Here is a 57,671-nt window from a genome sequence, read left to right on the forward strand (position 1 = left end):
AGCTTAGAGCCAGTGGCGTTAGAATCGAGTCAGATTAAACTTAAATCGATCCCACAGGGACGATGTGCCATGATCCGTTTAAGTGGCCAGCAAGCGGTCAATGATAGTGGCTTAGGGGCTGCAATAGACTACCTGTATCGCAATTGGCTTAATTTGAACGATGTCAGCTTAAGGAATTTTCCATTGTTTGTGCAGCGAGATGTGATTGCTGACAAGATGACCGAAGAGCAACAAGCCAAATCGTTAGCGGGTTCACCGCAACTGCTTATCTTTTTACCCATAGTTTAAGTTTGTGTTGCAGCGAATATATCCAGCATGATCGCTGAAGATTAAGACAATAAAAAAGCCATAATGCACGGCATTATGGCTTTTTTGTTCACACTAGCTAAGAGCGATATTATTTATAATTCAATTACATCAAAGCTAACATTAGGATCGACTTCTGCATCATAATCGATACCATCAATGCCAAAACCGAACAGTTTTAAAAACTCTTCTTTGTATTCATTGTAGTCTGTTAATTCGCTCAAGTTTTCAGTAGTGACTTGTGGCCATAAATCACGACAATGCTGCTGGATTTCTTCACGAAGTTCCCAGTCATCAAGGCGTAAACGGTTTTCACTATCCACTGCGGGTGCTTGGCCATCAACACGATACAGACGCTCACTAAACAAACGTTGTATTTGCTCAATACAGCCCTCATGTAAGCCTTCTTGGCGCATCTTTTTAAACACCATAGCAATATAAAGCGGCATAACTGGAATGGCTGAGCTTGCTTGTGTCACGACACTTTTTAGCACTGCAACGTTAGCAGAGCCGCCAGTAGCAGATAATTTGCTGTCAAGGGCGTGGGCTGCACGGTCTAAATCCATTTTGGCTTTACCTAAGGCGCCATGCCAATAAATAGGCCAAGTTAATTCAGTACCAATGTAGCTATATGCAACTGTCTTGCAGTTGTCTGCTAATACGCCAGCGTCGCTTAGCGCACTCATCCATAATTCCCAATCTTGGCCGCCCATTACCGTGACGGTATCAGTAATTTCTTGCTCAGTTGCAGGCTCTACAGAAGTGTCAATAATGGTGTTTTTGTTGGTATCAACAGCCGTGGCAGTATAGGTTTGGCCAATGGGTTTCAGTGATGAACGGATAACTTCACCTGTGTCTGGCATTTTACGAACCGGTGAGGCTAACGAGTACACCACCATGTCGATTTGACCTAAATCTTGCTTGATCAATTCAATGACTTTCTGTTTCGCTTCATGGCTGAATGCATCGCAGTTGATACTTTTTGAATATAAGCCTTCTGCTTTAGCAAACTTATCAAATGCCGCTGTGTTGTACCAACCTGCTGTACCAGGTTTGGTTTCAGAGCTGGGTTTTTCGAAAAACACGCCGATGGTTGCAGCGTCGCTTCCAAATGCTGACGTGATACGAGATGCAAGGCCATAGCCACTTGAAGAGCCGACAACCAATACTTTTTTAGGGCCATTAGCAATTTTGCCTTTGGCTTTAATGAGTTCGATTTGTTCTTTAACGTTAGCTTCACAGCCAACAGGATGAGTTGTGGTACAAATAAAGCCACGAATTTTAGGTTTAATAATCATATTTAAGCTTCTTCCTTTAACATTGGCTCTAGGATAAATAGTTCGACGGCCAAATGGCACTAATTTTTACAAAAACGGCCTCTAAACCATAGTGGTTGGAGCAGTTTAGCGTTTTTGCATAAATTGACTTTGTTCTTGAATGAGTCGCTGAGTATATTCATGCTGTGGTGAAGTAAATAAGGCTTCTGTGGTTGTTTTTTCAACCATATGACCATTTTGCAACACCATGATTTTATCGCTCACATGTCGGATAATATTGAGATTATGCGAGACAAAAATATACGATAACCCCATCTCTTTTTGCAGCTTTAATAGCAGATTAATAATTTGAGATCTAACCGATAAATCTAAAGCTGTTAGTGCTTCATCTGCAATAATAATTTTAGGGTTAAGCATTAAGGCCCGCGCAACGGCGACTCGCTGTTTTTGCCCTTCTGAAATCATGTGTGGATAAAACTCTGCGTGTTCTGGTAACAAGCCCACTTTTCTTAAGGTTTCAATCACCAAGGTTTTACGCTCTTGTGAGTTTAGCTGAGTATTAAACCGTAAGGGTTCTTTAAGCAAGTTACCAATCGATAAACGTGGGTTTAGCGAGGTCGTTGGGTCCTGGAAAATCATCCGGATCAAACGACAGCGTTGTTTTAAATTACGTGAACCTAAGGCTTCACCTTCAAAAAATATTTCGCCGCCACTGCGTTGTTCTGCGCCCACGAGAATTCTGGCTAGGGTACTTTTACCTGAACCAACAGTCCCTACAATCGCTAAGGTTTCACCACGACCCAGTTCAAATGAAACTGGAGATAATGCCTGATAGTATTGAGGTTTAAAATGCTTGTAACCAGTTAAGTATTGTTTACTTAAGTCGGTAACTTTAAGCAATGGCGTCATCATCTTCTTGCTCACTTTGATAAGGGAAATGGCAGGCGAAATAGCGGTCTTTTATATGTTCAAGATTAGGTTGTTTTACACATTTTCTCTGCGCTTCTGGACAGCGAGGGCCAAGTCGACAACCGGCTGGTAAATGTTGTAACGACGGTGACGATCCTTGCAATGTTGGCAAGGTTGCCTTGTGACGCATTTTCTCAGTGTGATCAGGCAGGTTTTTTAATAATGCCCGAGTATAAGGGTGATAGGGCATTGCGACCATTTCGCTCACAGGTCCAGATTCCATCACCTGACCACTGTACAAAATCGTTAAGTTATCACACCAATGCACCATGGTTTCAAGTTCATGACTTACTAATAAAATCGACACATTTTGCAGTTGGTTGAGTTGCGATAACAATCTAAAAATTTGCGCTTGGGTATTGACCTCCATGGAGTTGGTCGGCTCATCAGCAATCAATAATTTAGGATGATTCGCTACCGCCATCGCAATCATCACTTTTTGACATTCACCTTCGGACAATTCCCATGGATAACATTTCATCAGCATTCTGGGCTTCTTTATGCCAACTTTGTGAAGCCATTTCTGGGCATTTAAATAGGTATCATGTCCACGGCGCCAAAAAGGAATGTTTTTGTTGGGCACCATAGCTTCGATTAATTGACTACCTATGGTTTTAACTGGGTCCAAACTGCCTGACGGATCTTGGAAAATCATTGCCATTTCGCTACCCATTAGGTTACGTCTTTGTTTGGCGCTCATTTCTAATAGATTTTTTCCATCCCACATCATACGATCGGCAATAATATGCCAATTAGGACCGAGCACGCCTAATATTGCTTTGGCTAATAAACTGCGTCCCGAGCCTGATTCACCTACCAGCCCATGGATCTCTCCGGGATTGATGGTCAAACTGACTTTTTCAAGCACTTTTACTGTGCCCTCAGGGGTATCTAATTCAATGGTGAGATTACGAATATCAAGTAAAGGCATAGGTTAATTTCTTATCGGTGCAAGCGCAGAACGTAAACCATCGCCAACTAAGTTGACCGATAATACGGTAAACAAGATTGCGACACCCGGTATAGTAACCGTCCAAGGGGCGAGTAACAAATTATCCAGCCCTTGTGCGACCATCGCCCCCCATTCTGGACTCGGTGCTTGAGCTCCAAGGTTTAAAAAACCCAATGCTGCGATATCTAATATTGCTGCTGATATGGCCATTGTGACCTGAATAATTACCACATCCCACACATTTGGCATAATGACATACCAAAAAATTTGCAATGAATTTGCACCATCTAATTTGGCGGCAGTAACATATTCTTTTTGTAGCTCTTCATGCACAGCGAGATGGATCGCGCGTACAAACTGCGGAACCATGGCAATTCCAACGCCCCAAAACACGTTATTAAGCCCAGGTCCCATTACGGCAACGACTAAAATAGCCATGAGTAACGAAGGGATAGACAGCAATGCATCAAATAAATGACTTAAAATACTCGATTTAATTCCGCGCATCATTCCTGAAAGCGAACCGATAATAAAGCCAATAAATAGCGACGCGGCAACAATAATTAATGACATGCCAAAGGTTAATTGTACGCCGTGTAAAATACGACTAAAAATATCACGTCCTAGATCGTCGGTGCCGAGAAAGTGTTCTACAGATCCGGCAGGATCCCAAGATGGCGGCAACAGCAGTACTTGCTGGTCCTGCATTTCGGGTGAATATGGTGCAAGCAGTGGCGCGAAAATGGTGAGTATTAATAAAAAAATCACAGCCCACAAACCTATCACGGCAAAAGGATTTGCCGAAAATGTTTGCCACATCCGCCACATAGGAGAGGCTATATGGTCTTCTTGGTATATCTTAATTCGAGGCATACAATTCCTTTCTGCTCATTGGATTGATTGCTGTATGCAGTAAATCAATTAAAATGCTTAAGAAAATAATTAATAATGAGACAGATAAAATACCCGCTTGAATCACAGTATAGTCGCGTTGATAAATGCCTGATACTAGCCAACTGCCGACTCCTGGCCATGAAAATATCACTTCAACTACAATGCCATAACTGGCAAATGAGCCTAACATTAAGCCAATACTTTTTATTACCGGAATTAAGGCGTTGGGCAATACATGACGAAACAGAATTTTAGCCGTGTGTAAGCCTCGTGCTTCTGCTGCGCGAATATAGGTTTGATTCATCACATTTAAAATGGCTTGTCGAGTGATCCTCACGACCAAGGTAAAAGGCAATACTGCTAAGGTTACTGCCGGTAATATTAAGTGCAGCAATGCATCATGAAATGCAGGTATCCGATATGTCGATTCGGATAATAAGGTGTCTATCAACATGAACCCTGTGACGGGTTCTATTTCGTACAGTAAATTAATCTGTCCTGAAATAGGCAACCAGCCAAGATTGACCCCAAACCACATGGATAAGCTTAAGCCAAGCCAGAACACTGGGATAGAATATCCGGTTAAGGTAACAGCTAAAATACTACTCTGTAGTGCTTTATTAGTGCTTAACGCGGCGAGTATGCCGATAGGAACACCAAAGAACACCGCAATAAAACCAGAAAATAACGATAATTCAAAAGAGGCTGGCAATACCGCTTCTAACTCTTCTAATACTTCTTGCTGTGAGTTACTGGAAATACCAAAGTTACCTGATAAGCGTTGGCGCAAGTAGGCGGTAAATTGCAGTAGTTGGTTATCTTGTAATTGGTAATCCTGTTCAATTTGCTGTTGTTGTTCTATCGTTGGATATTGGATGCCCGAAAGTGAATACGCTTTACTTACAGGAAACTGCCCCGATGCCATAAATAATACGGCTATCATTATCAATGATGTAGCCATAAACAGGGTTATGCGACTAAAAAGGTATCGCCACATTTATTCGCTTCCCTCTATTATTTGGGTTGTTTTAGCAAAAGATATACCGCCATAAGGCCTAATTTGCATGGTAGTGATATTGTTCTTTTTTAACACCACTTTTTTAGCATGAGCGAGCGTGACCATTGGAACTTGATCGCTAATAATGGCTTCCGCTGATTGATAAAACGCTTTACGTTCAGGTTGGGTCGACACGCTCTGAGCTTGAGTTAATAGATGTTCGAAGTCTTTTTGGCACCAGCGAGAGCGATTATTGTTAGATGCTAACGCTGCACAACTCAGTAGCGGAGTGAAAAAATTATCAGGGTCACTATTATCGGCATTCCAACCAATGAGAACCGAATCATAATTGGAACTGGCTAGCTTCTGTGTGAACACACTCCAATCATAGCTAATGATATTCAGCTTTACCCCAACTCGGGCTAAATCTGCTTGGATGAGCTCAGCTGTTTTCAGTGCACTCGGGTTATATATTCGCGCTACAGGCATGGCCCACACATTAATCGATAAATTAGACACACCTGCTTGTTTAAGTAATTCCTTGGCTTTTTCAGGATTATATTCATTGGGCGATAAATTTTTACTGTAAGCCCAAGATGCTGGTGGTAACACCCCAGTCGCTTCTACTGCGGTATCATTGTACACCACGTCTAGAATGTTCTTTTTATCAATAGCATGTGCAAGGGCTCGTCTTACTCGCACATCATCCAACGGTGGTTTTTGAGTATTGAAGGCCCAAAATGCGACGTTTAGTCCAGGTTTGGCATCAACAATAATATCTTTATGTTGATCAAGCACGGCTAACTCGCCGGCTTTGGGTAGTGCTGACACACTGCAATCACCGGTAATTAATTTGGCAATACGTGCGGTGCTTCTTGGAGTGATATCAAACACTAATTGATCGATCTCAACCGTGGGACCCCAATAAACAGGATTCTTTTTATAACGAATATATTCGTTTTTCACATATTGGCTTAGTTGGAAAGGACCCGTGCCGACCGCATAATAATCAATATCTTCAGGGGTGCCCTGGACTAAAAGCTGATAGCCATATTCAGCCGATAACACAACGGCAAAATCAGTAGCGAGATTAGATAAAAAAGATGCGTCTTTACGCACTAAATGAAAGATAACTTGGTAGTCATTTACTTTTTCAATACTGTCGATTAACTCTGCAAATCCAATGCTTTGAAAAAATGGATAACCAGTTCTACTGACTAAATGGTAGGGGTGGAGCGGATCGATAATACGGTTAAATGAAAACAATACATCATCTGCATTAAAGTCTCTGCGGGGACTAAAATGGCGTGTTTTATGAAAACTCACATGTTCACGCAAGGTAAATTGATAACTTAAGCCATCGTCAGACACCTGCCATGATGTCGCCAAACCGGGTGTGATAACGGCTTTTTCTTGGCTGTAGTTAACTAAACGGCTGTAAATTTGGTGAGAAGTGGCATCAATAGTGGTTCCTGATGTCACAAGCTGAGGATTAAAGCTTTCTGGATTACCTTCGCTGCAATATACCAAGCCAGAAGGCAATTGAGCCTGTCCGCACGCAGTCAACATGATGCTGGCGAGGCATAAAGACATCAGCTGATACCAGCGTTTTACAATAACAGGCATAGTGTGATCATATTTTTTCGATTTTGAAGGTACATTTTAACAGTGTTCATTGCATTGGGGCAATGCGCATGTCCCACCTAGAATCAGCTCTTGTCGAGTAAGTTGTACTTTTTCAAAATTCCGCGCAGTTGATGATAGCTTAAACCTAGTAAATCTGCAGTTTTTTTCTGATTATACTGGCCTTCAGCTAACGCGCGTTGTAATAATTCTATTTCGCTTTTTTCGGTATACTCTTTAAAATCTATTGGAAATTCGATGCTATTGAGCAACACTGATGCATCTGTTTCAGTACTTTGCGCTTGGTGTTCTGTGATGATGTCTGCAACATGTTCAACTGGCGCCGATTGACGCTCGCGGGTTTTGATTCGATTAACCGGACGATAGGGCGATGCAAACGGGTCTAATATAATATGATCAATTTCTTGGCCATCAGCCCCTTCACGATACACACTTCGCTCAACAACGTTCTTCAATTCGCGGATATTTCCAGGCCAGCGGTGCATCATTAATTGTTCTATCGCGAGTGGACTGAATCCACCAAAATACTCTAGTGATAGTTGTCTTGCCATACTAATCGCAAAATGTTCTGCCAACGGCATAATGTCTTCGGTTCTATGCCTTAATGGGGGCAAGGTAATCACATCAAAGGCTAAACGATCGAGTAAATCTGCTCTAAACTCACCATTGTCAGCCAAGGTGGGTAAATCTTCATTGGCGGCACAAATAAGCCTAACATCAGATTGAACCGTTTTACTGCCACCGACGCGTTCAAATTCACCATATTCGATAACACGTAATAATTTTTCTTGGATTAATCCAGATGTGTTGGCTAACTCATCTAAAAACAGTGTGCCACCGTCAGCGCGCTCAAAACGGCCTTCATGTCGTCCTTTTGCACCAGTAAATGCACCAGACTCATGGCCAAACAGTTCACTTTCTAGTAAATTTTCACTCAGTGAAGAACAGTTCAATTTGATAAAGTTTTGATCCCAACGAGGCGATAAGTAGTGTAATCGTTCAGCAATCAATTCTTTGCCAGTGCCGCGCTCACCAATGATGAGTATAGGCTTTGATAATGGCGCAACTTTAGACACATGTTCTAATACTTCAAGTAAAGCATTAGATTGGCCGATGAGATTATCTTGCTGGAATTGTTTGCTCACAGTTAGCTTACTCGCAAAATTGTTGGTGAATTCGACTAATAATTAGTGAAAATCATGATAAATGGCTTAAGTGATAAATGAAAGAAAAAGTTAATTTTTTGTTTAAACGCTTGATATTATTGTATTTGGAAATGTTGGCACGTAATGTGTAATACCTATTGCGACATCCATGTTAACTTTGAGGAACACATTATGGGAATTTTCTCTCGCTTCGCCGATATCGTTAATTCAAATATTAGCGCAATACTTGATAAAGCAGAAGATCCAGAAAAAATGGTCCGTCTTATCATTCAAGAAATGGAAGACACACTTGTTGAAGTTCGTTCAACCTCTGCAAAAGTATTAGCTGAGAAAAAAGAATTACTTCGCCGAATTGCTCGCGTTCAAGAGCAGGTCCAAGATTGGCAAAATAAAGCTGAGTTAGCACTATCCAAAGATCGTGAAGACTTAGCAAAAGCAGCCTTAGGTGAGAAACAAAAAACGGTTGGTTTATTAACCAGTCTTGAAAACGAGCTACAAGTTGTTGAAGAACATGTTGCCCGTTTAAAAGACGAAATAGCCCAACTTCAAGAAAAACTGAACGATGCTCGAGCTCGTCAAAAAACCATCATTATGCGTAAGCAAACTGCTACTTCACGTCTTGAAGTAAAGAAGCAGCTTGATTCAAGCAAAATTGATGATGCCATGATGAAGTTTGAACAATACGAGCGTCGAGTTGAAGGACTTGAAGCACAAGTAGAATCATATGATTTAGGTAAAAAGAACGTCCTTGCTGACGAGTTTGCAGCATTAGAGGCAGAAGATTCTGTCAATGATGAATTAGCAGCATTGAAAGCAAAAATGAGTGCAAAAGCACAACCTAAATCGAAAGCGTAAATTTATTCAGAGGTGAGTTATGGATATGGATCTTCTTATTGCACCAATTATCATCTTTATGGTGGTTGTGGCACCTATCTGGTTGGTTCTTCATTATCGCAGTAAGCGACAAGTGAGCCAGGGGCTCACCGAGGAAGAATTCAATCAGCTTAATGGTCTAATCGCTAAAGCAGAAAAAATGAGTGGTCGCATCGAAACATTAGAAGCGATTTTAGATACTGAATCACCAGAGTGGAGAGCAAAACATGAGCTCAGCTAATGGTCGTACCCTATACCGCAACCCAAAAAGTGGTAAAGTGGCTGGGGTGTGTTCAGGTCTTGCTGATTACTTTAACTTTGAGACATGGCTAGTAAGAGTGATTGCTGTGTCGATATTGTTACTGGGTGGGACAGGGGTCGTGTTGGTTATTTATATCGCATTATGGATGATATTAGATATTAAACCACAAGACATAGAACACAAGGAACAGTACAAAGATATTGAAATTAAAAAGAAAGTTTGGCAAGCAGGTGAGCCTGCAAAGCAAGCATTGTTTGATGTTAATCGTCAATTTAATGGATTAGAAGTCCGATTAAGACGACTCGAGGAACATGTCACATCAGACAATTTCGATCTTAAACGCCAAATCAATAGTCTTTAATTCTTCTAATGGGCGGTTATCCGCCCTTGTTCTTTAGGGGGGCCATCAGCCATCATGAGATTTTTAGACCGTTCTTTGTTTCGCGTCACTCAAACCGCGCAATCTTTGGTTCATCGCAGTACAGATCGTCATGTCAGATTAGCCGTTACTGGGTTATCAGGAGCAGGCAAAACAGCTTTTATCAGTGGTTTAGTCAATCAGTTATTGCATGCCGGTAAAAGTGCTAAGCACAATCCGCTACCCTTGTGGCAAGTCGCACGTGAAGGTCGGTTAATTGCCGTTAATCGGGCTATGCAACCTGATTTAGACATTGCCAGTTTTGATTATCAAGGCGCAATGAATGCATTAAGCTCATCACCTCCTTATTGGCCAGCTTCGACCAAAAATATTACTGAATTACGTTTAGCGATTAAGTACCAGCCACAACAAGGTTTGTTAGCTAAATTGACCGATACCGCAACCTTGTATGTTGATATTGTTGATTATCCCGGTGAGTGGTTACTTGATTTACCTATGCTTAAACAAGATTTCAGCCAATGGTGCTTATCACAACAAATTAATGTGTCATGTTTACGCCACTCACCTTTATTCAGTGCATTTAATCAGGCTGTAGAACAGTTAGACTTAAGTCAATTAGCTGACGAGCAGCAACTTAAACACATTGCCGATTTGTATCAAATCTTATTGGTTGATTTGGTACGACAACAGGGCTTTTATCACGCGCAGCCTGGGCGCATGTTATTACCAGGAGAGTATGAAAATACTCCATTATTGACATTCTTTCCCTTGCTTAGTTTAAGTCCTATTGAGCACACAGAATTATCAGCAAGCTCAAGTGACTCAAACTACCACGTTCTTAAACGCCGTTATGATCAGTACGTATCACAAGTGGTTAAGCCTTTTTACCGCGACTACTTTTCTCGATTTGATCGTCAACTAGTATTGGTTGACTGTTTAAACGCACTTAATCATGGTCAGGCACAATTTAATGACATGGGGCGTGCGTTAAACAGCATTATGGAAAGTTTTCAGTTTGGCCAATCGAGCTTAATTAAACGTTTATTTTCACCACGGATAGATAAAGTGTTATTTGCTGCCAGCCAAGTAGACCGAGTGACCCGTGATCAGCAAAGTCATGTGCTTAGTTTGTTAACCGCCATGCTGCAACAAAGCCAGCATTATGCCAACTTTGAAGGCAGTGAGGTTGAAACCATGGCGATAAGTGCCATTAAAGCCACTCAACACGGGATGGTTAATATAGCGGGGGGTCAACAAGAAGTGGTAAAAGGAACTGGGCTTGATGGTAAGCAAGTCACTGTATACCCAGGAGATGTACCTACATCATTACCCGATGCTCAGTTTTGGCAACAACAAGGCTTTAGCTTTAGTGCTTTTCTACCGCCCAACTTGAGCCATATGCATGATAATAATCCGCAATTCGAACACATTCGTCTCGACCATCTGTTGGAGTTTCTATTAGGCGATAAATTATCTTAATCGTTTTTATTTTGAGAATAAATGTGAGCATTAGTTATGAATGAACCTACACGCAATTCGCCGATAAAAAAATCGCAATTATTTACCGAGTCAGACCTTATTGTGGCAGATGAAACTCATTCTGCTGAACAAACTATTAAGCCGACTAAATCGTTTGAAGAAGTTGATTTTATTTGTGAGCTATCACTAACAGAATTACCAGCATCAATGGAAGAAAGCATTCAACCTCCAAAATCAAAGCGTTGGTCGCTACTGGCCAAACTGTCAGTATTTGCTTTGGTGCTATTGGTGGTAGTGCAAACCGTGATGGGCTTAATTGATTCTTTGCAGCAAAGTCCATGGCTATTTGGTTTTTATGCCACAGTGCTGGCTATTGTGAGTTTGTGGGCATGTGTGATTACCCTCAAAGAATGGCGCAAATTAGTTAATCTTAAAAAGGTCAGCGATCATCAAGCTAAAGCTGAACGATTGTCACTAAGTATGCAAATGGGCGAGGCCAAATCATTTTTGGCACCAATATTGGCAAAATATCCTAATAACCAGGCTAAACAACAATATTTACAAGCCTGTAGCCATGAACATAATGATGCTGAGATTGTATTATTATTTGAAGATATTGTGCTGTCCGAACGTGATTTACTGGCCAAAAAACGTGTTAACCGCTTTGCTGCTGAATCGGCATTACTATTAGCCGCAAGTCCATTAGCTGCTTTGGATATGGCTATTATTTTGTGGCGAAATCAAAAAATGATTAATGAAGTTGCTGCAATTTATGCGGTGGAATTGGGGTACTGGAGCCGTATAAAACTGATCCGTAGCATTGTGACTAATATTATTTATGCTGGCAGTACCGAGGTGATTACCGATTTAGGAACCCAATTATTATCAGTAGAAATGACTGGTAAGTTATCTGCCCGAATTGCACAAGGGCTTGGTGGTGGTTTACTTACCGCACGGCTAGGTTATCAAGCGATGACCTTGTGTCGTCCCATTGCCTTCAATAAACACAATAAGCCTAAATTATCACATGTACATCAGCATTTACTGGGCGAATTAAAGCAGTTTACGTCGTCAATGATGTCTAAAAGTAAATCGAAACAAACTCAAACAGTCGACAAGAGTGAATAAAAAAATATGTATTTTTTTTGAACAATTCGATTTTATTGACTACATTTAGCCTCCGATCCGCAAACGGTAAAGCGTTGCGGATCTTTCGAGCTTGGTAATGGAGAAGGACAACATACCAGCAAATCAAGGAAAGAAAGGAGAATCGAATGAAATCATTGACTTTAACAGCAGTGTTTTTAGGGGCCTGCTGCTTGCTCAGTAGCCATACCTATGCAGCAGAAACAGCTAAGACGATGGCCGAACCCACAAAAAAAGTGACTAAAACGGTTGAGACAACATCAACCAAAATGCAAAAGATCAATATTAATAAAGCCAGCGCAGAAGAATTACAAGCGCTTAAAGGTATTGGGCAAGCCAAAGCACAAGCGATTGTGGATTATCGAACCAAAAACGGTAAATTCACCGATGTGCAACAGCTCACTTTGGTTACTGGTATTGGTGATAAGTTAGTTAGCCAGAATGCCGAGAATATGAGCTTCTAGGCTAGATGCTCAGTCACACTAAAAACGGAAGCAATGGCTTCCGTTTTTTTATGCAAAGCTAAAGTCATCTCAGTAAAAACTAAAATCTAGCCTTATGTCAGCTGATTATTGAGCGTTGAATGCTTGGCCATTTGTACCAATAGATTCATTACCCATCAAAAATAAATAAGTAGGCATGATTTCTTGTGCTGTTTTCAATGTCAGTGGATCTTCACCAGGATAAGCTTTTGCGCGCATTTCAGTGCGAGTCGCACCTGGGTTAATACTATTGGCTCTTATGGAAGTGTTATCACATTCATCGGCTAAAACTTGCATCATGCCTTCGGTAGCAAATTTAGAAAAAGCATAAGGTCCCCAATAAGCACGCCCTTTACGACCCACACTGCTTGAGGTAAAGATAATTGAGGCATGTTCACTTTTGCGCATAATCGGCAATAACGATTTGGTCATGATGGCTTGAGCGGTGACATTCACTTTTAAAATGGTTTCAAGAGAGGTTAAATCAATATGCTCAAATGGCCCTAATGCCCCCAATTGTGACGCATTATGCAATAAGCCATCTAAACAACCAAACTGTTCAGCAATGGTGTCTGCCATATCAATATAATTCTGTTCAGTCGCACCTTTCATATCTAAGGGCACAATAGCTGGTTTGGGATATCCAGCATTCACTATTTCATCGTATACATTTTCAAGTTTTTTGACCGTTTTACCCAGTAAGATAACGGTTGCGCCGTGTTTCGCGAACTCGATTGATGCTGCACGGCCAATACCGTCTCCAGCACCAGTAACCAAGATTGTTTTGTTATTCAGTAAATCTTTTGTCGCTTGATATTCCAACATGATTAATTATTTCCTCTACGCGCAATCGCCCGTCAAATCTAGTACCGGATAAAAAATAAACGACCGTTTGAAACAAATGATTGATAATTGTGTATGAATAGGTCATTTGCATGTAACAAACTTGTAGCTAACTCAATAATTTTACGTTAACTTGAGAATAGTTGAGGACTAACATAAGTCCTTATTTGGTCGCATGATAGGACTATTGTGACCAATTCTTGGGGAAAACAAAATTATTAAAACAAGATTTGGGGAAAAAAAGATGAAAAGACTCATTTTGGGTGTTGCAATTGCATCTGCTCTTGGCTTAACGGCATGTGGTGGTGATACTTTTAACGAAGCAAAAGATAATGTTGAACCTTTGGTGCCTTTATCACACGTTCAATTCGATCCTGCTAATGGCAAGCTACCTTTACCGAACGATTTATTGTTTAGTGGCACCACGGATGGCACGTTGACAATTCCGGGTGAAACCGGTGTCGATTATACCAATCCTCAAACTGCACTGGGTGCATTAGATGGATGGTCAACTAGCTCACCAATATCAATAACAATGGAGTTAGCAAAAGACCTTCAAGGTAATGCATTAACGATTGATGCTGACTCAGTATTCCAGCCAGGCGCGGTGCGCGTTTTTGAAGCCACAGTGGGCGGTTCATTATCTACCGATCCTGAGTGTACTTCACAGGCCTCAGTTTCAGCTTGTAAAGTGGGTGAAGAATTAACATTTGGTGTTGATTTTGTGACTAAAGCCTCAGGTAACAACGTTGTTATCGTGCCACTTAAGCCGCTTAAGCCGATCCAATCTTATTTATATGTTGCAACTGATTTAATCCACGACTCATTGGGTCGAAGTATTGCTGCATCGACGACGTATAACTTATTAAAATTAGATATTGAAACTAAGCCGCTAGAAACTGCAGCGCAGTTACAATTACAAGGTTTAGTTAATAGCTACGAAAAAGGGGCTGCAGCAGCCCATGGTGTTGATCCTGACAATATTATTTACTCTGGCTTATTTACCACTCAGTCAGTTGCTAACGTATATGAAACCACTAAGTTATTAATGGCATCTAATCCTGCCTATACACCTTCATTTGTCCAAGCGCCAACACCAGCAGGTTACACGGTTGCTCAGGCTGTTGGTTTAACGGAAGCGAGTGGTTTAGCTTATACGCTAGCCAATATTGCAGACGTGTATACGGCAAAAATTAAAGTGCCATTCTATGGTGACTGTTCTTCTGCCAGCTGTGTGATTCCTGTTGTTGATGGTAAGCCAACTGCACCAAATGGTCGCTGGTTTGCTCAAGGTGATAGTCCAGTTTCAGTATTGTTGTCACTTCAGGCGGGAACATTAAGCCAAGCTAATTTCTTCGCTCAAGCGTCTGAGCAAGGTGTTGACCCACAAGCTGCGTTAGCCAATCCTGCATTACTTGCTGGTAAGCAATGGATGCTTGACGACGGCACATCAGCTGATAAAACTAAGCACCTAACTCGTCTTAATCCAATCCCTGCTATCAAAGGTTATGAAACGATTCCAGTGCAAATTACCATACCCAACGCGGCTAAATTAGCAGCGTTTCAAGGTGATGCGTTTGTTGCACCAACCAATGGCTGGCCTGTGACAATTGCTATGCATGGTTTAGGCGGTGGTAAAGAAATGGCGCTAGCTTATGCAGGAACTTATGCAGCTGCTGGTGTGGCGACTATTTCAATCGATATGCCTTTGCATGGTGCTCGCTCGTTTGATTTAGATAAAGATGGTATCTATGAGATTTCAGCAACAGCACCTGCGTTTGGTAATGTTATTGGTACTCCTGATGCTTTCGAAAATGGTAACCCGCTAGTGTTTGTTAACATTGCTAGTACATTAACGGTGCGTGATAACTTCCGTCAGGCAACCTTAGACCATTTAGCATTACGCTTATTATTGACCGGAATGGCGCAGCAATTAGCGGCGGCAAATCAACCACAAGTGTTTGATGTGTCTAAAATCAGTGCGCAAGGCTTAAGCTTAGGTGGCATTGTAGGAACAACATTTGCTACTTATGCTAGCACAGGTTTAGTTAACCCAATGACCGGCGATACTTTACCTAACGCTTATGCGATTAACGCAGCATCGTTAGTGGCTCCTGCGGGTGGTTTGGCTGGTGCATTTGCCGGCTCTGCTGCTTTTGGTCCACAGTTATTTGATAATGTCACAGCCTCAAGCACGTTCGCTGCTTTATTAGCTACGGCAAATACTGCCGGTTACGAAGAAGGCACTCCTGAATATGCTGCGTTAGTACAAGCGGTATACGCTGGATTTCTTCCATCGTTTGCATTAGCGGTACAAACTGCGATGGACTCTGCAGATCCTGTAAACCATGGTGCAATGTTAGCGGCAACAGGTTTACCTGTTCACTTAATTGAAGTTGCTGGCGACGCGACAAACTTACCAGACCAGACATTGCCTAACAGTGTTGAAGGCTTTCCATTATCGGGTACTGAGCCTTTAATTACTGCAATTGGTTTAGGTTGTGTTGATTCAACTATGCCAGGCTCAGGTGCAGTTCGTTTCTCTAAAGGCCATCACAGTTCTATTGTGAGCCCAGGTGAAGTGGAAGGTGTCACTGACGGTATGGCTGCTGCAGCAACAGCTGAAATGCAATCTCAAGTAGCTGGATTTGCTAAGTCGGCAGGTGCTGGACAAGCAACGATAGTCGTGTCAAATAGCGATGTTATTAAGAGTTGTAACTAATACTTACTAATTAGTGTTCGTTTTTAATTAAAACCCAGCAATTTGCTGGGTTTTTTATTCTCTATTTATTGGTGATTACTGTTAAAATGTCGCCAGAATGTTTTCCTTGTATGGAGCGAGATTTGGAATTTTTATATGAATACGGCTTATTTTTAGCGAAAGCTGTGACAATAGTGCTAGCGATAGCTGCCGTGGTGATCTTGGTGCTCGCTAGCAGCATGAAGCATAAAGCTGATAAAGGTGAATTACGCCTGACCGATATTTCAGACGAGCTAATTCAACTTAAACATGAGTTGAAAGAAGAACTACTGACTAAAAAGCAATTTAAGGCTTACGAAAAGCAAGTAAAAGCAGAAGAGAAAGCCGCTGAGAAACAAGATTTAACCAAAGGGAAAGTATTTGTAATTGATTTTAAAGGCAGTATTGATGCCAGTGAGGTTGCCTCATTACGTGAAGAGGTGACGGCTATTCTAACGATTGCCGATAAAGATGATCAAGTGCTGGTAAATGTTGAAAGTGGTGGCGGTATGGTTCATGGCTATGGCCTAGCATCAAGTCAGTTAGACCGTTTACGCCAAGCCAATATCCCCTTGTCGATTTGTATTGATAAAGTGGCAGCAAGCGGTGGCTATATGATGGCGTGTGTGGCTAACAAAGTCTATGCCGCACCATTTGCTATTGTTGGGTCGATAGGGGTTGTAGCGCAGGTGCCTAACTTCAATCGTTTACTTAAAAAGCATGATATTGACTATGAGCAACACACTGCCGGCGATTTTAAGCGAACGTTAACGGTATTTGGTGAGAATACAGATGAAGGTCGTGCTAAATTCCAACAAGAGTTAGAAGAGACACACGTGCTATTTAAGGCGTTCGTTGGTCGTTATCGTCCAAGTATGGACATCGCCAAAGTTGCCACTGGAGAGCATTGGTATGGTCAACAAGCGATCGATTTAGGCTTGATTGATGAAGTGTCTACCAGTGATGATGTGATTCTGAACTTTGTAAAAACTCATCAAGTCATCAAAATTAGATATCAAATGAAGAAAAAGCTGGCTGATAAAATTGCCCATGGTGCCTCGTTATCAGTTAATGCTGTCATGAATAAACTGATTGAGCGCAATCAATCGGTTTAATCTGATTATGGTAAGTAAAACGTTTTATCATAAAAAAACGACAGCCTTTGCTGTCGTTTTTTATATTAAGCATCAAACTGAATGATTCAGATTATTGTGCTTTATAACTAATATGCTGGTGGAAGCGTAAGATGACATCAACGTGTTCTTTGTCGATATCAAATTCTTGCGTAAATATTCGTAACGCATCTTCAACTTGGTTCATAAAGCGACCATAGCCTTCATCTGTTTCATCACTCTTGCCAGCGACAATAACAAAACGAAATACATCGACTAGTTTATTGCTGTCCCAGTGACCGATAGGTGCTGGTGATTGGACATTTGGGTCAAAACCAATCATTTGGAATTCATCAGTGCTAGTAAGTTGCTCATATTTACTATTACGAACCAATGGTAACTTACCATTAGCAACCATAGCGACACGGCTTAATTGTTTACTTTGCGTAGCTTGGACAAACTTGTCATAAACATTTTGATAAATACTGCCAAAGTCGACATTATCATTAGCCAGTAATTGTTTTTTTATCCTGCGATCAACTGGGATATTGATGGTGACGTAGTTTAGCGTACTGACGTTTTCAGGAAGTTCACAGTGTCGACGTTGGTAGCGACTATCAACCGCTCGTAATTTATACCCATAAGTTTCTTTTAAGCCTTTGGCTTTGGCAAAAAAGTCATAAGAAATATGTTGATGGTCACGAATTTTAATCGGCACATTCTTAACGGGCAATAATGGCGCAAGTTCAGAAATAAAATGCTGAACTTTACTGTGGAAACTCGCTGAATTACTGCGTAAATCATCGCCTGTGGCTAGGAACACAATACGTAATTTGCGTGCTCGAAACCCAGGTGTGCTGTGGATTCGGTTAGCTTCATGGTGGGCTGGATTATAAAAGAAACGTAATTGTTCGTTTGAACTTAAGCAGTAAGCTTCGCTATGGAAACGAACCATAGGCAGTTTGTCAGTGGTGACAACGTGGACGTTATATAATTCTTGTTTTTCGGCGAGTTGATAGACAAGTTTACTAAACTCATCATAACAAGTTTCTAAGTCAGCATACGTATTGAGGTATTCATCGGTTAATGGAAAACCAATGGTAATGTATTGATTTTTACGTGTTGCTGTTGGCAAGTATACTTTTTTTTGACGACTGACGGACATATTATTTCCTTATTGCCTTTGTTGTTGTCTAAAGTTTATCGTTATTTATTGATTGTGATTTAATCTGCTTGCTGTGTCCATTTTAAACACAGATGCTTAAATTAAAATGACTTTTGATCACTATATTAATTTTTTTTTAACATATTAAGCAAAACTCATTTAATTTTAAGTGTTTACTCGGATAATACTTGAGTGATCCAAGGTAACATCCATTGCGTAATAGTAGGTTGCGCCTGCTCATTTGGATGAATGCCATCACGCTGCATTAGAGATTTGTCTGGCGCAATATCTTGCATGAAAAAGGGTATTAGCTTAATGCTATATTCATCGGCCAATTGGTGGTAAATCTGAGTAAAAGATTTGGCGTACCTAGGGCCGTAGTTAGGTGGTACCATTATCTCGGTTAATAAAACATTGGCGCCATGTTGCTGTGATAAGGTAATGATTTGTGTAAGATTTGATTTCAGTTTGCTGGGCGGAAAACCCCGCAATCCATCGTTGCCGCCTAGCTCAATGACAACTAAGTCGGGTTGGCTTGAGGTCAGTAAACCTGGGAGTCTTCGTAATCCTCCCGCCGTGGTCTCACCACTAACAGAGCCATTTATAATTTGATGCTGTGGCAGTTCGTTGCGGAGTAATTGCACCCATCCTTGCTCTTCTGACATGCCATAGCCTGCACTTAAGCTATCACCCAATATCAAAATCGTGGCAGCATAGGTTGGTACACTCATTACTATCAGTAAAAACACACTACTAAGCACGCGTTTAAGTGACGAATAGAAGAAGGATTGTATGTCTAATAATATCGATCGAAATATCAGTGCCATTACTGTAACTAACCTCAATAAAACTGTCGTGACCCAAGAGGGAGAGTTGACTATCCTCAACGGCATTAATATAGAAGTCAAGCAAGGAGACAGTATCGCCATTTTGGGACCATCAGGTTCAGGCAAGTCGACACTGCTAGGTTTGCTTGCTGCATTAGATACTCCTAGCTCTGGTGAAATCGTGTTAGATGGTGTAGCACTATCTGGGTTAAATGAAGAACAAAAAGCCGCATTGCGTAAGAAAAAAGTCAGTTTTATCTTTCAGTCATTTATGTTGGTTGACACGTTAACGGCTTTAGAAAATGTCATGTTACCAGCAGAGCTTTCTGGTGTTAAAGATGCCAAACAAAAAGCTCAATCCATGCTAGAGCGTGTTGGTTTATCTCATCGATTAAATCACTTACCTAAACAATTATCCGGTGGCGAGCAGCAACGTGTTGCCATTGCAAGAGCCTTTATTTGCGAGCCTAAAGTATTGTTTGCAGATGAACCCACAGGCAACTTGGACAGTGTAAACGGTGACAAAATTGCCGATATGCTGTTTGCTTTAAACCAAGAAAGTGACACCACGCTGGTCTTGGTGACTCATGATTTGCATCTTGCGAAGCGCTGTGGCCGGCAGTTAGTGATGGAAAATGGTCACTTATCAGAACCCAATGTAGTCAATCTCTCGAGTCAACAACACTCTGAGTTTACTGCGGAGGTTAATTAATGGAATGGCAAATTGCGTGGCGCTTGTTTAAACGTGAACTCGCTCAAGGGCAATTAATTCTTATTGTATTGGCGATTACGTTAGCAGTGTTATCAGTAACTGGGCTTGCGCGAGTCAGTGAGCGTTTACAAGTTGCTATTAACGGTGAAGCGGCCAACTTTATTGCTGCCGACCGTATTATTGACTCGCCAGTTGAGCTTGACCCACAAGTGCTGACCATAGCGGATAAGCTTGGTCTCGCTCATGTCACCAATATGCAATTTAATTCGATGGTATATTCCGGAGATAAATTTCAGTTAGTGACGGTCAAAGCTGTAGGTGATGGTTACCCATTAAAAGGCGATATCGAACTCAGTAGTGGTGTCACTCAGGAGTTGCCAAAGACAGGTCAAGCATGGTTTGAGAGTCGTCTAGGTGGTTTACTTGGTTTCCCGCAAAGCATTGAGTTAGGCAATAGTGAGCTATCACTAACCGAAGAGATTAAGCGTTTACCTGATGCTGGTTTTAATCCGTTTGCATCTTCGCCAGTGTTACTGATCCGCCTAGATGACGTGGCGGCGACAGGTATTATTCAGCCAGGCAGTAGGGTGACTTATTTATACCAATTTACCGGAAATGCTGATCAATTAACCGTATTTGAGCAGCAAGCTAAACCTTTACTCAATAACAGCCAAAGATGGGTAGACGTGCAGTCGGGAGATTCTCCGATCGCTTCGGCGGTGCAACGTGCTGAGCGATTCCTGCTGCTTGCCAGTTTACTCGGTATAGCCCTTGCGTGTGCGGCGATTGGTATTGCGGCGCAGCGTTATTGCCAACGCCATTATGATGTCGTTGCCATGCTCAAAACCTTTGGCGCCTCGGGTAAGCAAATTAGAGTATTATTCGGACTGCATCTGTCTTTGGTGACTTTACTGGGTATTGCACTGGGGCTGCTTGGCGGAGTATTACTTGATCTTGGTATAACGGCATTTCTGCCTAAAGAAATCGCCGCTTATTCACCACCATACTTACGCCCTGTATTACTAGGCGTTAGCACGGGTTTGATTAGTGCATTTATGTTTTCGGCTTATCCATTAATGCGCTTGTTAGCTATTCCGCCCTTAAGAGTATTGCAGCGTCAATTAGAAGGTTTGCAACTGGGGATGTGGTTACATCTGCTATTAAGTTTGGCTGCCATGGCTTTGTTAGGCTATTTATATTCAAGAAGTTTAGCCTTGACCATGACAGTGGTGCTTGCAGTACTACTATTAGGTTTGTTATTAAGCGTGCTTGGATTTGTGATGATCCGTTTTGGTCATGGTATTGGCATGAAAACCACCAATCCCTTCCAATTAGCTTTGGCTGGTCTTCGCCGCCGTGCGCGCCAAAATGCGGTGCAATTAGTCGGTTTTAGTAGTGCGTTAGTATTACTGTTAACGATTTTGGCTTTGCGCCAAGATTTACTCAATGAATGGCAAAAGCAGTTACCTGAAAATGCCCCTAACTACTTTTTAGTCAATATTGCGCCTGAAGATGCTAAACCATTGAATGACTTTTTGACGCTTAATCATATTAATGCGACTGACATTTATCCTGTGGTTCGTGGTCGTTTGACGCATATTAATGATGAAGAGTTGATTTCAGGCAAGCAGTCTGAGGACGGTGTTGAAGGGCGAGTAGGTATTTCTCGTGAACTAAACTTAACGTATCGAGAGACCTTACCACCTAATAATAAGCTCCTTGAAGGTGAGTTTAATCAGGCTAGCAATGATGTGTCGGTTGAATCTGGTGTTGCTGATCGCTTAGGTATAGTGTTGGGCGATAAGCTAACCTATAGCATAGATAATCAAGCTTTCTCGGTTAAGGTTACCAGCATAAGGCAGGTTCAATGGGAAACTCTACAGCCTAATTTTTTCATGATTTTTACCCCAGAAGCATTAGCGCCATTTGCCTATACCTCGATGGCGAGCTTTCATCTTAATGATGCGCAATTAGCCGCGGACGGCAGCCTACTGACCGCGAATCAAGTGGTGCTGCAATTGATCCAACAATTCCCGACCGTATCGATTATTGATGTTGGCGCTATGGTTGAACAGTTACGACAAATTATCGATCAAGTGTCATTATCTTTGTCATTAGTGTTGGTTCTAGTGTTACTGGCCAGTGCTTTAGTACTGATAGCCCAGACTGAAGCTGGTATGGCGACTCGGCAGCGAGAATTGGCGGTATTGCGTACGTTTGGTGCATCAGGTTGGTTATTAAGAGCGGCTACTGGATTTGAATTTGCTTTACTTGGGGCCATCGCAGGTTTATTGGCAGTCATTGTTGCTGAGTTTGCTTTGTACATGCTTAAAACCCAAGTGTTTGAGTTGGTCGTTTATATGCATTGGCCTTGGTGGGGGATCACACCAATTGCTGGAGCAATCATTGTGGCGATTCTTGGGGTATGGCGTTGTCGTCAGTTACTTAATAAGTCGTGCAGTGACATGTTAAAAGAGGGCTAAAGTACTTATAAATATTAAGGGAGATGCATCGTCATCTCCCTTTTTTATGCTGCTTTTTTACCTTAGTTAATCATTGATGAGATTACTTTTGAGGCATTTTATATTGCGTTGAGCAATACGCTCTATCAATTCCTTCTGGGCGCAGTTTAAGATGCTTGGTTTTACGGCCACTAACACGGGCTCTCCACGACTTAAAGCTATTGGGTTTGAGTGATGAGCGCATGAGTTTAATCACATTTGATTCGGTTAAGCCATAAAGGTGCTCAATGGCTTCAAATGGCGTGCGGTCTTCCCATGCCATTTCAATGATCCTTGAAGTGTCTTGTGGTGATAGCATTGAGTATCATAATGTTATTGGGTTTGCACTTCAGTACGTTAGTTAACTGAGTTTAGATTAGTGTTTGTATGATTTGTGCTAAGGATTAATCAATTTGTTAAAGTATGGACCTAAGTTGACTAACCCTAATGGTTAACTCGAGTATAAGTGAGTGATGTTTATGTAGCGTGAGTATATGATGCGCCTTGACCAATTGGAGTGTAAAAGTTTTTATCAACTCAATCTCAAGTCATTGATACTATAAATTAAGATAAGGTTTTATCAATACGAGTACGGGGGGCGGCGATTTAAGTTGGCTTACAGTATAATTCAGTTATATTAAATAATGTTCCGTGTCGATTTCTTGGAGTACAGTGGTTAATTTGGTGATTAAACAGTGTAAGTTCTGAATCATGTATGATTTAGTCCACCTTGATAAATCGTTGTAGGGGGAAAATATTGTCTATGGAACATAAGACACCACTCTCATATCATTTTAAAGACAAACATATATGGTTTGACATGACCATGTTGGTGGCTTTGTTCGTGGTGGCAGCCTACGTTCCTCTTTTAAAAATTGTTCCTTTAGTTGCCTGTCTTGAGTTATTCAGCTTTCTTAGTTTTCACTTGCTAGCAAAACGTCGCCGATTTCAGTTACAGGGTTTTCTGGGGGGATTTATTTCCAGCACGGCAGTTTTTATACAAATACTAAATGATAAAAAATTTGCATCAACAAGTGAGCGTGACTTGTTACTGACATTGCTGTTTGCCTTATGCTCTATGTTACTGGAATGCCTATTTATTATCTTTTTTTTGGCCGACCAATTATCCTTTATTTTTTACATACCCTTTGTCACACAGTTAATGTTTTTTATTACGGTGATTACATATGTGCAGATCCCATCCAATTTGCTTTTTTTAAGCAGCCAATCAAGACAATCTACAGTTGATATTGAGCTATTAATTGATCATCCAATAAGCTGGAAAAATGTCGCTAAGCTATCTATTTTTATCCTCGCACTTGTTTATGGCATGAATTTTATCGGCAGTGAACTTGGTCTATCTCGAGGGATCAGTACTTTGCTAGTATCATTTTTTGAAGCTCATGCCATTCTAGTCTCTGTGATGACCGAATGGTCGATGAATCCGCAGGATATTGATTTAATAACATTATTGTTGTTAATTTTACTCGCTAACAGCATCAGTAAATCGTACCTGGTATTTAAAGGAAGCAATTTTTCTCACAAATGGTTTTTTATTGCAATGATGTTGGTGGGGTTTGCGTTAAGTTTCGGTGTTACATATCTTTGCTCTTTATTGCTTGAGTAATCTGTTGGCTATTTCCCCTAATACCAATACCAATAGCAATTTATGTCTGTGGCATAATATCCGCTTGATTAGCCAATAGAAAATGATTATCCCAAGTTAAGGTTATTTATGCGTCTTGATCGATTTGTTTGTAAAAGTACTGAGCTATTAAAGTGTGACGCTATCCAGCATATCCATAATGGTGAGGTGTGCGTAAATGGTGTGGCTGTTAGGAATGAAGCTGTTCAGGTGCATGAAAATAATCAAATTACCTTAAAGGGTCAAAACCTTACTGCTCGAGCGTTTCGTTATCTGTTAATCAATAAACCCGCCAATATGCTTTGTTCAAATGTCGATGGTGTCTATCCGTCGATTTTTTCATTATTGGATGTTGAACGGTTATCTGAACTCCATATTGCCGGGCGCTTAGATGCAGATACTACTGGGTTAGTTCTAATTACCGATGATGGTCGTTGGACTTTTGCGATTACCTCTCCTTCAGGCGAGTGTCATAAAGTCTACCGGGTTAAGTTAGCCAAACCGCTGGTTGATGATGCCGCAGAACGTTTTTTACAAGGCATTGCTCTTGATGGTGAGCAAGGGCTTACATTACCGGCGGTATTGCAAATCATCACAGCCAAAGAAGTCTTGCTGACATTAACTGAAGGCAAATTTCATCAAGTTAAGCGCATGTTTGCCGCAATTGGTAATAAAGTACTCTCACTTCATCGTGAAAGCATTGGTGCTGTCAACGCCGATGTGGAAGTCGGGCAGTGGCGGTATTTAACCGATGCAGAAGTTAAATCATTTAATACTTAATTAGAAAATGTAAGTGTGTGTGATAACCATGAGCAGATCGTTCGTTACCGCAGTTTAATAATCTGCAAACGGCTCGTTATTGATTAAGTCTGTAATACGGGACTGCGCCAAAATAGCAAACAATAGCCAGTTTGATTGACATAAGCCAAATGTAGTTCTGCTGGTTTCCATATTCCTTGTTAGCCTAAGTTGCAGTAATTCTTCCCCGTTTGTGGCAATCAGTTAGCATTGCAGATATCGCTGCGCTGATTTTTAATTTATCAAAAAATAGTATAACGATAAATTTATATTATTTACTGTGTGATCGTCAGCCTAAAAATGGCTATGCTAGTGTCTTGCTTGATCGCCATTAATGAGAGTGTACATAGATGGCTGCGATCTAGTATCTGATGCAATAGAGGCTTAGTATGTTAAATCAACAATGGTTAACGACATTTATTAAACTGGTTGAAATAGGGCATTTTACTCACACGGCAGAACAGCTTTTTATGACGCAACCGGGTGTCAGTCAGCATATTAAAAAGCTTGAACAGCAGGTCGGTGTTGATTTACTCATTCGAATAGGTAAAAGCTTTGAACTGACGGAAGCGGGGATTATTTTACATCAACGGGCGTTAGTTTGGCAGCAACAACAACAGCAAGTATTATCACAATTAGCGGTTGATGATGAGCATATTGGTGAGTGTCGTATTGCCTGCTCAGGTTCAATGGCCTTGCTACTATATCCTCACCTTATTGACTATCAGTTGCCATATAATCAACTACAAATCTATCTGGAAGCGGCGCCCAATAAACGTATTATTGATAGTGTTATGGCCAATACTATTGATGTGGGCATCATTACCCAATCGATTAATATGGATGAGCTGGTGGTAACCCCATTAGCCGCACAATCATTGTGCTTAGTGTTGCCTCAGTCATACCCTCATCACTCTGTTACATTTGAACAACTCATGGCGCTTGGCATGGTGAGTCATCCTGATGCTATGCATTATTGGTCGCAAATAGCCTGTCAGTACTTCAGTGAAAAACAGGCTCTAGCATTACAGGTGCCTATCCGCAGTTATGTTAACCAATTAAACCAAATTCTGGTACCTGTGGCTAAAGGACTGGCATTTGCTGTACTACCACAATTTGCGGTCGACCATTTTACTCAAGCACAAGATATCCGTATTGCATCGTTTGCCAATGAGCATGGCGATAATGTGGTGGTTGCAGAGCCATTATTCATTATTTATAAACAGCATCGACCACTTGCTCGACGCTATGGGCCAATTATCGATAAAATTAAACAGCTAGTTTAGGGACGGGGCCCTAGTTTGCTGAATTGACCACCTGTTGTAATGCGCTGTTGATGTCAGTGTATTGAAACTCAAATCCTGCCGCCAAAGCTCGTTTAGGTAATACAAATTGGCCTGTAGTGAGCAACTCTGACATTTCACCCATGGCAAGTCTTAGCGCTAATGGTGGCGTAGTTATTTTGGCAGGACGGCTTAGTGCGCTACCTAGCGCTTTAGCAAATACGGCATTACTCACAGGTTGAGGTGCCGTTGCATTATAAATGCCTTGTGAGTTCGAATTGTTGAGTAAGTAGCTAAATAGTTTGATTAAATCATCAATGTGGATCCAGCTCATACCTTGTTCGCCATTGCCTATTGGGCCGCCTAAACCGAGCTTAAAGGGCGGTAACATTTTCGCCAATGCGCCGCCATTTTTACCGAGCACAATCCCAATGCGGGTGATGCACACTCGGGTCTGTTGCGATTGAGCTTGAAGCGCAAGGTTTTCCCACTCTTGACAAATAGCATGACTAAATTCAGCATGAAATCCGCTGGTTTCATCCACAGGGGTATCACCCTGTCTGCCATAATACCCTACGGCTGAAGCGCTAATAAAAGTATGCGGTGGGGTGGTGCTTTTGCGGATAAGCTGAGTTAACGCCGTAGTGATATCCCAACGACTGTCACAGATCAGTTTCTTTTGCTTATTGGTCCAACGTTTATTGACTATCGGTTCGCCAGCAAGATTAATCACAGCATCTATATCGTTAAGGTCTGATTTGTCTGCCAGCGTTTGCCAGTACTGATGATGGCTGCCAAGAATGTTTTTGCTGTTATTAATATTTCTCGTCAATATTACTAGCTGGTGGTCACTCAGTGATTTGACTAACTGTTTGCCAACAAACCCTGTTGCGCCAGTGATTAATATTTTCATCTAAACTCCCCTTTACTCTATATTGCAATATACGATGGTAAACTTAAAATGTGATCACATTGTGCGCATACCATGGTGGTTACCGGGGCTTTTGATAGCATAACTCCATCGACACTGAGTCTGCAAAACGCAGTGCATGGGGTTTATCGATTTCGACGCTGGCAAATTCAACCCAGTCATGTTCACTGGCAATGGCGAGGGTTTGGTTGGTTAAGTTTTCCAGTAATGAAAAGCGATTATTTTCAATTAAAGCAATAATTTTTTTGGTGATAGTGCGATAATTCAATGCATCTTCGACACTGTGACTATTTCGGGCTTTATCGGCACAATAATGAATTACTACGTTAATGATGACATCTTGTTGGTTATTGATTTCGTCATCTTTAATGCCGATATAAGTACGTAAACGTAAGTTTTTAATGCGTATAATAGCGGTTTCTGGTTTCATATAATGTCAGTGGATCCCTGAAAGTGGTGATGTGCCAATATTGCCATCAACTGATATACGAAGCGACAACAAATTTTAACTTAGTTTGCAATATGTTACTGAGTTCAGCTTAGCATATAGAATCATTTTAATAAGCAATAATAAGGATTTTTCGGTCTATGAAAGGAATACAACAATCTCCAATGGCTGTGCGCAGTTTTGTGGTAATGGCTTGTGTGGTGATTATTTTAGCGGGGATAAAAACGGCCAGTCCGATAGTCGTACCTTTTGTATTATCCGCATTTTTAGCGGTAATTTGTAATCCTGCGATAGTGTTGATGACGCGTTATCATATTCCTAAATGGCTATCTATCATCTTATTAATGGGCTTTATAGTGTTAATGGGGTTATGGCTGGCCAGTTTAGTGGGCAGTTCAGTGACTGAGTTTTCAAAGGAAATGCCCAAGTACCGTGAGCAATTGATTGAACAATTCGCCTGGATCCTTGAAAAACTCAAAGACTTTAATATTCAGATTTCAAAGCAAAAGGTGCTCGACTACTTTGATCCTGGCATGGCGTTATCCATGACCACCAATATGCTCTCTGGTGTCGGTAATGTGATGGCCAATTTATTCCTGATTATTTTGACCATAGTGTTTATGTTATTTGAAGCGCAATCAATGCCTAGAAAGTTTCATTTAGCCCTCGATGCTCCAGATAAGCGTTTAAAGCAAATCGACAAGTTTTTGCAGTCGGTTAATCAATATATGGTGATTAAAACCCTGGTTAGTTTAGCCACAGCAGTGGTTGTTGGTATCGGTTTGACAATCATTGGCGTTGACTATGCTTTGTTATGGGCGGTGATTGCTTTTCTGTTTAACTATATTCCAAATATTGGTTCTATTATTGCTGCCATTCCTGCTGTGTTATTGGCTTTTATTCAAATGGGTCCCGGCGCCGCAGGTATTACCGGTTTATTGTATGTGGGGACCAATATGGTTATGGGCAATGTGATTGAACCCCGTTTTATGGGCCGTGGTTTAGGCTTGTCTACTTTGGTGGTTTTTTTATCATTGATTTTTTGGGGCTGGTTGCTTGGCTCTGTCGGCATGTTGTTGTCGGTTCCCTTAACCATGATTGTTAAAATTGGTCTAGAATCGAGCCAGTCTGGCAGTTGGCTAGCGACTTTATTGTCAGATAATGTCGATGAATTGCCCAGTGAATCAAGCCATAATGTTGAAACTGAAACTGAAACAGCAACCGTATCGAGTGACGCTGATAACCATCATGCCGATAGTGATGTCACTGATGACGTTGCAAATGACCATGACGTGGAGAATGCTGCCAAGGCATCAACGAAAGATGCATAACCCTATTGATTGTATTTAGTTTATTGAGTTAAGAGAGTGTATGAAAGGTTTTTTACAAGCAGTTCCAAATTTGACATTCGGCGATGATGTTTGCCGTTTATTTCACGGTCGTGGTGGGTTATTCGCGGGCGATGAACACCTGTGTTTAGATTGGTACAAGCCGGTATTATTGCTTACCAGTTTTAAGATGCTCGAAAGTGAGCAACTCGATGAATTAGTTGCTGCCATAGTGGTACTTTGGCAGCAACAACGACCAACTGAAACACTTAATTTAGTCTACCAATACCGTCATGGTGGCCAAACATTGAGTGAGTTATTGCATGGTGAAGTACCAGAGCAGCATATAGTGACTGAAAACGGTGCGCGTTTCTTAGTGCATTTATTACGCGGTCAAAACCACGGCTTATTTTTAGATATGGCCAACGGCCGAGCATGGGTGAAACAACACGCAAAACATAAAAAGGTACTTAATTTATTTGCTTATACTTGTGGCTTTTCAGTAGTGGCTTTGCAAGGCGGCGCAGATGAAGTTGTCAACATGGACATGAGTAAAGGTGCATTAAGCATAGGTAAGCAAAACCATGTGTTAAATGACTTACCTGCAGGGGCGCGTTATTTAGGCCACGATATTTTTAAGTCTTGGGGTAAGTTAACTAAGCTTGGACCGTATGATTTGATTGTGGCCGATCCTCCAAGTAATCAACGCGGCAGTTTTGTTGCCACTAAAGATTATGAGCGCCTACTCAAACGCCTGCCAGACTTACTGGCGCCTCAAGGCGAAGTGTTATTGTGCTTAAATGCGCCAGAACTAGGGTGTGATTTTTTGATGCAACAAGTGGCAAATACGGCGCCACAGCTTACCTATATTGAAAGAATTGCTAATCCGCATATTTTTGCCGATATCGATGAACAGAAATCATTAAAAGTATTGCGTTATCGCTTAAGCTAATCTCTTCGTGTGTTACAAAAAACCGACAGCCATTTGGCTGTCGGTTTTTTTTGTCTATAAACTCGGATCAGTCTACCCATCTTCAGCGTGGGCTAGGTCATTATTTGCACTATTTCATATATGAGTAATAGGATGCAATAGTCAAAATGACTGCCTCAACCATGATCGAGCCCGCATTTATTGACTACTTTTTTATGCTTAATCACTCAGTTCACGCGTTTTAGCTATTTAAAATGTTGATTTAGATCATGTTAATCCGTGTTTACCAATTTGTGAGTATATAGTTCGCTGCTGCATTAACGCTAACATTCCCCATGGACCGAATAAACAAGCAATAAAGCAATGATGAATTATTGCTTATATCCCCACTCTTGGAGGACCCATGAGTAATCAAATCAAAAGTAAAAAAGGTTTAGAGTTAAAGATTTTTATCTTTTTAACTGTCTTTCTAGCCCCAATTTTATCTGTATTACTGGTTAGCGCACTAGGTTTTACTATCTGGTTTAGCCAAATTTTAACTGGGCCTCCAGGCGCGGGCTAATCCTAAAAATAATCAACAATGCGAGAGCGATGTATGAGTAATGAACTTCACGTAACCAGCCTAATTGTCCAAGTACACCCCGATAAAATGGCTGACGTAAGACAAAAAATTATGGCCATCAAGAATGCTGAATTGTCAGCTAATAATGACGTTAAGTTAGTGGTTGTCGTAGAAGGTCCTAGCCAACGATCGTTGATGGATGATATCTCAACCATTAATGCCATTCCCGGTGTGTTGACGGCCACCATGGTGTATCACCAAAGTGAAGAGCTTGAAGAAGGTGAAGTATGAACATGAATAGACGCGATTTTATGAAAGCCAATGCCGCTATCGCAGCGGCAAGTGTTGCAGGATTAGCACTACCGACCAGTGCAAGCAACCTGATCACTAGCTCAGAACAAACCAAATTAGAATGGAACAAAGCACCTTGTCGTTTTTGCGGTACCGGTTGTTCAGTGATGGTTGCCACCCGTGAGGGTAAAGTTGTTGCCACGCATGGTGATGCCAACAGTGAAGTTAACCGCGGCTTAAACTGCATTAAAGGCTATTTTCTTTCTAAAATTATGTATGGTCGTGATCGTCTGCAAACGCCTATGTTGCGTATGACTGATGGTAAATATGACAAGCATGGTGAATTCACTCCTATTACGTGGGAAAAAGCCTTCGACACTATGGCGGAGCGTTGGAAAGCCACTATAAAAGCCAAAGGCCCAACTGCGGTGGGAATGTTTGGTTCTGGTCAGTGGACCGTCTGGGAAGGGTATGCCGCGGTTAAATTAATGAAAGCTGGTTTCGGTTCAAATAACATCGACCCTAATGCGCGTCATTGTATGGCATCTGCGGTAGGTGGCTTTATGCGTACCTTTGGTATTGATGAGCCAATGGGCTGTTATGACGACATGGAAGCGGCTGACGCGTTTGTGCTTTGGGGCTCAAACATGGCAGAAATGCACCCCATTTTGTGGACTCGTATAACCGACCGTCGTTTAAGTGCGCCACACGTTAAAGTTGCCGTGTTGTCGACCTTTGAACATCGTTCATTTGACCTGGCTGATTTGCCAATTGTATTCACGCCACAAACCGACTTGGCGATGCTTAACTTTATTGCCAATTACATTATCCAAAATGGCAAAGTGAATAAAGATTTTATCAAAAAGCATGTTAATTTCCGCAAGGGTACAACGGATATTGGCTATGGTTTACGGCCAACGCATCCACTGGAAATGAAAGCTAAAAACGTCGCCACAGCGGGTGACTCTACACCGATTGATTTTGACGAATTTGCTAAATTTGTGGCTGATTATGATGTTGAATCTGTGAGTAAGTTGTCTGGTGTACCAGAACATAAGCTTATTGAATTAGCTGAGCTGTATGCTGATCCTGATCGTAAAGTAACGTCATTCTGGACCATGGGCTTTAATCAACATACTCGTGGTGTGTGGTGTAATAACCTGATTTATAACATTCACTTGTTAGTCGGTAAAATTTCTACTCCAGGTAACAGTCCATTCTCATTAACGGGTCAACCGTCTGCTTGTGGTACAGCTCGTGAAGTGGGCACATTCTCACATCGTTTACCAGCGGACATGGTGGTGACTAACCCTGAGCACAGAAAGCGCGCCGAAGAGATTTGGCACATTCCCAGTGGTATTATTCCCCCTAAACCTGGCTACCATGCAGTAGAGCAAAACCGTCGCTTAAAAGATGGCGATTTAAATTGCTACTGGGTACAAGTGAACAACAATATCCAAGCTGGTGCCAATATTAACGAAGAGGGTTTACCGGGCTACCGTAATCCAGAAAACTTTATCGTAGTGTCTGATGCTTACCCAACCGTGACGACTCAAGCCGCCGATTTGATTTTACCAACAGCAATGTGGGTCGAAAAAGAAGGTGCTTATGGTAATGCTGAACGTCGGACTCAATTTTGGCATCAAATGGTCAAAGCGCCAGGCGAGTCACAGTCTGATTTATGGCAGTTAATGGAATTCTCTAAGCGTTTCACCACTGACGAAGTGTGGCCTGCAGAAGTGTTAGCTGCTAATCCTTCATTTAAAGGTAAAACCTTATATGAAGTGCTTTATCTCAATGGCAATGTCGATAAATTTCCATTGGCAGATGCTGATCCAAAATACTTAAATGATGAAGCTAAGCATTTTGGTTTTTACGTTCAAAAAGGTTTATTTGAAGAATATGCCACCTTTGGTCGAGGTCATGGTCATGATTTAGCTGACTTTGATGTGTACCACAAAGAACACGGCTTACGTTGGCCTGTGGTGAATGGCAAAGAAACCAAATGGCGTTTCCGTGAAGGGTCAGATCCCTACGTTAAAGCCGGTACCGACTATGAGTTTTATGGTAAGCCAGATGGTCGCGCGGTTATCTTCGCCTTGCCTTACGAGCCTGCGGCAGAGTCTCCAGATGAAGAGTTTGATATTTGGTTATCAACAGGGCGTGTGCTTGAGCATTGGCACTCTGGTTCTATGACCCAACGTGTACCTGAACTTTATAAAGCTTTTCCTGATGCAGTGTGTTTTATGCACCCTGAAGATGCTAAAAAGCGCGGTTTACGCCGTGGTGATGAGATTAGAGTTGTGTCTCGCCGTGGTGAAATTAAAACCCGTGTTGAAACCCGTGGACGTAATAAGCCGCCTGTGGGCTTAGTGTTTGTGCCTTGGTTTGATGCCAGTCAGCTCATTAATAAAGTGACGTTAGATGCGACAGATCCTTTGTCAAAACAAACTGACTATAAGAAATGTGCAGTAAAGATTGTTAAGGCTTAAGGAGACAGACCATGAAAACAGGTAAATTATTATCGATTATCGCGTTATTAGGTTTCTCTGTCAGTGTAATGGCTACCAGCATACCTGAAGACAAAATCGACACATTACGTTTAGCGCCAATTAATATCGAACCGACACCGCCTGCAATGCAAGCGGTGATCAATACCGATGTTAAGCAGGTTCGTAATTATCCTATGCAGCCACCGGTGATCCCGCACAAGATTGATGGTTATCAAATCGATCTTAAAGTGAACAAGTGTATCCAGTGTCATGCGCGAACCAGTACCGGTCATTCACAGGCGCCAATGGTGAGCGTGACTCACTATATGGACCGTGACAATAATTTCTTGGCTGATTTATCACCCCGTCGTTATTTCTGTACTCAGTGTCATGCACCGCAGTTAGATGCCAAGTTGTTGGTTGAAAATGACTTTGTCGATATAGACCACTTAATGAAGGCGAAAGCCGCAGTTAAGCACTAGGAGCGACTATGTTTGCAAAATTATTTGAGCAACTAAAACTGGTGTGGAAAGTGCTGCGTCGTCCGAGTGTCCATTACAGTCTTGGCTTCTTAACCATTGGTGGATTTATCGCAGGAGTGATCTTCTGGGGCGGATTTAACACCGCTTTAGAGCTGACTAACCGCGAGCAATTCTGTATCGGTTGCCATGAAATGGAAAACAACGTTTATCAGGAGCTGCAAACCACCATTCACTTCACTAACCGAAGTGGTGTGCGTGCAACCTGTCCGGATTGCCATGTGCCACATAACTGGACCGACAAAATTGCCCGTAAAATGCAAGCGTCTAAAGAAGTGTGGGGTAAAGTATTCGGTACTATTAGCACGCGAGAAAAGTTTGAAGGAAAGCGTCGAGAGCTGGCGGAACATGAATGGCAACGCCTTAAAGCTAACGATTCATTAGAGTGCCGTAACTGCCATAATTTTGATTATATGGATTTCACTCGTCAGTCTAAGCGTGCATCACAAATGCATTCAACGTCTCTGGCTAGCGGCGAAAAAACCTGTATCGATTGTCATAAAGGGATTGCACATCAATTACCTGATATGGCGGGTGTAGAAGGGTTCTAAACGGGTTAAGATTGTAAGCGTATAGAAAAGGCCAGCAAATTTGCTGGCCTTTTGTTTTATGCATTTCGAACTAAAGTTGTTTACGTTAAATCAAGCTGTTGCCCAATCACATCAATTAAATATTCAGTGAAATCATGGCCATGGTTTTGCAACATCTTCGGGAACATTGAAATAGGCGTTAACCCAGGGAAGGTATTGATTTCATTCAAAAGGATTTGATTATCATCAGTTAAAAAGAAATCGATACGCGACAAGTGACGTAATTTCATCCCTTTAAAGGCTTTTATTGCGTAATCACGGATCAGTTGACTGATCTCAGGGCTGAGGTTCTCTGCAACCACGTCGGTTCGGGCCTTACTATTTTTAGCGTACTTTTCATCAAATGAATAAAAGGTATTGCTGTCACAAATAATCTCGCCCGGTAAGGTCGCAACTACTTCACCTTGATACTGGTATACGGCGACTTCTAATTCACGCGCATGGATAGTTTGCTCAACGACCACATAAGGGGCATAACTGAATGCGTCTTTAAGTACGTTAGCGATATTGGCTTTCACATCAACCTTATAGCAACCCACAGACGATCCTTGTGAAGCAGCTTTAACGAAAACGGATCCCCAATGATCAAATGCTGTTTCAGTTTGCTTGATTGCATCATCATCTAGTTGATGCAAAAAGATGTAAGGCGTGTTTGGCACACCTAAAGCTGAAAACCACATTTTAGCGGTGATTTTGTTAAAACAATTACTTGAGGCTTCAGACTCACAGCCAAAGTAGGGCAGTTGAATTAAGTTAAAGTAAGATTGAATATCACCGGTTTCGCCCGGGAAACCATGAATACACGGGATCACATAATCAACGGGCCATGCTGGCGTATTGTTATCTTCAAAACGAATCTCACGCCGATTAGTCAGGTCGCATAATTTTCCGTCTTCAGTGTGATAATGACCGTGTTTATCGAGTACTAGCTTAAGTACCGAAAATTTATCTGACTTTGCCAGTGATGACTCAAAAAAACGTGCAGACATTAATGAAATATCGTGTTCTGCACCGCCACCGCCGCACAATAGCAGCAGATTAATCTTTGGCATGTTTGCTCCTGAAAGACCAAAAAAGAATGGGCTAGATTGGATTGGATTCGCCCTAAATAAGTAATGCTTATGATAAAGACCCTTAGCCATACAGCGCAAGTAAGAGTTAATACTATTTTAGCTAATTAGGTTTATTTTCGAAGCTAAGTAGCTTAAATAAGTTCAACGAAATAATAAACAGCGGCATATCTACTCGCCTGACAAAGTGAGGGTATTTATAAGCTTTGGCTATACTTGTTTCGATTATCACTCTTTTATAAGCGCCAAAATCTGCGGCAGATTGAATCGTTAATAAGGCGATATAGTTGTAGACGACGAGCTCAACGCTATCTTTGTGTTGGGCCTGCAAATAATTTTATGTATCAGCTGTAAAAGTAAAAACCTCTTTTTATGTTTATAAAAAGAGGTTTTTTATCAATCAATATATTGCCTGTTAGCGTGGTTACCGCACCAATTATATTGATGTGGTAATCAACGCATTAAACGAAAATACTTAAGTTGATGGCATAAATTCAGTCGTTGCGCGGTAGCGTATTCATGCCACTTAAAAGCGATAAGTTAAGTTCACTGAACCATTCACAGGTGCGCCGTAATAGCCAATTGTCGCCAAGCTATTAATGTACTTTTCATCGGTGAGATTATTAATGTTCGCTCTTAGGTTTAAATCGTCAGAAATGTTCCAACTTGCGAAAGCGTTAACCACTAAATAGGCATCTTGCTCTACATTAGAGTCAACGTTTTTGGTTTCTGATTGCCATCTGCCGCCTAATCCAACGCTTACTTCTGGCAATTGTGGCATAGTATAATCCATCGAAAAGTTAACAACGTTTCGGGCTGCCCACTCATTTGCTTCAGCGCCGTTGTCATCTTCTATATCAAGCAGCGTATAAGCGAATACTGCATTGAGGTTGTCTGTGATGCGTCCCGTTACTTCAACTTCAAATCCTTTCGATTCGACGTTTACACCTTTATAAAAATAGTTTCCGTTAGCATTAAGGCCGGCGTAGCTAGCGAGGTTATTTTGCTCAGCACTAAATAGTGCAAAGGTAGCCATTAAATCATTATCAAGCCACAGGGTTTTTAGCCCAAGTTCGTAATTGACGCCTTTAGTTGGGTCTAAAAAATACCCATCGTAATCATATTGCTCTTGTGGTTGGTAAATATCTGAATAACTGAAATAGGTATTTATATCCTCTGTGATGCTGTAAACCACGCCTGCATAAGGGCTTAATTCACTCTCATCGTTGTCAATATCAACACCGCTATTAATACCTTCGCGGGTATATTTAATCGCATTAAAACCAGCAACGACAAATAGGCTGTCATTGATATTGAACTTAGTCGAACCATAAGCGCGTAGTAAGCTAACATCTATGTCAGAGTACTCGATTTTATCGGCCCATTCTGGCTCAGGAATAGCATCGAGATCGTAAGGGAAGGCTGGCGTGGGCCCATATGCCGGCGTGGAAGTATAATCAAATGGATGTTGGTACATGTATTTTTTACTTTTTGAGCCGCTTAAGCCTAAGGTCAGTTCGTGATCTTGACCAAATAAGCCGTAATGACCAATTGTGGTGATATCTAACATATCGGCTGAAAATTCAGTGTCATAGCGACCTGGCGACCCCATTAACCCTAAACCAGTTTCTTTATCAATGGTGCCAGAAGCATAAAATAGCTTACTTTCATCTTCTAATCCTTGATGATTATAGGCAACTTTGAGATCCCAATCGTTAGGCAGTATGTAAGTATACTCAACAAACGCGGTTGTATTAATGGTGTCCCACATGGTCCAGTCTTGACTTGTAGTCGCACTAGTATCCCACTCAGCTTGGGTACCGTCAGTATAGTTAAATACTAATCCACCCCAGGTATTACCGTCTGTGTTGGCATCTTGGTAAGAAAACCCTAACGTTAAGGTTGAGTTATCTGTTAACTGACCATCAACGACAGCGTAAAGATAACCACGGTCATTTTCTAGGCCATCTAGGTATGACCCTTTGTCTTCTACTACCGCAACAACTCTACCAGCCCAACTACCGCTTTCTGTTAATAGGGCAGAGTAATCAGCCTGTACGCGCTTAAAATCATCCGAACCGTATGAGATGCCTACTTCACCTTCATTTTCATTCGTCGGGCGTTTACGCACATAATTAATGGTACCAGCAGAATTACCTATCCCGGTTAGTAGGCCGTTAGCGCCACGAATAACTTCAATTTTTTCATAACCATAAGCTTCCATTGCACCAGTGACTATCCCCCAGTCATTTGGCAATCCAACGCCATCAATTTGGGTACTTTTAATTTCAAAACCACGAGAAGTATATTGTGTGCGGTTGGTTTCCCATTCTTCAACATTAATACCAGTAGCAAGACGAAGTACGTCGTTAAGATTATTAGCGCCAAAATTAGTTATTTGATCGTTGGTGACCACACTGATTGATTGAGGTGTCTCATTAATCTCCATGGTTAAGCCTGTTGCACCTTGGCTAACGCGTTTATAACGTACACCTAAGATTTGGATTTTTTCAATGTTTTGATCATTGTTGTCAGCATTTTGTTGTGGTTCGGCTGCTAGGGCGAAGGGCTGTACTACAAAGCCCATCGCCAAAACTAATGATGAAAGTGCAAATATGTGTTTCGGTTTCATGTTTTGCTTTACCTGTATCTTTTTCAAACGATGAATAATATTAACGGCCAACCATAGCGCTTATTAGATGCTAATGTTATTGCTAACGATTATCATTAGCAAATATAATTAAGGTCAGATTGATAAAAATGCGAGGATTAACCCAAAATTTACAATTGATAATAATTATCACTCAATATTTGTTGAGATTGGTTATCAATCGTATTAGCATGTGCGGGATATTCATGTATATAACGACAGCGAACAAATTTGGAAAACAGATGGCAAAACGTAGTAATCGATTTTGGTTTAAGCTTCATGGCTGGTTTTCATTACCCGTATGGATAATATTTTGTTTTGTGTGCCTTACCGGGACCATTTCAGTGATAAGTCATGAGTTAACCTGGCTGACCAATCCTGACGCTCGCGCAACTAATCCGCAAAATTTGACTGAAAAGCCGATGTCAGAACTCGTTGACATTGTGCAACAAGCGCACCCAACAGCAAACATCACCACAGTGATGAGCTTTGAGTCTTATCTGGTTAATGCAGTGATCTTTAGTGATAGCGATGTGCCTTTTGCTATCGCTTACGTCAATCAATACACAGGCCAAATACAAGCAATCAACCTTGGCATGACCTTCACTAATTTTATGCGTTCCTTACATGGCTGGTTGCTGTTTCCTTGGCACAGTAATTACAGTGTTGGCTATTACATTGTCTGTTTCATGGCCATTGTGATGTTAGGTGCGCTGGTATCTGGACTGGTGATTTATAAAAAGTTCTGGCGCGCTTTTACTCAGCCTAAATTACGAATAAACCAAGGTAAAAAAACGCTGCTTGCAGATCTCCATCGATTGGCTGGCGTGTGGTCAATGTGGTTTTTAATGTTAATGAGCATTACGGGTTTATGGTATTTAGCACAAGCGATTATGTGGCACAATCATATCGAGATTGAAGAACATCCTCCTTTAGCCGAAGCCAGTCAGCTTATAACGACAACCAATGGTGCGCCAATTAGGCCATATACTTTGGCCAATGCACTTCATCTCGCAGAGCAAACCTTCGCGGATTTTAAAAGTACTTACATTATGCTTCCTGAGCACAATCGAGATACTTACAAAGTGTATGGTCAAGGAGATCATATTTTCTATGATCAATACGCTTATGGTGTGACGGTTAATCCTTGGAGCGGCAATATTGAAAGTGAAAGATCGCCAGCGGCAATGACGACGTTACAAACGCTATCACATATCGCTAATCCCCTGCATTACGGCACAATCGGCGGTCTGTGGACCAAAGTGATTTGGTTTATTTTTGGCGTATTTCTAACGGGTATGTCTATCACAGGATTTTTAATGTGGGGAAGTCGAACTGTAAAAGCTGCTAGAACCGAACTCGACGATTCGTTGACAATGCATAACTCATCGCTAGTCGAGCAGGAAGGTAACTAATGGCCCGCATTAAAAACACCACATGGAATCGTTACAAGTATAAAATAAATGGCCTAATGCTAGTGCTAGTCGGTTATTTTCTATATCAGTCTTTATTTCCGCAATTCCCTGAGGCATGGGAAACCCAAGCGGTCGGAGCTTTTGAAATAACACCTATGCCGTATAATCTTGATCCGCCATATCTTCACGATGGTACCTACACTAAAGATTTTTTATTATTGTTTAGTAAGGGGCAGGTAAACCAGATCCGTCAAGCATATTTAAATATTGGCACAGAGCCCTTACCATTAGAAACACTGCAAATGGGCGATGCAGGTATCTTGCATGGAAGTCAGCATGGACAAGAAGTTCATGCTATTGCGCCAGAAGTATTAACAGCAGAACACAAGGCGTGGTTAACCATTGAAAATTGGCAGGGGCAACAGCAAGTTATTAGCTGGAAGTTACCAGATGTATTTTATCAGTCATCAAACTAAACCATTGTAGCTTTTGGGACGGCTTGATTTCATTGAGCAGTTTGTTGATGCTAACTGTAATGGCATTACAGTTAACATCAACGTCTTAGGGCTTATATTCCGAAAGCTTCGCGTTCAGAGACACATTCGTATTCGGCCATTTCAAATTCACGGCAAATCAGTGGCCGAACTTCGTAAATTGAACACATCATAGTGTCTCGATCTAGCGCGGCACACCAACCATCATCAAGACGGCGCATTACTTCTCCGCCCCAATTATCTTTGGCTATATACACTTTAGGCACACCGGTTTCGGTGATTAACATTACTTCTAAGCGGCAACAACAGGCCTGGCAATTTGAACAGGTCACAGCTGCTGGTTGCTCTACAGCGCTTATCGATGCGGGAGTCGATGATTTATCGGACGACTCAGGGAACATGGTAATGATATTGGTGGGCATTTAAGGGCTGCAGTTGAACATTTGGACTAAGGATACCGTAATTTTGCGGCGTTGACGTTATCTTAGCGCAAATAATCATGAGATTGGGATACTTGCCAAACTCACTCAAGAGCCCTTGGCGGTTGAGGATGATAAGGCAACCACTTTAGCGGTTGATGCATGCTCGCAACAATAATGCCGCTACCGCATTGGCAAGTGTCATCGCTGCTGAGTTTATTGTCGCATGTGCCGTATTTTCATTAACCCAGCGCGACGCCTAGTAGGTGTTGTCAATATTGAGCGAGAAGGCTTCAATCAGTCTAGTTTGTCACGGCATTATGTTTAATGACCCGTCTTACGGGAGTAACGCTTCACTTCCCTGTGATAGCGAGACAAATCACCTGATTAATGTTCAGTTTACTTGATACCGGGGCGCGAAGAGCGAAAATAACTGTCACGGCTTTGATCACATAAACCCATATGTACTATGGCTCATGCCAATGTTAATGCTGATGTGCTGACGATAATGAATTACCTTCGCTGTCATAAAATCCTGATGCGCTGTGCTCAATAAAACCTAAGTTGATCATTTTTCTAAAAAATGGGTCATATTCACTATCGCCAATATCAGCAAAGTCGGTCGATTGGTACGCAGATAATGTATCTAACTGTTGTTGAATAATGTTGTTGTCATAAGTTATTTCGCTTAATTGCCAATTTATGGCTTTATCTGCAGATTCACTTTTATCTGACAATACAGTACTAATGCGTTGTACTAATTTTTTTGCTGGAAACCACCATATATCAACTGTTTTTGTATTTGTTTGTTGTTGATAATGCTCAATTTTGTTGCAACCTTGTCCAGTAGTTTCAATGAGTGTTGACTGGTTTTTAAATAACGGATTCAGTAATTGTGCATGATATTGCCATGCTTGATTAGATTTCGTTTTGGTCGCTTCGTATTCAATTGCACGTTTATCATCCATAAAATATGAGGTTTTTTTCATGTGATTATTTGGCAGTGTGGTCCATTGTGTTGCTACTTGTTGATTGCTGATGTGAAATACCGAATTTTGGGCTCTTAATAATACCAGTTGGTTTTGTTTGTTTGATGCTGCATCGTGAGTTGTTTGTTCAATATTATAAGTCGCCATAAGGGTAGTTGATTGGCAGTCTTCACTTGCTGAAGCAAATAACGGCAAAGTGATAGCGGTTATTAATAATAGAGTTTTCATGTGTTTCATCTTTTTGGCTGATTAAGTATCAAGGTGGAAGCTAAACGTTAAAGAATAGGGGCAAGCCCCTATTCTTTATTGATAACGTTTTACTTCTTTACTGGGCTGTACCTGAAAGGTTGCCTGCGTAATCCATTACGTGAAATATTAAGCTTTGCTCATTAGTTCCTGTTATTAATTGGGCACCAGGTCCAACAGCAAAAACACCAACGTCTTCACCCGCATGCGTTTCACTATCGAGTGGTACTAACGACTCTTGGTGGAACCCCGCAGTTGATGTATCAACATCGGTTAAGTCAACGCGGCCTGTTACTGCTGCAGCTGCATAGCTTGCATCAGCATCGGTTTGTGCGCCTAAATTTCTAAAACCAAGGCCGTTGGCATAACCTAACGTTGTATAAGGCATGTCGTCTGAGGCTAAACTTGGCTCAGTCTCACCAATACCAACCACTTTACCTAATATTGGGTTACCACGTTTAGGGTAGCCTGCAATGGTAAATACATGGCTGTGATCTGCTGTAACAATAATTAAGGTGTCTTCTTGGCTAGTTGCATCAACCGCTACTTGTACAGCCTTAGCAAACTCAATCGCGTCATTTAGCGCGTTGTAAGCATTTCCAGCATGGTGAGCATGATCAATTCGACCAGATTCAACCATTAAGAAGAAACCTTTGTTGTTATTATCAAGCACCTTAATGGCAGTGGCTGTCATTTCTGACAAGCTAGGTTCACCAGCAATATCATTCTTACGATCAGCTTCGTATTGCATGTGTGATTCGTTAAATAAACCAAATACGTGTGGTGTTGTTTCAGTGTCGATAGCATTAAATGAAGCTTGGTCATATACATAAGCACTTGTTGCATACTTAGCTTGCCATTCGGCGGTTAAGTCACGGCCATCAGTACGGTCACCTTCAATCGTACTGACTGCGTCATTGCTATTATATGCTGCATCTTTAGGTAAAAAATGACGACGACCACCACCCATAACAACTTCAATACCATCAACATCTACACCGGTATATCGAGCTTCTAAGTTGGCTTCAAAATTGACTAACTGTAATGCAATATCTTCACAATTAGCGCGTTCAGGATTGTTGGCAATATCCATATCAGAGATATCTTCCCAGTCACGATCTGCTGACTTTGCATAAGTCGCAGCAGGTGTCGCGTGCGTAATACGTGCGGTAGAAATAACCCCCGTTGATTTACCTGCAATCTCAGCTAATTCTAAGGCCGTGATCATCTCAATGCCTTTAGTGCTAGCACAATTGCCTCGAACCACATTTTCGTCAACACCTAACACGCCAGCATCCGTTTTAATGCCCGACATCATCGCTGTCATTGTTCCTGCAGAATCTGGTGTTTGTGCATCAACGTTGTAGGTTTTTGCTAAACCAGAAAATGGGAACTTATCAAAGCTTAATTGGTTTTCTTCACCCATCATGCCTTTATTTTGACCATCTAAAATACGCGCGGCAGTTACAGTTGAAATACCCATACCGTCACCAACAAATAAAATCACGTTCTTAGCTGAGCCTTTAAGTGCTGTTATTTCAGCCGCGGTAGATGCTGTTGCAATCGATACGTTGGCATTATTTACTAATTGGCTATCTATTTTTTTCCAAACATCATCTGCCGTTTCTATTTCGGCAGCACCTTGTTTAAACCATGAGTTATTTAAACTGCTCAGCAGTTCGCTATCATTTACTGAGGTTGCGGCAGGCGAGCATACATATTGAGTGGATGTTATTTCAGACGCATCTAAAACGGTATCAGCATTGGTATCGATACCCGAGTCGATTTGCACACCACCATTGAGACAATTTTCATTACCTACCGGCAAGGGAGTTTGTGTGATTAACGCGTTGTTTCCGTTAGTACCATTCGTTCCGTTTGATCCATTTGAACCATTGATGCCGTTGCTTCCATCTGTGCCATTGTCACCGTTGTCGCCGCAAGCTGATAATGCAAAAACCAAAGAAACTGTTATTGTTGATAATATAAATTTATTCATCATAAAAACCTTATAGGGTCTATTGACCAACTAAACCAAGAGCACGATTGATTAAATGGAATACGACACTTTGTTCAACAATACCTTGAACTAAATGCGCACCTGGGCCTGATGTATGAATAGCAACATCTTCCCCCGCGTGAGTTTCGCTATCTAATGGAACAGTCACTTCTTGGTGATAACCTGGAGTTGTTGTATCGATTGCGGCAATGTCTTGACGGCCAGCGACAGCTTCAGCAGCATATGATGCATCGCCATCTGTTTCAGCGCCTAAGTTTCTGAAACCCAGTCCATTGCTATAACCTAATGTGGTGTAAGGATTGCCGTCTGAATCTTCACTAGGCTCAGTAGCACCAATACCAACAACTTTACCCAAAATAGGATTACCACGTTTAGGATAGCCAGCAATCGTAAACACATGGCTGTGATCGGCGGTGACAATAATGAGCGTTTCTTCATCATTTGTTGCATCTAATGCCGCTTGAACGGCATTTGAAAACTCAATAGCGTCATTAAGGGCTGTGCTTGCACTACCAGCATGATGTCCATGGTCAATTCGACCAGACTCAACCATTAAAAAGTAACCTTTTGGGTTGTTATCCAGTACTTTAATGGCTTTGTCGGTCATTTGAGAAAGGCTTGGTTCGCCGGCAATATCATTGCCTCGGTCAGCTTCGTATTGCATATGAGATTCATTGAATAAAGCAAAAACACGTTCAGTCGTTTCTGTATCAATGGCATCAAATCCAGCTTGGTCGATAACGTATTTACCATTTGGATACATAGCGCTCCATTCTGCGGTCAAATCACGTCCATCGGTTCGATCGCCTTCAATAGCGCTAACGGCATCAACACTATTAAATGCAGCGTCTTTAGGGAGAAAATGTCGACGTCCGCCGCCCATAACAACATCAATACCATTTACATCAACTCCGGTATAACGTTGTTCTAGATTTTTTTCAAAGTTAACCAGTTGAGATGCGATATCTTCGCAATTTGCACGTTCAGCATTATTGTCAATATCCATATCTGAGATATCTTCCCAGTCACGGTCTGCTGATTTTGCATATGTGGCGGCTGGCGTTGCGTGGGTAATACGAGCGGTTGATATCACACCCGTCGACAAGCCTTTTATTTCGGCTAACTCTAGAGCCGTTACGACTTCGTTGCCTTTAACGGAAGCACAACTTCCACGAACGACGTCTTCGTCAACACCCAAAACACCAGCGTCTGATTTTAAGCCGCTCATCATGGCTGTCATGGTGCCAGCTGAATCTGGTGTTTGTGCATCTACATTGTATGTTTTAACTAGAGCTGAATAAGGAAATGTTTCAAAGCTTAAGTAACCTTCTTCACCAGAATTACCAGCTAATTGTCCTTTTAAAATCCGAGCAGCGGTAAGTGTAGAAATACCCATACCATCGCCAACAAACAAGATGACATTTTTTGCTCTTGTTGATCTTGATTGTTGTAATTTTTCGGTGATGGTTGCTTGGCCGTCTTTATACCAAGCATTATTGAGTTGTGTGTCAGTCGTTGTCGCTGCGGTTGCAGAACCAGCGTATGTTGCCGAAGACAATATACTAGCGATAACCACTGATAAGCCTTGTTTGAGCATATTCATATTACCCTATGTTGTAGTTAAGTTATTTAAGGACCTAGCCATAACATAGAGGTTTATAATGAACATAAAGTAACACCTGGGTTACAATTTGTTTACAAGTGGGTTTCAGTTTTAATTATATCTATTAAGCTATTAATTTTTATAGTTATTGAGTAATTGATACTGTCTTGTAATTTTGCAGATAAATAAACTTGCTACCTTGTCTGTACTTGAATTACCCTGAATGCAATTAACATCCAATACTATGATTAAATTAAATATTCTATAAGTAAGTGATCATAAATAACTATCGTAATCTGAGTTCAAAGAGGTTAAGTTGTTTACCTGTAAAAGAGGCACAGTTGAATTCTGGTCTCGCTTGTGCGCTTGTTGATATAATCAATTTCAACGCTATCTAGTGGCAGAATGCTTGAGTTAGATGTTATCAATTCAAACTATCAGATAAGGACCTTTTATATGAGTGACAAAATAAGTGAATCGGCGCTAAACGCATTGAAAATTGCGTTTACCTACATGCCAAAATCAATTGAAGTGACTAAATATGAGTATGGTGATGATTACCAAAAGATTTTAGATCACATTGAAACAGTCAGGGAAATATTATTGATTAATGATATCGATCCTGAAGAGGTTTATGGTGAGGTTAATCCTGAGAGTACGCCCAACTCATCGTATTGATAGAGTGAGTCTTGTTAGCTAATCATTTTAGCCGTGTTAGAACACCAGGTTACAGATTTACATCCCCGAAGCCGGCAGATAACGTCAGCGTATTTATTGTGTGACGATATTTTTTCATTATAAAATGGTTTTTTACGACTCCTAGCATTCTGCATTGCGCTACAGTTATCTTGTTTGCTTAAGCTCACTAAAAAGCTGTTCATGTCTTGTGGGAGTCATCAGAAGATAATGCATCTCCTGATGACTTGATGCTTAACAGCTCATGTATCTTTGGCCAAATTATTAAGGCGTTTTCCGTCGATGTACTCACAACATATGGTCTATCTGAATAGGTTCCAGATAATGGTATTGTCTGCACCAAGACTCCACAGTAATACAACGGCGGCTAGTAAAACCTCTAGTACTAATACACCAATGGCTAGCGTCGTGCTTGATATAATAAAGCCCTGTTGATTACTTATGCCTAAAAAGCTTGGTGTACCACGATAGAGTAAATAGCCTGTATAACAAATGCCCATAATGCAGGCGAGTGTACATAACCAAATCATAGGGTATATAGCAAACAGGCCACTTAAAAACATCGGTGTTGCAATATAACCGGCAAAGACAATACATTCATTTCTGCTTGGGCAATTAGGGTATTTACGCGCCAACCCATGGATCAAACTACCGACTATTGTCACTGCCGTTAAAATTAACACATAAAATAAAATTCCCAGGCCTAAACCGCTCTCCATTGAGACCTTGATTGTGTCTTCACCACCAAAAGTCCAGCCAAACTGTGTCGTACCAATAAAAGTACTGACCACTGGGATCGCCGCCAACCACAGTACATGACTGGTGTACAAATGACTGACCGTTTCATGTTCATTACTTATGTTGCGCCATTCTTTATCAGGATGATGTACAAGTCCCCAAACGTGATTAATCATGCTTCCTCCTCGCTTTTTTCAAGCTACAGTTTTTTCTAAAACCTAAGGTTACTGGCACACTATGGTGTGTCTTAAATAACAGTATAGGAGGTAAGCGCATATTTGCTTTATTCGGTGCTCTTTTTATTATCCTTTAGTGAATGGTAACTGCAGTTAAGAGTGTTTGCGCAATCATCATAAAAATCGCTGGCTTAGTTACTTTTCTCAAATAAGAGCAATATTTTTTACCCGTTATATATTCAATGTAATGATTTAAAGACTAAACCAGTTATTGCTATGACCCCCAATTACTGAGACCCTAAATAGTGATCGATTAACGTATTGACGTTGTTACTTTTTTTATTAGAGATCTATTATGTGGTTTAGTTCGAAAATTAGTCGGAAAGCGCTGGCATTGCAGCTAGTTACCACGCATCAGTCAGCTGCTGTTGTGGTCGATGCTCAGCAAAATATTATTGTCGTTAATGATGCTTTTAATCAATTAAGCAAGCGCTTAAAACAAGCTGATCATAATCAAACCTTTACTTTATTGCTTACTCGTTATGACAGTAGCAGCAAAACTATTCGCTGTGATGAAAACCTACTCCTTAGTCAGCAAGTTACCCAACTGACTTATAAAAACTTAGAGTATTGCTCACTTTATACGTTTGATGCTGTATCAACTCCGTTATTAACTGAAAGTGTTTGGCAAGAGTTATTAGCTTTCAGTGGCAAGGCCTATGTTGTATTTGATAACAATGAAAAGTTAGTAACAGCTAATTTGGATCCCGTAAATACTGACTCTATTTATTTAAATCAAGCAGATATCAATTTACAGAGAACGTTAAAAAATGGGTTTAACAATAAAGAACACCTACTTTGTTTATCTGAGCAAGATAAGGTCGATGTTCATGTGGCGCTCCATCAAATAAATTCTGGTAATCAAAAGTTCACCGCCTATGTATTATCCCATCAAGAGCAAAACCAGCACATTAAGCAATTTGAAATGTTATCAAAGGTGGTAAGTAACACTAGCACTAGTGTATTGATCACTGATAAAAATGGTTTAGTTGAATATGTAAACCCTGGTTTTGAAAAACTTTCAGGCTTGACCCTTGCAGAAGTAAAGGGCAAAAAACCCGGTATACTTTTGCAACGAGAACAAACCGACAAAGAAACGATTAAGCGCATATCTCAAAAGCTCAAAGCAAAACAAGCCTTCTATGAAGAAATATTGAATTTTGATAAAAATGGAGTGCCATATTGGATTGTATTGGCAGTAAATCCGATTTTTAATGACAAGGGTGAGCACACAGGTTTTGTTGGTGTGAGCTCTGATGTGCGTGAAATCAAACGTATTGTGTTAGAACAGATTAATCAAAGAGATGCAATAAGCAGTCATTCGGCAGTGTTAGAGTTTAATCAAAGTGGTCAGTTTATTTCAGCTAATGACTATACTAAAAAGCAGTTAAATTTACACGACGATATACAAATGCAAAATGTAGTGGGAAATTTAAAAGACCACTTAGACCATTCTCGTACGCAGATGATCCAACGAGGCGAACCGACAGCAGTCATGATGAAACTGACTCATCAAGGGAATGAAGTGATTTTAGATTGTGTTATTTCTTCAATTACGGATTTGAATGGAAATATTTCTAAGTATATTGTTTTTGGTAGTAATGTTTCTTCTCGTAATAAGTTAGTGACCGAAACGCACAGTGCTATGTCTATAGTGTTGAGTAAAATTCAAAATACAGTAACGACCATTAATGCGGTCGCCGATCAAACTAACCTATTAGCCCTCAATGCAGCCATCGAAGCAGCAAGAGCAGGTGAAGCCGGACGTGGATTTGCCGTTGTTGCGGACGAAGTTCGTAATCTTGCGAAAACGTCAAATGACGCCGCGGTTCAAATTGGCCTGCTCATCAATGAAACTCAATCTCATGTTGATGAGTTAGCTTCTTTTTTAAGTGAATAAGTCGAGCTCAACTCGTTCTAGCTGCCTATAAGTTGTTCAAAAGACGATAATAGAAGCCCACTTTAATGAGTGGGCTTGGAATGAGTTGGTTTATACGTTGCTTGAATGAGCCGCTTGCTCGAATGGCCAACAAACCAGATAAGTGCACTGGCAGATTTTACTCGTTCCCGACTAATTTGTGGGAGGGTATATTTACCTATTACTTTATAAAAAACAAATCATTATTAGATGAAGAGGCAGGGTGGGCTTTGTGGCTTAATATTTAAAACAAGAACTAACGCTAAAACAATAACCTCATTTCCTGCTTGATCTCAATCAAGCCGCGAATGCTTTAACTTTACCGTATTGCTCATCCGTTTCCATATGCCACTCAGTTTGTTGATGATTTTTGTTCAATTTCTACATTTGAATAGTCAGAAAGCTATCGCAATCAACGCTAAAAGCAGTTATGTTAATTCATCATAAAAGTGGGTGGGATGGTTATTTCCGTAAATCGTTCGAACTGCCTGATGGTTTAGGTCGATTGCTTGCAAGTGACCAATCTAAAATAACTTCAACGGATTTTTTATAAAATGAAATCTATTTTAAAAATATTAAGTGTTACTTTTTTGTTTTTAATTTTTTCTCTGGGCTATATACCTAAGTCTTCAGCAAATAAAGATGAAATTAATGGCAAATGGCAATTAACCGAATTGCAGTACGAAGATGATAGTTCTAACTTTTTAGACGGTGGTAACTTTGTCGTCATTGAAGATACTCGAATAATCGAAATATTCTCAAAGCAAGGTCGCAAGACATATAGTTATTATAGAGAGGATAAAATCCTTTATGTAACTTCAGGTGATGAGATTATGGAATGGAAAATACAGTCATTAGATAGTTTTAATTTGCATCTAAAAACCCCAATAGGTGTTTATATATTAAAGCGCTAGGGGCTATGTTGTAGTAGTCAATTACTTTTGAACAATAATAGATCCTAAAAAAGCACCCCCTGATTATCAGTAATAAAAATGGGTGACATGATTAATTCTGAGGAAATAATCATGTCAATTTATGAGTTGTTTTCAAAACGACAGAAAAAATAAGAGAGGAAGTTCCGGGTGCCTATGTATATGAAGACATCCCTTAGTCTTCACGTGTTAAAATAATCCATATCATTCGCGATACTGTTGGTCAAGATAAATACGAGAATCATGTTCGTGGTGCTTATGAATTTATACATAATGCGCTCTGTAAAGAGTACGGAGTGTTCCCTTAAAGTGTAGGGGCAATTTAGCTTGACCACAAAGTGGAAACTATAGCCGATGGATTAGGTAGTCTTGGGATTATTGAAAAGTTACGTTATGTGGCAGAAGACCTCATACATGGTGTATTTCCAATTAATTCATCTTTAACCGCAGTAGGGTAATAATAACTAATGACTTCAAAGTTTAATAAGGTATTTAGTGTATATCTTGACCCTGATGAATTTATGCTTTTGAGTGAATCCGCATTTGAGCATGTTCTACAATTGACTGAAAATAGATTGCTTTCATTTAACGGTGATACACAAATGAAAGAATTTTGGGGGTTACTAAATGTTGTTTGGCAAGTTGAACCTTCGAACGAACAGAAAATTAAAGTACCTGACATAGCTGGCTTAGGAGCTTCTACCTTTGTTGTATCTCCAATGTATTCGCACTTATTCTTTAATGATTTTGGAGAGAACATTGAGCTTCTAGAATGTAATAATGGTGGTGAGAAATGGTTTGCATTTAATGTTTTAGGGTTTGACAACGCTTTGGATGAAGAGCTTAGTGAAAGGAATATGCGTAACGGTCGACCTGATAGAATTCGTAAGTTTAAGCGCATGATGTTTATTAAGAGTGGTATTACTAACCCGAACCTATTTAGAGTACGCGAAACTGGCCTTTTTTATTACACTACAGATGCAGAAAATAGCTTATATTCAATAGTTAAAAAATATAATATTTCAGGACTCTTTTTTAAAGAGGTTGAGTGCTATTAAGGGTATGATTTGTTGTGTTGTGTTGTGTTTTTTAGTTGAAAAGGCTGTAGCTACTGTAAAATTGGCCACGGCGGTTTTAGAAACAATCAGCCCCACAATCTCCAAGCTAGCCCAGATGCTCGTGATGTCGCTTGTTTGCTGGCTTTTTCAAATATCATTGCCGTGCCTAAACAATAGAAATGATTTTTGGCGCGGGTGATGGCGGTGTAAAGCAGTTCTTTACTGAGTAATTGCCATTGGGCGGAGCTGGGTTTATGCGGCAATACAAAGCTGACTTTATCAAACTCGCTGCCTTGGCTTTTATGTACTGTCATAGCGTAGCAAGTGTCGTGGCTGGGTAAGCGTGCGGGCAATACTTTAAGCAGGCTGCCATCGGCCATGACAAAGTGGGCCATTAAGCGGCTTGGCTTAGTGCTGTCTTGCAAGATTAAACCAATGTCGCCATTAAATAAGCCTAAGTTGTAATCGTTACTTTGAATAATGATCGGTCGGCCTAAATAGAACTCATTTTGAGGAGTAATCAGTTTGGCGTGTTTAAGGCTGTCGGTGATGGCGATGTTCATGCCCTCAACCCCAAATTCACTTGCTCGCATGGCACACAAAACTCGATATTGGTTAAAGCTGTCGATGATGGTTTGTTCAGCATGCGGCAGTGTTATGGCGCTGTCTTGCCGATCCGCTTGATCGATAATGGCCTGTTGATTCTGTAGTACCAAATTAAGGTAGTCACCATAAGCGTGTACCGATAATGCCAATAATGCTTGTTTACCTGTGTTATCTCCCTGGGCATTATGCTGATGTTCAAACCAATTCAATTCAGCATGATTATCTTGCCATACTTGGCGAATCGCATGCACATTTGATTGATTAACCGCATTGGCCAATAACCCAATACCTGCATCACCTTTAAAACGATGGCTGTGCATCAACATACACAAACTGTCACCAATTTTAGGCTGTTGATGAATAAACTGACTGACATCTTGTTGGGTTAATTGCTCAATGAGCTTTGCCTGTGCGGCGCTGTAACGCATTGACCATGGTGATGTTTGTTGCGGGTTAGCTTGTTTTAAACCAACACAAATATCCGCGAGCACTGCGCCAGCTTCTACGGATGCGAGTTGATCTTGGTCGCCTAACAATATCAAACGGCCATGAGACGGTAGGGCGCTGAGTAATTTATACATCATGGGTAAGTCGACCATCGACGCTTCATCGACCACCAGTAAATCTAAGCGCAACGGATTATCCTGATGGTGCCTAAATTGATATGAGTTTGGGATAACCCCCAATAGTCGATGCAATGTTGAGGCTTCTTCTGGTATTTGTTTTAGCGAATCTGTTAATACTTTCGCCAATGCTGGGTCGCTGACTTGAGTTAGCTGTTGCAGTAAACGATGTTTAGACGCCTTGATCGATTCACTTAGCCTTGCTGCCGCTTTACCTGTAGGCGCGACTAAACGGATTGTTAGCGGCGATTGGGTTAACAGTAACAATAATAGCTTGGTTACTGTGGTGGTTTTACCGGTTCCTGGGCCGCCGGTTATTACCGCTAATGCTTTGGCCAACGCTGTGGCCGTGGCAATTTTTTGCCAATTAAACTGGCTGCTATTGCTGTCTTCTGCGGTAAATAAGCATTCAATCAGTTGCGGCAGATTACTGTTAGCTAGGTCGATTTCAATTTGTTGATTGGCTAACTGGGTCAACTTAGCCGCCACTTGAGTTTCAAAGAAGTGGTATTTATTTAAATATAAGCGCCCATGTTCAAAAATCATCGGTTTGTTGTCACCGGGCTGGCCGACGGCATCAAATAGCACGATTTGTTCAATCAATTGTTGATGGTTAAGTTCAATCCGACAATTGATTTCAGCGTTGCCGCGGTTATCCTCTGCCATGGGATTGGCTAAATCAATTTGCTCGATGACTAAACAACTGTGCTGATTAGACAATTGCTGACTGAGCATGGCGCAAACAAGCAAGAACAGTTGCGGCTGTTGTTCGTTTATTGCGGGATCGTTATTGATGGTTTCAATATTGGCCAGCTCTAAAGCAAAATGACGATCGAGTGCGGTAATGAGCCGCTGTTCTTGCCAAAGGTGCAATAACTCAGTGATTGGATGGGTGAGTATTAGCATGATGACGTCTCCGGCGCACGATTGTCTGTATTACCTGTAAATAAGCGGTCGAGTTGTTCGATTAATGCTTGCGGTGGTTTGTCATAAAACACCCCCGCGCCAGGATGCTCAGGATGCATGCCGCGTAAAAACAGGTAATAGCAGCCGCCAATATGTTGCTGATAATTGTAGTTTGGTAATCTAAGCGATAAGTAACGATGCAATGCCAAGGTATACAAGATGTATTGCAAATTATAACGATGAGCATCAATGGCTTTAGCCATGGCTGAGCGAGTGTAGTCGCTATAGTTATCACCCAAATGGTTGGACTTATAATCGGCAATATAAAATTGGCCTTGGTGCTCAAAGGTTAAATCGATAAAGCCTTTTAACATGCCTTTTAAGGTATCAAAGTCGAGTCCGGCGACATAACCGTGTTGCTGCAAAATATGATTTAATTGCGACGCTTGTAAGGTTGAAATAGGCAAATAAAACTCCATTTCGACCATTTTTTGCTTGATGCCTAATTGGCTTAATGTCAGTGATGTGTCCTCTGACGATGTCTCGATAAACAGCGGCGCTGCCAATATTTGCTGATACCAGTCCATTAACGGCTGTTGCCACAGGGCTTCGTCAAATCCATATTGTTTCATGGCTTTCGTTAGCGCAGGTGTCAGTTCAGTGTCTGCTTGGGTAAAATCAAACAGCTCTAACACTAAATGCATAAAACTACCGGCGTTGGCGCCGCGTTCAAAGGTAAAGCGATCAAGTACGGGTTCGCTGGTTAGCTCATCTTGTAACTGTAATTGGATTAACTCATCGGTGAAGTCTTCATCGTCGGCACCGGGCGCGACTCTCTCATGAGGCAGATGTTTTACTAAGCCAGAATAACTGCCCACGCGCCATGCAAGGCTCTGTACTCGCGTGACTTTTTTGGCCGCTAGTGGCTCATTATTGTCGTGGATATCGGCGAGCACAGAATCGTCAATATCGTTGCTTAAGTATTCCACACTCATCGCTGGCAAGGTGGCAATTGCATTCACTTTGGCTTGAACAAGAGCAAAGTCAGTTTTCTTGTCGGTAATCCCCAACAGATAACCAATACCTGTTTCAGGTAATTGGCTGCTGATCCCCGCTTTTAACTGACGGCTTTGGTTGGCAATATACAAATAACACACGTAAACCGGCCGTGTTAACGCCACATACAGTAGGCGTAAATCTTCAGCGAGGGTTTCTTGTTTGAGTTGTTCCCAGCCTTCGTCGGTGGCGTCGATATCCCAAATGAGCTGCTCATTTTTATGGTACATCATAGGTGCAGGGCGTTTTTTATTGCCACGGGCTAGGCTGACAAACGGCACAAAACATACCGGATATTCTAAGCCCTTACTTTTATGAATAGTGACAATTTGCACTAAGTTCTGTTCACTTTCTAAGCGCAGTTGCTGCTCATCACCGCCATTGTTACCAATCAGTTGTTGCTCGTACCAATTGATTAGGGCGCTGCTACCATCGAGCTCAGTGGCTTTTTGCTGCAATAATTCGGCTAAATGCCTAAAGTCGGTTAAGCGTCGTTCACCAGATGCTTTGAGATCTGCTGCGTTGTCGTCATCAGCATCATTAAAGCTATTGTCACTATTATTGTCACTATTGCTACTATAAGTGCTATCACTGTGAGCATTAGCGTTATGTTCATTAGCGCTATTGATGTCAGCTGTGACAGATTGCGACAGATAACGATGGATCAGTTTGGTTTCGCTGGCAAAGTTAAGCAGCGCAGGCATCACGCCGCGTTGTTGCCACAACTGATGCCAATGAGTGAATTGATCTAATACCTGTTGGCGTTGTTCTTCATCTTGGTTAAATTGATGGATCCGCTGGGCATTAAACCCGACAAGCTCAGTTGCCAGTGCGGCGCGGATAGCACGCTCATTTTTAGGCGTGGCTAATGCATACAATAAAATGGCCATTTCACGGGCTTCAATGGTGTTAAACACACTGTCTCGGCTTAAAAATACTGCACCAATTTTACGTGCTGATAATGCCGCTTTCATCACTGCGGCTTCGTTACGGTCGCGCACCAATATGGCAATGTCTTTGGCAATGAGCGGTTTACCTTCCTGCTCAAGGTTGGTATTCACTCGGCATAACCCTTGTTGCGCTTCGGTTAGTATGCGCTTTATTTCGCTGGCAGCATCAGCGGCTAGGCGTTGTCTTGCGCTGGTTTTATTGAGGCCATTAACATCGTCTTCGGCTAATAAACGGATCCGCAGAGCGGCAGGATTGGTTGTGGCTTCACTCAGGTGTTTATTGGCTGCCGATGATGGGGTTTTAACAATATCATAGGGAATCGCTTGGCTAATAAACGGGTCTTGATGTTGGCTAAATAGCTGATTAACGCCATTGACTAATTGAGTCGATGAGCGGTAATTGGTGTCAAGATTATAATGGGCCTGTGTTTGTTGGCGCGCGGCAATATAGGTATAAATGTCGGCACCACGAAAAGCATAAATCGCCTGCTTAGGATCGCCAATCATTAATAAGCTCAGCTGACCTTTACTGGCGTCGTTAGCTTTGTTGTCATTACTATTGTCTTCATTAGCTGGGCTGTGCACAGTGGTCGCTGTGGTTAAGTCCAGTTGCGATGCTAGCGGCTGTTGATACACCTGATTAAAAATGGTGAATTGCAGAGGGTCGGTGTCTTGGAATTCATCAATTAATGCGACCGGAAAACGCTTAGCTATAGCATGGGCTAGGGTGATCGGGTTTTGGCTGAGCGCCATGGCTAAGCTGAGCAATAGGTCATCGGGTGTCATTAAATTGCGTTGCTGTTTTTGGCCAGCAAAGCGTTGACGAATGCCTTCACGGGCGCGAACTAAAAATGACGGAATAAGCTGACTAATTAACTCAAGCAAGCGCTCGATATGATCCAGCAACGGCGCTTCAGCAGCAGTGGGAATAACGCCCCCTTTATTGAGTTTGAGCTCGGATAATGCCAATTGCTCTAGCGCTTTTATTGGCGGTAATCCTTGGCCAAATTTTACCCAGTTACTAATGCTATCAAACAGTTGGCTTAGCTTAGGATAGCCGTCGGCGCCTTTGCCAAAACGTTGACCGTTTAATGGTAGCGATTGCAATAATTCAAGGGTACTGTCGTGCAGGCTGTGCCACAATAAGGTGAAGCGGCTGATGCTTTGGCTTAGCTGCTGTTGTAGGGTTTCAAAGGCCAGTGGTTGCTTTGACAACACAGCTTGGCTTGCACCTAATAGCGGGCGCAGCTTTTGCGCTAACACGTCTGGTTCAGCAAACACATCACTAATGGCTTGGGCCAAAAAGGGCGGTAATGGATAACACACTTCACGCCAGAAATCGCGCACCGCATGGTGTAAAAACTCACTGTCGTCGAGGGTGAATTCGGACTCAAATAGCAGTGACGACTCAAATGCCATGTCTGACAATACGCGTTGGCAAAAGGCGTGAATGGTAAAAATGGCCGCTTCATCTAACGACTTTAACGCTAAGTCTAAGCGTCTTAACGCAATAGGACGTTCATCTTCTAAGGTGTCTTGGTAAAGCTGTTCAATAAACTCATCATTGACGGCTAAGCCTAAAAAGCGTTTAAACGCTAAGTTAATCCGTTTACGAATACGGTCTCTGAGTTCTTCTGTGGCGGCGTTGGTAAAGGTTACCACCAAAATTTGCTCACAACTTAATGGCGCTTTACCACCGTGGCCTAACAATAAGCGTAAGTATAAACCCGAAATGGTATAGGTTTTCCCCGTACCGGCACTGGCTTCAATTAAGCTGGAACCATAAAAAGGTAAGGTGAGGGCATTAAGCGGTGTCACGGTAATAGCATCCATTAATGCGCTCCTGGTTTAGCTGCGTTGGCAATGAGTTGCGCTTGAATATCGACTGCGGCGCCACTGACAAAGGTGTCTAATTCTGCCAGTTTATCTTTGTGATACAGGCTTAACATCGGTTGCAGTAAATGGCTGGCTAATGCGCCAAATGTCGCTTCACTAAAGTCTTCTGGGAAATGGAATAAACGCTGGTTATGTGGATCGTGCCCTTCGCCGAACGGGTTCTGGCCGTCATCCCATTTTTGCTGGGCTTTGAGTAACTTTTCTTCATGATTGCCATCGGTTTCAACATAGGCAAAAGCCGTTTTAGGCATAAAGCACAAGGGTTGAGTTTGCCCTTGAATGAAACCACTGATAAAGCGCAGGAGTTGTGCCTGCGCTTGTTCGGCGCTGATAGGCGCAAAAGCATGAAAATGACCAATGTCGAGTAAGTAACTAAATTGATTTTTACCCATGCCCGCGGTGGACGAATTGGCCATAGCGTTGATGCATAAATGGCGTAAGTACACCCGAATAAAATCTCGTCCGTGGGCAGCGCCGGGGCGGTAATTGACTAAGCCTTTAGGCAAAATGTCGTCAATACGGCCGACAAGATTGACTCGCACTGTCGACGATTGGCTTGGATCTGCTCTTGCTGGTAAATCCTGCA

At 41.5% G+C, this 57,671-nt stretch carries 50 protein-coding genes (2 of these 50 cut by a window edge); 27 read left to right on the forward strand and 23 right to left on the reverse strand.

Annotation, left to right across the window (positions count from 1 at the left end):
• A protein-coding gene (locus tag ACED29_RS08050) for a GyrI-like domain-containing protein (RefSeq protein ID WP_371697419.1) crosses the window boundary here: on the forward strand, positions 1–288 show its 3' end. Its footprint begins 642 nt before the window's first position; the window shows 288 of its 930 coding nt (coding positions 643–930); the start codon falls outside the window, past its left edge; it ends in the stop codon at positions 286–288.
• A 113-nt stretch (positions 289–401) separates the two neighbouring features.
• On the opposite strand, the gene fabV is transcribed toward ACED29_RS08050, so the two are convergent.
• The 7 genes from fabV to pspF form a co-directional block, all read right to left on the reverse strand.
• Positions 402–1,604: an enoyl-ACP reductase FabV gene (fabV, locus tag ACED29_RS08055; RefSeq protein WP_182697026.1), complete on the reverse strand. Its 1,203-nt coding sequence runs from the start codon at positions 1,602–1,604 to the stop codon at positions 402–404.
• Between the two features lie 105 nt (positions 1,605–1,709).
• The gene (locus tag ACED29_RS08060; protein ID WP_371697420.1) at positions 1,710–2,495 is read right to left on the reverse strand and encodes an ATP-binding cassette domain-containing protein; all 786 of its coding nucleotides are present in this window, start codon (positions 2,493–2,495) and stop codon (positions 1,710–1,712) included.
• Positions 2,476–3,483: an oligopeptide/dipeptide ABC transporter ATP-binding protein gene (locus tag ACED29_RS08065; RefSeq protein ID WP_124016414.1), complete on the reverse strand. Its 1,008-nt coding sequence runs from the start codon at positions 3,481–3,483 to the stop codon at positions 2,476–2,478. Before ACED29_RS08065 ends, ACED29_RS08060 begins: the two co-directional genes overlap by 20 nt.
• Positions 3,484–3,486: 3 nt before the next feature.
• A complete protein-coding gene (locus ACED29_RS08070; RefSeq protein WP_124016415.1) occupies positions 3,487–4,377 on the reverse strand; it encodes an ABC transporter permease subunit in 891 nt (296 codons plus the stop codon).
• A complete protein-coding gene (locus tag ACED29_RS08075) occupies positions 4,364–5,395 on the reverse strand; it encodes an ABC transporter permease subunit (RefSeq protein ID WP_371697421.1) in 1,032 nt (343 codons plus the stop codon). The genes ACED29_RS08070 and ACED29_RS08075 overlap by 14 nt, the downstream gene beginning before the upstream one ends.
• A complete protein-coding gene (locus ACED29_RS08080) occupies positions 5,396–7,021 on the reverse strand; it encodes an ABC transporter substrate-binding protein (RefSeq protein ID WP_371697422.1) in 1,626 nt (541 codons plus the stop codon). It lies immediately after the preceding gene.
• 83 nt (positions 7,022–7,104) lie between these two features.
• Entirely contained in the window at positions 7,105–8,184 is a 1,080-nt protein-coding gene (gene pspF, locus ACED29_RS08085) for a phage shock protein operon transcriptional activator (RefSeq protein ID WP_371697423.1), read from the reverse strand.
• Positions 8,185–8,376: 192 nt separating this feature from the next.
• On the opposite strand from pspF, the gene pspA reads away from it, so the two are divergent.
• From pspA to ACED29_RS08115, 6 genes are all read left to right on the forward strand, one after another.
• Positions 8,377–9,060 (forward strand): phage shock protein PspA, encoded by a 684-nt coding sequence (pspA, locus tag ACED29_RS08090; protein WP_124016419.1) that lies wholly within the window; start codon positions 8,377–8,379, stop codon positions 9,058–9,060.
• A gap of 19 nt (positions 9,061–9,079) precedes the next feature.
• Complete coding sequence (pspB, locus tag ACED29_RS08095; RefSeq protein ID WP_124016420.1) at positions 9,080–9,319, forward strand: envelope stress response membrane protein PspB; 240 nt, start codon at positions 9,080–9,082, stop codon at positions 9,317–9,319.
• Positions 9,306–9,701, forward strand: coding sequence for an envelope stress response membrane protein PspC (gene pspC, locus ACED29_RS08100; protein ID WP_371697424.1), 396 nt, complete (start codon positions 9,306–9,308; stop codon positions 9,699–9,701). The genes pspB and pspC overlap by 14 nt, the downstream gene beginning before the upstream one ends.
• Positions 9,702–9,755: 54 nt before the next feature.
• A complete protein-coding gene (locus ACED29_RS08105; RefSeq protein WP_371697425.1) occupies positions 9,756–11,198 on the forward strand; it encodes a YcjX family protein in 1,443 nt (480 codons plus the stop codon).
• A gap of 36 nt (positions 11,199–11,234) precedes the next feature.
• Positions 11,235–12,326 carry a TIGR01620 family protein gene (locus ACED29_RS08110; RefSeq protein ID WP_371697426.1) on the forward strand — a complete coding sequence of 364 codons (1,092 nt, stop codon included), beginning with the start codon at positions 11,235–11,237 and terminating at the stop codon, positions 12,324–12,326.
• A 146-nt stretch (positions 12,327–12,472) separates the two neighbouring features.
• The gene (locus tag ACED29_RS08115; protein ID WP_182697022.1) at positions 12,473–12,808 is read left to right on the forward strand and encodes a ComEA family DNA-binding protein; all 336 of its coding nucleotides are present in this window, start codon (positions 12,473–12,475) and stop codon (positions 12,806–12,808) included.
• A gap of 105 nt (positions 12,809–12,913) precedes the next feature.
• Here ACED29_RS08115 and ACED29_RS08120 read toward each other — a convergent pair whose 3' ends face one another.
• A complete protein-coding gene (locus tag ACED29_RS08120) occupies positions 12,914–13,651 on the reverse strand; it encodes a YciK family oxidoreductase (protein WP_371697427.1) in 738 nt (245 codons plus the stop codon).
• Between the two features lie 262 nt (positions 13,652–13,913).
• Between ACED29_RS08120 and ACED29_RS08125 the strand changes: the two genes are divergently transcribed.
• Positions 13,914–16,391 carry a VolA/Pla-1 family phospholipase gene (locus tag ACED29_RS08125; RefSeq protein ID WP_371697428.1) on the forward strand — a complete coding sequence of 826 codons (2,478 nt, stop codon included), beginning with the start codon at positions 13,914–13,916 and terminating at the stop codon, positions 16,389–16,391.
• Between the two features lie 122 nt (positions 16,392–16,513).
• Complete coding sequence (sohB, locus tag ACED29_RS08130) at positions 16,514–17,524, forward strand: protease SohB (protein WP_165870088.1); 1,011 nt, start codon at positions 16,514–16,516, stop codon at positions 17,522–17,524.
• Between the two features lie 91 nt (positions 17,525–17,615).
• On the opposite strand, the gene ACED29_RS08135 is transcribed toward sohB, so the two are convergent.
• Both ACED29_RS08135 and ACED29_RS08140 read right to left on the reverse strand, forming a co-directional pair.
• Positions 17,616–18,686 (reverse strand): DUF3083 family protein, encoded by a 1,071-nt coding sequence (locus ACED29_RS08135; protein ID WP_182697019.1) that lies wholly within the window; start codon positions 18,684–18,686, stop codon positions 17,616–17,618.
• A gap of 173 nt (positions 18,687–18,859) precedes the next feature.
• Positions 18,860–19,417, reverse strand: a complete 558-nt coding sequence (locus tag ACED29_RS08140) for an arylesterase (protein ID WP_182743035.1) — start codon at positions 19,415–19,417, stop codon at positions 18,860–18,862.
• A gap of 61 nt (positions 19,418–19,478) precedes the next feature.
• Here ACED29_RS08140 and ACED29_RS08145 point away from each other — a divergent pair, with 61 nt between their 5' ends.
• Together ACED29_RS08145 and ACED29_RS08150 are read left to right on the forward strand one after the other, a co-directional pair.
• The gene (locus ACED29_RS08145) at positions 19,479–20,225 is read left to right on the forward strand and encodes an ABC transporter ATP-binding protein (protein WP_124016430.1); all 747 of its coding nucleotides are present in this window, start codon (positions 19,479–19,481) and stop codon (positions 20,223–20,225) included.
• The gene (locus ACED29_RS08150; RefSeq protein ID WP_371697429.1) at positions 20,225–22,708 is read left to right on the forward strand and encodes an ABC transporter permease; all 2,484 of its coding nucleotides are present in this window, start codon (positions 20,225–20,227) and stop codon (positions 22,706–22,708) included. The genes ACED29_RS08145 and ACED29_RS08150 overlap by 1 nt, the downstream gene beginning before the upstream one ends.
• An 82-nt stretch (positions 22,709–22,790) precedes the next feature.
• Here the strand turns inward: ACED29_RS08150 and ACED29_RS08155 are convergent, their stop codons facing one another.
• The gene (locus ACED29_RS08155) at positions 22,791–23,045 is read right to left on the reverse strand and encodes a TIGR03643 family protein (RefSeq protein WP_124016432.1); all 255 of its coding nucleotides are present in this window, start codon (positions 23,043–23,045) and stop codon (positions 22,791–22,793) included.
• 444 nt (positions 23,046–23,489) lie between these two features.
• On the opposite strand from ACED29_RS08155, the gene ACED29_RS08160 reads away from it, so the two are divergent.
• The 3 genes from ACED29_RS08160 to ACED29_RS08170 all read left to right on the forward strand — a co-directional run bounded on the left by ACED29_RS08160 (position 23,490) and on the right by ACED29_RS08170 (position 26,455).
• Complete coding sequence (locus ACED29_RS08160; protein ID WP_371697430.1) at positions 23,490–24,353, forward strand: DUF4010 domain-containing protein; 864 nt, start codon at positions 23,490–23,492, stop codon at positions 24,351–24,353.
• Positions 24,354–24,461: 108 nt separating this feature from the next.
• Positions 24,462–25,151 carry a pseudouridine synthase gene (locus tag ACED29_RS08165; RefSeq protein WP_371697431.1) on the forward strand — a complete coding sequence of 230 codons (690 nt, stop codon included), beginning with the start codon at positions 24,462–24,464 and terminating at the stop codon, positions 25,149–25,151.
• A 407-nt stretch (positions 25,152–25,558) separates the two neighbouring features.
• Complete coding sequence (locus ACED29_RS08170; protein WP_182697015.1) at positions 25,559–26,455, forward strand: LysR family transcriptional regulator; 897 nt, start codon at positions 25,559–25,561, stop codon at positions 26,453–26,455.
• A gap of 10 nt (positions 26,456–26,465) precedes the next feature.
• Here ACED29_RS08170 and ACED29_RS08175 read toward each other — a convergent pair whose 3' ends face one another.
• Together ACED29_RS08175 and folX are read right to left on the reverse strand one after the other, a co-directional pair.
• Positions 26,466–27,365 (reverse strand): TIGR01777 family oxidoreductase, encoded by a 900-nt coding sequence (locus ACED29_RS08175; RefSeq protein WP_371697432.1) that lies wholly within the window; start codon positions 27,363–27,365, stop codon positions 26,466–26,468.
• Positions 27,366–27,444: 79 nt separating this feature from the next.
• Positions 27,445–27,813, reverse strand: coding sequence for a dihydroneopterin triphosphate 2'-epimerase (folX, locus tag ACED29_RS08180; RefSeq protein WP_371697433.1), 369 nt, complete (start codon positions 27,811–27,813; stop codon positions 27,445–27,447).
• 158 nt (positions 27,814–27,971) lie between these two features.
• Here folX and ACED29_RS08185 point away from each other — a divergent pair, with 158 nt between their 5' ends.
• The 7 genes from ACED29_RS08185 to ACED29_RS08215 all read left to right on the forward strand — a co-directional run bounded on the left by ACED29_RS08185 (position 27,972) and on the right by ACED29_RS08215 (position 34,525).
• Complete coding sequence (locus tag ACED29_RS08185) at positions 27,972–29,162, forward strand: AI-2E family transporter (protein ID WP_371697434.1); 1,191 nt, start codon at positions 27,972–27,974, stop codon at positions 29,160–29,162.
• A gap of 40 nt (positions 29,163–29,202) precedes the next feature.
• Positions 29,203–30,111, forward strand: coding sequence for a class I SAM-dependent methyltransferase (locus ACED29_RS08190; protein ID WP_371697435.1), 909 nt, complete (start codon positions 29,203–29,205; stop codon positions 30,109–30,111).
• A 382-nt stretch (positions 30,112–30,493) separates the two neighbouring features.
• Positions 30,494–30,652: a periplasmic nitrate reductase, NapE protein gene (locus ACED29_RS08195; RefSeq protein ID WP_124016440.1), complete on the forward strand. Its 159-nt coding sequence runs from the start codon at positions 30,494–30,496 to the stop codon at positions 30,650–30,652.
• Between the two features lie 33 nt (positions 30,653–30,685).
• Positions 30,686–30,943, forward strand: a complete 258-nt coding sequence (locus ACED29_RS08200) for a chaperone NapD (protein WP_182697012.1) — start codon at positions 30,686–30,688, stop codon at positions 30,941–30,943.
• Positions 30,944–30,945: 2 nt separating this feature from the next.
• Positions 30,946–33,435, forward strand: coding sequence for a nitrate reductase catalytic subunit NapA (gene napA / locus ACED29_RS08205; protein ID WP_124016532.1), 2,490 nt, complete (start codon positions 30,946–30,948; stop codon positions 33,433–33,435).
• An 11-nt stretch (positions 33,436–33,446) separates the two neighbouring features.
• The gene (locus ACED29_RS08210) at positions 33,447–33,917 is read left to right on the forward strand and encodes a nitrate reductase cytochrome c-type subunit (protein WP_124016442.1); all 471 of its coding nucleotides are present in this window, start codon (positions 33,447–33,449) and stop codon (positions 33,915–33,917) included.
• 8 nt (positions 33,918–33,925) lie between these two features.
• A complete protein-coding gene (locus ACED29_RS08215; RefSeq protein ID WP_124016443.1) occupies positions 33,926–34,525 on the forward strand; it encodes a cytochrome c3 family protein in 600 nt (199 codons plus the stop codon).
• 80 nt (positions 34,526–34,605) lie between these two features.
• Here the strand turns inward: ACED29_RS08215 and ACED29_RS08220 are convergent, their stop codons facing one another.
• On the reverse strand, positions 34,606–35,616 hold the full coding sequence (locus ACED29_RS08220) for a D-alanine--D-alanine ligase (protein ID WP_124016444.1): 1,011 nt from the start codon (positions 35,614–35,616) through the stop codon (positions 34,606–34,608).
• 544 nt (positions 35,617–36,160) lie between these two features.
• Positions 36,161–38,266, reverse strand: coding sequence for a TonB-dependent siderophore receptor (locus ACED29_RS08225; protein ID WP_371697436.1), 2,106 nt, complete (start codon positions 38,264–38,266; stop codon positions 36,161–36,163).
• A gap of 260 nt (positions 38,267–38,526) precedes the next feature.
• On the opposite strand from ACED29_RS08225, the gene ACED29_RS08230 reads away from it, so the two are divergent.
• Both ACED29_RS08230 and ACED29_RS08235 read left to right on the forward strand, forming a co-directional pair.
• On the forward strand, positions 38,527–39,699 hold the full coding sequence (locus tag ACED29_RS08230; protein WP_371697437.1) for a PepSY-associated TM helix domain-containing protein: 1,173 nt from the start codon (positions 38,527–38,529) through the stop codon (positions 39,697–39,699).
• A complete protein-coding gene (locus tag ACED29_RS08235; protein WP_371697438.1) occupies positions 39,699–40,175 on the forward strand; it encodes a hypothetical protein in 477 nt (158 codons plus the stop codon). The genes ACED29_RS08230 and ACED29_RS08235 overlap by 1 nt, the downstream gene beginning before the upstream one ends.
• A gap of 92 nt (positions 40,176–40,267) precedes the next feature.
• Here the strand turns inward: ACED29_RS08235 and ACED29_RS08240 are convergent, their stop codons facing one another.
• The 4 genes from ACED29_RS08240 to ACED29_RS08255 all read right to left on the reverse strand — a co-directional run bounded on the left by ACED29_RS08240 (position 40,268) and on the right by ACED29_RS08255 (position 45,470).
• Positions 40,268–40,594: a YkgJ family cysteine cluster protein gene (locus tag ACED29_RS08240; protein WP_049763595.1), complete on the reverse strand. Its 327-nt coding sequence runs from the start codon at positions 40,592–40,594 to the stop codon at positions 40,268–40,270.
• 503 nt (positions 40,595–41,097) lie between these two features.
• Positions 41,098–41,829: a hypothetical protein gene (locus ACED29_RS08245; RefSeq protein ID WP_371697439.1), complete on the reverse strand. Its 732-nt coding sequence runs from the start codon at positions 41,827–41,829 to the stop codon at positions 41,098–41,100.
• 97 nt (positions 41,830–41,926) lie between these two features.
• The gene (locus tag ACED29_RS08250) at positions 41,927–43,846 is read right to left on the reverse strand and encodes an alkaline phosphatase (protein ID WP_371697440.1); all 1,920 of its coding nucleotides are present in this window, start codon (positions 43,844–43,846) and stop codon (positions 41,927–41,929) included.
• A gap of 19 nt (positions 43,847–43,865) precedes the next feature.
• On the reverse strand, positions 43,866–45,470 hold the full coding sequence (locus ACED29_RS08255; RefSeq protein WP_347690540.1) for an alkaline phosphatase: 1,605 nt from the start codon (positions 45,468–45,470) through the stop codon (positions 43,866–43,868).
• A 456-nt stretch (positions 45,471–45,926) separates the two neighbouring features.
• Here ACED29_RS08255 and ACED29_RS08260 point away from each other — a divergent pair, with 456 nt between their 5' ends.
• Positions 45,927–46,148 (forward strand): penicillin-binding protein, encoded by a 222-nt coding sequence (locus ACED29_RS08260; protein WP_182742632.1) that lies wholly within the window; start codon positions 45,927–45,929, stop codon positions 46,146–46,148.
• A gap of 320 nt (positions 46,149–46,468) precedes the next feature.
• On the opposite strand, the gene ACED29_RS08265 is transcribed toward ACED29_RS08260, so the two are convergent.
• A complete protein-coding gene (locus ACED29_RS08265; RefSeq protein ID WP_347690541.1) occupies positions 46,469–47,080 on the reverse strand; it encodes a Yip1 family protein in 612 nt (203 codons plus the stop codon).
• A 355-nt stretch (positions 47,081–47,435) separates the two neighbouring features.
• Here ACED29_RS08265 and ACED29_RS08270 point away from each other — a divergent pair, with 355 nt between their 5' ends.
• The 3 genes from ACED29_RS08270 (at position 47,436) to ACED29_RS08280 (ending at position 51,048) form a co-directional block, all read left to right on the forward strand.
• On the forward strand, positions 47,436–49,040 hold the full coding sequence (locus ACED29_RS08270; RefSeq protein WP_371697441.1) for a methyl-accepting chemotaxis protein: 1,605 nt from the start codon (positions 47,436–47,438) through the stop codon (positions 49,038–49,040).
• A 572-nt stretch (positions 49,041–49,612) separates the two neighbouring features.
• Positions 49,613–49,972 carry a hypothetical protein gene (locus ACED29_RS08275; RefSeq protein WP_371697442.1) on the forward strand — a complete coding sequence of 120 codons (360 nt, stop codon included), beginning with the start codon at positions 49,613–49,615 and terminating at the stop codon, positions 49,970–49,972.
• A 485-nt stretch (positions 49,973–50,457) separates the two neighbouring features.
• On the forward strand, positions 50,458–51,048 hold the full coding sequence (locus tag ACED29_RS08280; RefSeq protein WP_371697443.1) for a hypothetical protein: 591 nt from the start codon (positions 50,458–50,460) through the stop codon (positions 51,046–51,048).
• An 86-nt stretch (positions 51,049–51,134) separates the two neighbouring features.
• Here ACED29_RS08280 and recD read toward each other — a convergent pair whose 3' ends face one another.
• The 3 genes in view from recD to recC are tightly spaced (each overlapping or abutting the next) and all read right to left on the reverse strand, a layout consistent with a single transcriptional unit that may run on beyond the window.
• The gene (gene recD / locus ACED29_RS08285; protein WP_371697444.1) at positions 51,135–53,183 is read right to left on the reverse strand and encodes an exodeoxyribonuclease V subunit alpha; all 2,049 of its coding nucleotides are present in this window, start codon (positions 53,181–53,183) and stop codon (positions 51,135–51,137) included.
• Entirely contained in the window at positions 53,177–57,022 is a 3,846-nt protein-coding gene (locus tag ACED29_RS08290; protein ID WP_371697445.1) for a UvrD-helicase domain-containing protein, read from the reverse strand. Before ACED29_RS08290 ends, recD begins: the two co-directional genes overlap by 7 nt.
• Positions 57,022–57,671: the end of an exodeoxyribonuclease V subunit gamma gene (gene recC / locus ACED29_RS08295; protein ID WP_371697446.1), read on the reverse strand. 3,097 nt of this gene lie beyond the right edge of the window; only the last 650 of its 3,747 coding nucleotides appear in the window; its start codon lies beyond the right edge, outside the window; it ends in the stop codon at positions 57,022–57,024. Before recC ends, ACED29_RS08290 begins: the two co-directional genes overlap by 1 nt.

It is taken from the genome of Shewanella sp. 5S214, assembly GCF_041439795.1.
In the GTDB taxonomy this organism is placed as follows: Bacteria; Pseudomonadota; Gammaproteobacteria; order Enterobacterales; family Shewanellaceae; genus Shewanella; species Shewanella vesiculosa.

Excerpts from the sequence above, each read along its gene's own strand:
- fabV (WP_182697026.1), bottom strand. The coding sequence starts at position 1,604 with ATGATTATTAAACCTAAAATTCGTGGCTTTATTTGTACCACAACTCAT.
- ACED29_RS08060 (WP_371697420.1), bottom strand. The coding sequence starts at position 2,495 with ATGATGACGCCATTGCTTAAAGTTACCGACTTAAGTAAACAATACTTA.
- ACED29_RS08065 (WP_124016414.1), bottom strand. The coding sequence starts at position 3,483 with ATGCCTTTACTTGATATTCGTAATCTCACCATTGAATTAGATACCCCT.
- ACED29_RS08070 (WP_124016415.1), bottom strand. The coding sequence starts at position 4,377 with ATGCCTCGAATTAAGATATACCAAGAAGACCATATAGCCTCTCCTATG.
- ACED29_RS08075 (WP_371697421.1), bottom strand. The coding sequence starts at position 5,395 with ATGTGGCGATACCTTTTTAGTCGCATAACCCTGTTTATGGCTACATCA.
- ACED29_RS08080 (WP_371697422.1), bottom strand. The coding sequence starts at position 7,021 with ATGCCTGTTATTGTAAAACGCTGGTATCAGCTGATGTCTTTATGCCTC.
- pspA (WP_124016419.1), top strand. The coding sequence starts at position 8,377 with ATGGGAATTTTCTCTCGCTTCGCCGATATCGTTAATTCAAATATTAGC.
- pspB (WP_124016420.1), top strand. The coding sequence starts at position 9,080 with ATGGATATGGATCTTCTTATTGCACCAATTATCATCTTTATGGTGGTT.
- pspC (WP_371697424.1), top strand. The coding sequence starts at position 9,306 with ATGAGCTCAGCTAATGGTCGTACCCTATACCGCAACCCAAAAAGTGGT.
- ACED29_RS08105 (WP_371697425.1), top strand. The coding sequence starts at position 9,756 with ATGAGATTTTTAGACCGTTCTTTGTTTCGCGTCACTCAAACCGCGCAA.
- ACED29_RS08110 (WP_371697426.1), top strand. The coding sequence starts at position 11,235 with ATGAATGAACCTACACGCAATTCGCCGATAAAAAAATCGCAATTATTT.
- ACED29_RS08115 (WP_182697022.1), top strand. The coding sequence starts at position 12,473 with ATGAAATCATTGACTTTAACAGCAGTGTTTTTAGGGGCCTGCTGCTTG.
- ACED29_RS08120 (WP_371697427.1), bottom strand. The coding sequence starts at position 13,651 with ATGTTGGAATATCAAGCGACAAAAGATTTACTGAATAACAAAACAATC.
- ACED29_RS08125 (WP_371697428.1), top strand. The coding sequence starts at position 13,914 with ATGAAAAGACTCATTTTGGGTGTTGCAATTGCATCTGCTCTTGGCTTA.
- ACED29_RS08135 (WP_182697019.1), bottom strand. The coding sequence starts at position 18,686 with ATGTCCGTCAGTCGTCAAAAAAAAGTATACTTGCCAACAGCAACACGT.
- ACED29_RS08140 (WP_182743035.1), bottom strand. The coding sequence starts at position 19,417 with ATGAGTGTACCAACCTATGCTGCCACGATTTTGATATTGGGTGATAGC.
- ACED29_RS08145 (WP_124016430.1), top strand. The coding sequence starts at position 19,479 with ATGTCTAATAATATCGATCGAAATATCAGTGCCATTACTGTAACTAAC.
- ACED29_RS08150 (WP_371697429.1), top strand. The coding sequence starts at position 20,225 with ATGGAATGGCAAATTGCGTGGCGCTTGTTTAAACGTGAACTCGCTCAA.
- ACED29_RS08155 (WP_124016432.1), bottom strand. The coding sequence starts at position 23,045 with ATGCTATCACCACAAGACACTTCAAGGATCATTGAAATGGCATGGGAA.
- ACED29_RS08160 (WP_371697430.1), top strand. The coding sequence starts at position 23,490 with ATGGAACATAAGACACCACTCTCATATCATTTTAAAGACAAACATATA.
- ACED29_RS08165 (WP_371697431.1), top strand. The coding sequence starts at position 24,462 with ATGCGTCTTGATCGATTTGTTTGTAAAAGTACTGAGCTATTAAAGTGT.
- ACED29_RS08170 (WP_182697015.1), top strand. The coding sequence starts at position 25,559 with ATGTTAAATCAACAATGGTTAACGACATTTATTAAACTGGTTGAAATA.
- ACED29_RS08175 (WP_371697432.1), bottom strand. The coding sequence starts at position 27,365 with ATGAAAATATTAATCACTGGCGCAACAGGGTTTGTTGGCAAACAGTTA.
- folX (WP_371697433.1), bottom strand. The coding sequence starts at position 27,813 with ATGAAACCAGAAACCGCTATTATACGCATTAAAAACTTACGTTTACGT.
- ACED29_RS08185 (WP_371697434.1), top strand. The coding sequence starts at position 27,972 with ATGAAAGGAATACAACAATCTCCAATGGCTGTGCGCAGTTTTGTGGTA.
- ACED29_RS08190 (WP_371697435.1), top strand. The coding sequence starts at position 29,203 with ATGAAAGGTTTTTTACAAGCAGTTCCAAATTTGACATTCGGCGATGAT.
- ACED29_RS08195 (WP_124016440.1), top strand. The coding sequence starts at position 30,494 with ATGAGTAATCAAATCAAAAGTAAAAAAGGTTTAGAGTTAAAGATTTTT.
- ACED29_RS08200 (WP_182697012.1), top strand. The coding sequence starts at position 30,686 with ATGAGTAATGAACTTCACGTAACCAGCCTAATTGTCCAAGTACACCCC.
- napA (WP_124016532.1), top strand. The coding sequence starts at position 30,946 with ATGAATAGACGCGATTTTATGAAAGCCAATGCCGCTATCGCAGCGGCA.
- ACED29_RS08210 (WP_124016442.1), top strand. The coding sequence starts at position 33,447 with ATGAAAACAGGTAAATTATTATCGATTATCGCGTTATTAGGTTTCTCT.
- ACED29_RS08215 (WP_124016443.1), top strand. The coding sequence starts at position 33,926 with ATGTTTGCAAAATTATTTGAGCAACTAAAACTGGTGTGGAAAGTGCTG.
- ACED29_RS08220 (WP_124016444.1), bottom strand. The coding sequence starts at position 35,616 with ATGCCAAAGATTAATCTGCTGCTATTGTGCGGCGGTGGCGGTGCAGAA.
- ACED29_RS08225 (WP_371697436.1), bottom strand. The coding sequence starts at position 38,266 with ATGAAACCGAAACACATATTTGCACTTTCATCATTAGTTTTGGCGATG.
- ACED29_RS08230 (WP_371697437.1), top strand. The coding sequence starts at position 38,527 with ATGGCAAAACGTAGTAATCGATTTTGGTTTAAGCTTCATGGCTGGTTT.
- ACED29_RS08235 (WP_371697438.1), top strand. The coding sequence starts at position 39,699 with ATGGCCCGCATTAAAAACACCACATGGAATCGTTACAAGTATAAAATA.
- ACED29_RS08240 (WP_049763595.1), bottom strand. The coding sequence starts at position 40,594 with ATGTTCCCTGAGTCGTCCGATAAATCATCGACTCCCGCATCGATAAGC.
- ACED29_RS08245 (WP_371697439.1), bottom strand. The coding sequence starts at position 41,829 with ATGAAAACTCTATTATTAATAACCGCTATCACTTTGCCGTTATTTGCT.
- ACED29_RS08250 (WP_371697440.1), bottom strand. The coding sequence starts at position 43,846 with ATGAATAAATTTATATTATCAACAATAACAGTTTCTTTGGTTTTTGCA.
- ACED29_RS08255 (WP_347690540.1), bottom strand. The coding sequence starts at position 45,470 with ATGAATATGCTCAAACAAGGCTTATCAGTGGTTATCGCTAGTATATTG.
- ACED29_RS08260 (WP_182742632.1), top strand. The coding sequence starts at position 45,927 with ATGAGTGACAAAATAAGTGAATCGGCGCTAAACGCATTGAAAATTGCG.
- ACED29_RS08265 (WP_347690541.1), bottom strand. The coding sequence starts at position 47,080 with ATGATTAATCACGTTTGGGGACTTGTACATCATCCTGATAAAGAATGG.
- ACED29_RS08270 (WP_371697441.1), top strand. The coding sequence starts at position 47,436 with ATGTGGTTTAGTTCGAAAATTAGTCGGAAAGCGCTGGCATTGCAGCTA.
- ACED29_RS08275 (WP_371697442.1), top strand. The coding sequence starts at position 49,613 with ATGAAATCTATTTTAAAAATATTAAGTGTTACTTTTTTGTTTTTAATT.
- ACED29_RS08280 (WP_371697443.1), top strand. The coding sequence starts at position 50,458 with ATGACTTCAAAGTTTAATAAGGTATTTAGTGTATATCTTGACCCTGAT.
- recD (WP_371697444.1), bottom strand. The coding sequence starts at position 53,183 with ATGCTAATACTCACCCATCCAATCACTGAGTTATTGCACCTTTGGCAA.
- ACED29_RS08290 (WP_371697445.1), bottom strand. The coding sequence starts at position 57,022 with ATGGATGCTATTACCGTGACACCGCTTAATGCCCTCACCTTACCTTTT.